The sequence below is a fragment of the Halomonas sp. CKK8 genome (genome assembly GCF_029625235.1).
Lineage (GTDB): Bacteria > Pseudomonadota > Gammaproteobacteria > Pseudomonadales > Halomonadaceae > Halomonas > Halomonas ventosae.
In genome coordinates this window covers 110,785-166,773 of the sequence record NZ_CP121193.1, presented here as the reverse complement: position 1 = coordinate 166,773, position 55,989 = coordinate 110,785, and the positions used below count along the sequence as shown (strand labels likewise).

Here is a 55,989-nt window from a genome sequence, read left to right as displayed (position 1 = left end):
GCGTGCCGCGCCCTTGATCTCGATGAGCTGCTCGGCGATCTCCGGCACCTCGATGCTGAACAGCTCGATGATCAGCTCCGGACAGGTACGCGACAGGATCAACTGGGCGCCGCGCGCCTCGGGGTCGACCTTGGTGAGCAGCGCGCGGACCCGCTCGTTCATGCGGTAGCGCTCGCCGGGGATCATCTCGCTGCGCGGCAGGAAGGCCTCGGCATTCTCGCCCAGGTCGATGATCAGGCCGTCGCGTGTCGTCTTCTTGACGATGCCGGCGACCAGCTCGCCCTCGCGCTCGGCATACTGGCGTACCACCTCGGCCCGCTCGGCCTCGCGCACCTTCTGCACGATGACCTGCTTGGCGGTCTGGGCGGCGATCCGGCCGAAGGAGGCGTTCTCGATGCGCTCCTCGACCACGTCGCCCAGCCCCAGGGGCGGGTCACGGCGCTCGGCGAAGGAGAGCTTGATCTGGGCATCGGGCCCGTCGAAGTCATCGTCCTCGACCACCTCCCAGCGACGGAACGTCTCGTAGTCGCCGGTCTCGCGGTCGATGTGCACGCGCACGCTGGCTTCCTCGTCCTCGAAGCGCTTGCGCGATGCACTGGCCAGGGCCGCCTCGACGGCCTCGAAGATCACCTCGCGGTTGACCCCCTTCTCGTTGGAGATCGCGTCGACGACCGCCAGAATTTCTTTACTCATGCCTTAGCCTCGCCAGTGAACCTGTCCTTATGCACCGAGCCCATCACGTGAACTGCGGGACGACCCGCGCCTGATCGATGCCCTCGATGGGAAAGCAATACTCCTCGCCGTCGATCTGCAGCAGTACCTCGTCGCTCTCGACCCCGGCCAGCAGCCCCTGGAACTTGCGCCGCCCGTCGAAGGGCAGGCGCAGCTTCACGGCCACCACATGACCGGCGTAGCGCTCGAACTGCTCGAGGGTGAACAGCGGCCGGTCCATGCCCGGCGAGGAGACTTCCAGCCGGTACTCGCCGGGCACCGGGTCCTCGACATCGAGCACCGCACTGACCTGGCGGCTGACGTCGGCGCAATCGTCCACGCTCACCCCGTCCTCATGATCGATATAGATCACCAGACGGGAATGTTTGCCCTGGGACAGATGATCGATGCCCCATAGCTCGAACCCCATGGCGGAGACCACCGGCTCGATCAGCGCATGCAGCGCAGCATCCTTGATTGCCACGGAAGAAAGCTCCTACAGCCGTTGCATCAGGCACCTGGCCGGGAGTGAAGAGAAGAGTCAGGTGGCTGATTGGCGTTGCCCGGAGCAGCGCCGCCGTCTCCGGCCGGCAAGCTGCTAACAAAAAGCCCCTTCACAGGAAGGGGCTTTCACAAGAAACCTGTATACCACTTCGGCTCTCTGGCATGCCCCTCTAACCTCTGCATGCCTGCCAGGAAGATGGTAGCGGGGACCGGATTTGAACCGATGACCTTCGGGTTATGAGCCCGACGAGCTACCAGACTGCTCCACCCCGCATCAATCTAGGCCGGTGATTGTAAGCCCGCATGACGACTTCGTCAAGCGGCAACACCGCATACTGCCAATCCTGCTTCGAAGCTCCGACGACTGCGTCGAGCGCTTCGCATATGGTGCCGAAGGCGGGACTTGAACCCGCACGACCGTAAGGTCACTACCCCCTCAAGATAGCGTGTCTACCAATTCCACCACTTCGGCATCGGGGAGGCTGGATGACGACGTCAGTCGCCGCTTTCCTCCAGCGCTGGCGCCGTATTATCCACATCCCCACCGGCATCGTCAAGGGTCGGGACGGCATTCTGCTGCTCGATCAGCTCGGCATCGGGAATGCCGGCCTCCGGCGCCTCGCCCGCCTGGGAGGCGAAGTAGGCCAGGGTCAGGGACGTGGCGAAGAAGGCCACGGCCAGCAGCCCGGTGAACTTCGCCAGGAAGCTGCCGCTGCCCCGCGAGCCGAACACGGTCTGGGAGGCACCGCCACCGAAGGCGGCACCGGCTTCGGCGCCCTTGCCCTGCTGCAGCAGGATCAGGACGACCAGGGCGATGGCGATCGCCACGTGGGTCATGAGAATGGCAACTTGCATGGATTCAACCTGCTGACTGACAAATGGCTAGGAAATCGTCGACCTTGAGCGAGGCACCGCCCACCAGGCCGCCGTCGATATCGGGCTGGGCGAGCAGCTCGGCGGCATTATCCGCCTTCATGCTGCCGCCGTACAGCAGACGCATGCCGCCGGCCAGGCCAGCGTCGTAGCGCGCCAGGCACCCACGGATGGCCGCATGCACCGCCTGGGCCTGCTCGGGGCTCGCCGTACGGCCGGTGCCGATGGCCCACACGGGCTCATAGGCGACCACCAGGCGGGCGCGCTCGGCCGCATCGAGGGCATTGAACACCGCCTCGACCTGGCCCAGCACCACCGCCTCGGTGCGCTCGGCCTCGCGCTCCTCGAGGGTCTCGCCGACGCACAGCACCGGCGTGAGCGACTCGGCGAGGGCCGCCTTGACCCGTGCCAGCACCGCGGCATCATCCTCGCCGAACAGGGTGCGCCGCTCGGAGTGGCCGACCAGCACCAGCCGGGCGCCGCACTCGCGAAGCATCGCCGCGCTGACCTCGCCGGTGAAGGCCCCCGAGGGATGGTCGCTGAGCGTCTGGGCGCCGACCGTCACGGACGTCTCGCCGAGCGCCCGGCCCGCCGCGTCCAGGAAGGGGAAGGGCACCATCAGCGCCACCTCGACGCTCACGGGCAGGGAGACATCGGCGAAGGCCCGGCCGAACTCCTCGACCAGGGCCAGGGAGCCGTTCATCTTCCAGTTACCGGCGATCAGCGGCATGCGCATGGGGGGGTCCTCTTTCAAGGTGGTGCGAAATGGTATAGGAGGGGCCCGGTCAAGACAACCGGCCCCGGGATACCCGCCTCCGATCAGCCGAGCAGCGACTCGACGTCGTCGGCCAGGCGACGCGCCAGGGCGTCGACGTCCAGGTGGGGACGCCCCTCGACCATCACGCGGATCAGCGGCTCGGTGCCCGAGGCCCGCAGCAGCACGCGCCCCTGGTCACCGAGTTCCGCCTCCAGGCTGCTCACCGCCTGCCTGAGGGAGGCCTGCTCGAGCAGCGCCTTGGCATCGCTGCCCGGCGTCAGGCGCACGTTGACCAGCGCCTGGGGAGCCTTCTGCAGGCCGGCCAGCAGGCGACCCAGCGACTGCTGCTCGCGGACCATGATCGCCAGTACCTGCAGCGCCGAGACGATGCCGTCGCCGGTGGTCTGCACGTGACCGCAGACGATATGGCCGGAGGACTCGCCACCCAGCTGCCAGCCGTGGGTCGACAGCCGCTCCATGACGTAGCGGTCGCCCACCTTGGCGCGCTCGAAGGGGATCTCGAGCTCTTCCATGGCGGCCGCCAGGCCGAAGTTGGACATCAGGGTCCCCACCACGCCACCGCCCAGCTCCCCCCGGGCATGGCGATCCCTGGCGATCAGGTAGAGGATGTCGTCGCCGTCGATCTCGCGGCCGTCGGCATCCACCAGCAGCACCCGGTCGCCGTCGCCGTCGAAGGCCACCCCGAGGTCGGCCCCCTGCTGGATCACCGCCGCCCGCAGCGCGGCGGGGTGAGTCGAGCCCACCTCCTGGTTGATGTTGAGGCCGTCCGGGGTGGCGCCGATCAGACTGACCTCGGCACCCATCTCGCGAAACACGCTGGGGGCGATGTGATAGGTGGCGCCGTGGGCGCAGTCGACCACCATCTTCAGGCCATGCAGGCTGAGCCGGTCGGGAATGGTGGACTTGCAGAACTCGATGTAGCGCCCGGGGGCGTCGTCGACCCGCATCGCCTTGCCCAGGCGATCCGGCGCCACGGTGGTCAGCGGCTCCTCGAGCATGGCCTCGATGCGTGTCTCGACCTCGTCAGCCAGCTTGGTACCGGCGGCGGAGAAGAACTTGATGCCATTATCCTGGAAGGGGTTGTGCGAGGCCGAGATGACGATCCCCGCGTCGGCGCGGAAGGTGCGCGTCAGGTAGGCGATGGCCGGCGTCGGCATCGGCCCCAGCAGCATCACATCGACGCCGGCGGCGGAGAGCCCGGACTCCAGGGCCGACTCGAACATGTAGCCAGAGATCCGCGTGTCCTTGCCGATCATCACCCGGGCACGCCCCTTGTCCCGGGTCAGCACCCGGCCGGTGGCCCAGCCCAGCTTGAGCATGAAGTCCGCGGTAATGGGAGACTCCCCCACGGTGCCGCGGATGCCATCGGTGCCGAAATAGCGTCTAGTCATGCGTCCTGCCTTCCTCGAGTACGGCCCAGGTCATGTTCACCGCGTCCACGTGGGGCCCCACGTCGTGGACGCGCAGGATGCGGGCGCCGCGCTCCACCGCCAGCGCGGAGAGCGCCAGGCCGCCAGAGAGGCGCTCCTCCACCGGCCGCCCCAGCACCTTGCCGATCATGCTCTTGCGCGACATGCCCACCAGCAGCGGCAGCCCGAGCGCCTCCAGGCGATCCATGTGCCTGAGCAGGCGCAGGTTGTGCTCCACCGACTTGGCGAAACCGAAGCCCGGGTCGAGCAGCATGCGCTCGCGTCGCAGGCCGGCCGCCTCGCAGGCCGCCACCCGTTCGCCCAGGAAGGCGGCCACGGCCTCCTCCACCGGCACGTCGTAGCGCGGGTCGTCCTGCATGTCGCCGGGCTCGCCGAGCATGTGCATCAGGCATACCGGCAGCCCGCTGGCAACTGCCGCCGAGAGCGCCCCCTCACGGCGCAGGTTGCGCACGTCGTTGAGCATGCCGGCGCCGGCCTGGGCCGTCGCCTGCATCACCTCGGGGGTACTGGTATCCACCGAGACCAAGGCATCGAACTCGCGCACCAGGGCCTCCACCACCGGCACCACCCGGTCCAGCTCCTGCTGGACCGAGACCGGCTCGGCACCGGGGCGCGTGGACTCGCCGCCCACGTCGATGATCGCGGCCCCCTCGGCCAGCATCCGTTCGGCATGACGCAAGGCGTCATCCGGCACCGCATGGCGGCCGCCGTCGGAGAAGGAGTCGGGGGTGACGTTGAGGATCCCCATGATGCGGGGAAAGGAGAGGTCGAGCCGGTGCCGGCCACACGGCAGATGCGTCGGTGTTCGGGTATCCATCGTCTTCCTGTCGGTCGAACGGCAAAGGCGCCCCGCAGGGCGCCTGTGGTTGCTTGGCGGACGGCCTCAGCTGCCGGCCGGGCCACCCAGCGGGTCGGAGGGCCGACGCCTGGGCGTCTCGTCGTCCTCGGCATCGTCGCTCGACTCCGGGGCGGGCTCGGGGCGCGGCTCGCCGCCCGAGGGCGCCCCGCTGCTCGGGTCATCCCAACCCTCGGGGGGCCGCGGATCCCGCCCGTCCATGATGTCCTTGAGCTGATGGGAGTCGATGGTCTCGTACTTCATCAGCGCCTCGGCCATGGCGTCGAGCTTGTCGCGATTCTCCTCGAGGATCTTCTTGGCCTGGTCGTAGCAGCCGTCGATGATCTTGCGCACCTCCTTGTCCAGCTTGGAGGTGGTCTCGCCGGACTTGAGCTTGCCGCCCTGGCCGGGCCCGCCGAGGAACTGGTGGGACTCGTCCTCGTCGTACATGATCGGTCCCATCTCCTCGGAGAGGCCCCACTTGGCGACCATGTTGTGCGCCAGCTCGGTGGCCCGCTTGATGTCGTTGGAGGCGCCGGTGGTGACACCGTTCGGCCCCAGCGTCATCTCCTCGGCGATGCGGCCGCCGAACAGCGAGCAGATCTGGCTGATGATCTGCTGGCGGGAGAGGCTGTAGCGATCCTCCTCCGGCAGGAACATGGTCACGCCCAGCGCCCGGCCGCGGGGGATGATGGTCACCTTGTAGACCGGGTCGTGCTCCGGCATCACCAGGCCGATGATGGCGTGGCCCGACTCGTGGTAGGCGGTGTTGAGCTTCTCCTTGTCGGTCATGACCATGGACTTGCGCTCGGCGCCCATCATGATCTTGTCCTTGGCCATGTCGAGCTCTTCCATGCTCACCAGGCGCTTGTTGCGCCGTGCGGCGAACAGTGCGGCCTCGTTGACCAGGTTGGCCAGGTCGGCACCGGAGAAGCCGGGCGTGCCGCGCGCGATCAGCGACGGCTTTACGTCGTCGGCCAGCGGCACCTTGCGCAGGTGCACGTTGAGGATGTGCTCGCGGCCGCGGATGTCCGGCAGCGGCACCACCACCTGGCGGTCGAAGCGGCCCGGGCGCAGCAGCGCCGGGTCGAGCACGTCGGGACGGTTGGTGGCGGCGATGACGATGATGCCCTCGTTGGCCTCGAAGCCGTCCATCTCGACCAGCAGTTGGTTGAGGGTCTGCTCGCGCTCGTCGTTGCCGCCGCCCATGCCGGCACCGCGCGAGCGGCCCACGGCGTCGATCTCGTCGATGAAGATGATGCAGGGCGCCTGCTTCTTGGCCTGCTCGAACATGTCACGCACGCGGGAGGCACCCACGCCGACGAACATCTCGACGAAGTCGGAGCCGGAGATCGAGAAGAACGGCACCTTGGCCTCGCCGGCGATGGACTTGGCGAGCAGGGTCTTGCCGGTGCCCGGCGGGCCCACCATCAGCACACCACGCGGAATGGTGCCGCCCAGGCGCTGGAACTTGGTCGGGTCACGCAGGAAGTCGACCAGCTCCTCGACCTCCTCCTTGGCCTCGTCACAGCCGGCGACATCGGAGAAGGTGGTCTTGATCTGGTCCTGGGAGAGCAGCTTGGCCTTGGACTTGCCGAAGCTCATCGGGCCGCCCTTGCCGGCCCCACCGCCCTGCATCTGGCGCATGAAGAACATGAAGATGGCCAGTATCAGCAGGATCGGGAAACTGGCGATCAGCAGGCGCATCCACAGGCTCTGCTGTTCGGGCTCCTTGCCCACCACGGTGACGTTATTGGCGAGCAGGTCATCCATCAGCTTGGGATCCTCCGCCGCCGGGCGGATGGTCCGGAACTGGGAGCCGTCCGCACGCTCACCGGTGACGGTGTAGCCATCGATGGTCACGCTGCGGATCTGCTCGTTCTGCACCTGCTGGACGAACTGGGAGTAGTTCATCGCCTGCGGTGAGCTGTCGACGCTGAAGTTGTTGAACACCGTCAGCAGCACTGCCGCGATGACCAACCACAGAATCAGGTTCTTCGCCATGTCGTTCAAGGGACTACCCTCATTCAAGAATCTGTCGGCCGAAAATGCCTGGTCCTTCGACACTACATGAGCGGCACATGTTCAGCCAGCCTACGGCCGGAGCGGGAAACTGCCGCCACTGTGACACAGTCGCGGCGTCCTGTCCGGCAATCGGCCCGTTAGGCGCGGCCTATCACAGCCGCGCCCCGTGTGCGGCCGAGGACGTGCCTCAGCCGCGAAACCCTTCCGCCAGCAGGTAGACCTCACGGGAGCGTGCCCGGGAGGCCTCCGGCTTGCGGGTCACCACCCGCGTGAAGCTGCCGCGCAGCTCCTTGAGAAAGGCATCGAACCCCTCACCCTGGAACACCTTGGCCAGGAAGGTGCCGCCGGGCGAGAGCGTCTGGCGCGCCAGGTCCAGCGCCAGCTCGACGAGGTACATCGCCTGGGGCTGGTCGATGGCCGCCATCCCGCTCATATTGGGGGCCATGTCGGACATCACAAGGTCTACCGGCCGGTCACCGAGGGCGGCGAGGATTTCCTCGAGCACGCGCTCCTCGGTGAAGTCGCCCTGGATGAAGTCGACATCCGCCAGGGCATCCATCTCGAGGATGTCGGAGGCGATCACCACCCCTTCGGAGCCGACCTTCTCGGCGGCCACCTGGCTCCAGCCGCCCGGGGCGGCGCCCAGGTCGATCACCGTCATTCCGCGACGCAGCAGGCGGTCCTTCTCGTCAAGCGCCAGCAGCTTGTAGCTGGCGCGGCTGCGATAGCCGTCCTGCCAGCTCTGCTGCACGAAGCGGTCGTCGAAGTGCTCCTTCAGCCAGCCCTTGCTGGTCTTGCTGGCCGGCGCCTTGCCGGCAGCGCCCTTGGAGCGGGAAGCGTTGGAACGTGCCACGGCATCACCTGTGAATGACCATGAATGACAGGCAGTCGAGCGGATTCCGGTAAGACCTGGTGGAGGTACGACGGGGTGCTGACCTGCGGGACCGGTCGAAGGAAACATGCGGAGACAGGGCGGCGAGCTTTCGCCACGCGGCGTTTCACCGTACCATGTGCGCTGCGCGCCAACCGGGAAGAAGCAAGATACCATGAGCTTGTCACAGGCACAAAAGAAAGCATTCCGCAGCATCGGCCACCACCTCGACCCCGTGGTCACCGTCTCCGAGAACGGGGCCTCCGAGGGCGTCCTGGCCGAACTCGACCGCGCCCTGGGCGACCATGAGCTGGTCAAGGTCAAGCTCGCCCTGCCCGACCGCGATGACCGCGCCGCCATGCTCGACGAGCTGGTCGCGGCGAGCGGCGCCGAGCTGGTACAGAAGATCGGCAAGATGGCCCTGCTCTACCGCCACAACCCCCGGGCCAACCCGAAGCTCTCCAACATCACGCGCTTCGAGAATCACCACGGGCGGCGCTGACGCGCTTCGCGCAAGGAACAAGGAGCAAGGAGCACCTTGCTCCTTGGCTCACAGAACGAAAGCCCCGCAGGCTCGCGCCTGCGGGGCTTTCTTGTTACTTGTCACTTTCGTCTTGTAGCTGCCCGAAGGGCTACAGGTGCTCGACGCTGGAGATCTCGTACTCGACCTCGCCGCCGGGGGTGCGCACCACCACCACGTCGCCCTCCTCCTTGCCGATCAGGGCACGGGCGATGGGCGAGGTCACCGAGATGCGACCGGCCTTGATGTCGGCCTCGTCCTCGCCGACGATCCGGTAGGTCACCTCGTCGTCGGTCTCCAGGTTGATCAGGCCCACGGTCACGCCGAAGATCACCTTGCCGGTCTGGGGCAGCTTGGTGACGTCGATCACCTGGGCGTTGGAGAGCTTGCCCTCGATCTCCTGGATGCGCCCCTCGATGAACCCCTGCTGCTCGCGGGCCGCATGGTACTCGGCGTTCTCCTTCAGGTCGCCGTGCTCGCGAGCCTCGGCGATGGCGGCAATCACCCTCGGCCGCGCCTCGCCCTTGAGCTCCTCGAGCTCCTTGCGAAGCCGCTTCTCACCGGCGACGGTCATCGGGACCTTGTTCATTGTGTAGCTCCTGCATGCAGTTCCTGTAGCCGCCGCACGGTAATGGCATTGCCGTACTCGAGCGCCATGCAAACGGCATTGGCCCCTGCCAGGGTGGTGGCATAGGGAACCTTGCGGGCGAGTGCGGTGCGGCGGATCACCGAGGAGTCATTGATGGCCTGGCGGCCCTCGGTGGTGTTGACGATATAGGCGACCTCGTCGTTCTTGAGCAGATCGACGATATGCGGACGGCCCTCATAGACCTTGTTGACGATCTCCACCGGCAGGTCGGCGGCCTCGAGGGCCTCCGCCGTGCCACGGGTCGCGCACAGAGTGAACCCCAAGGTTACCAGAGAACGGGCCACCTCGATAACTCCCGCCTTGTCCGGGTCACGCACCGAGAGGAACGCCTTGCGCTCGCCCTCGAGGGGCGGGATCGCCTCGCCGGCACCCAGCTGCGCCTTGTAGAAGGCCTCGGCGAAGGTGTCGCCACTGCCCATCACCTCGCCGGTGGACTTCATCTCCGGCGAGAGGATCGGGTCGACCCCCGGGAACTTGTTGAACGGGAAGACCGCCTCCTTGACGCTGAAGAAGTGCGGCACGATCTCGCGGGTGAAGCCCTGCTCGGCCAGGCTGGTGCCGGCCATGCAGCGCGCGGCGATCTGGGCCAGCGAGGTGCCGATGCACTTGGAGACGAAGGGCACGGTGCGCGAGGCGCGCGGGTTGACCTCGATGACGTAGATCTCGCCGTCCTGCCATGCCAGCTGCACGTTCATCAGGCCCTTGACGCCGAGCTCCACGGCCATCTGCCGGACCTGCTCGCGCATCGCGTCCTGCACCTCGGCGGGCAGCGAGTAGGGCGGCAGCGAACAGGCGGAATCGCCGGAGTGCACGCCGGCCTGCTCGATGTGCTGCATGATCCCGCCGATCACCACTTCCTTGCCGTCGCTCACAGCATCGATATCGATCTCGACGGCCGCATTGAGGAAGTGGTCGAGCAGCACCGGGGAGTCGTTGGAGACCTTGACCGCGTGGGTCATGTAGTTCTCGAGCTCCGAGGCGTCGTAGACGATCTCCATGGCGCGTCCGCCCAGCACGTAGCTGGGACGCACCACCAGCGGATAGCCGATCGCCTCGGCCTTGGCGAAGGCCTCCTCGAAGCTGCGCGCGGTGGCGTTGGGCGGCTGCTTGAGGCCCAGCTTGTCGATCATCTGCTGGAAGCGCTCGCGGTCCTCGGCGCGGTCGATGGCGTCTGGGGTGGTGCCGATGATCGGCACGCCGGCGGCCTCGAGCTCGCGGGCGAGCTTCAGCGGGGTCTGGCCACCGAACTGCACGATCACGCCGACCGGCTGCTCCTTGTCGGCGATCTCCAGCACGTCCTCCAGGGTCACCGGCTCGAAGTAGAGGCGGTCACTGGTGTCGTAGTCGGTGGAGACGGTCTCCGGGTTGCAGTTGACCATGATGGTCTCATAGCCGTCGTCGTGCATGGCGAAGGCAGCATGGACGCAGCAGTAGTCGAACTCGATGCCCTGGCCGATACGGTTGGGCCCGCCACCCAGCACCATGATCTTCTGGCGGTCGGAGACCTCCGCCTCGCACTCCTCCTCGTAGGTGGAGTACATGTAGGCGGTGTCCGAGGCGAACTCCGCGGCACAGGTGTCGACCCGCTTGTAGACCGGGCGAATACCGGCCTGCTGGCGGGTGCGGCGGAACTCCTTCTCGGCGACCCCCAGCAGGCTGGCCAGGCGGGCATCCGAGAAGCCCTTGCGCTTGAGGGCGAACAGCTCGCGGGGGGTGAACTCGGAGAGGGAACGCTTCGCCACTGCCTGTTCGGTCTTCACCAGGTCCTCGATCTGCACCAGGTACCAGCGGTCGATGTTGGTCAGCGCGAAGACCTCGTCGACGCTCATCCCGGCGCGCATGGCGTCGGCGACGAAGAAGATGCGCTCGGCGCCGGCGGCCTGCAGCTCGCCCTTGATATGCGCCATGGCCTCGTCGGAAAACTCCCCGGGCTTGAACTCGGGAAACTTGGGGTCGAGGCCGTCGTTGCCGGTCTCCAGGCCGCGCAGCGCCTTCTGCAGCGACTCCTGGAAGGTGCGGCCGATGGCCATCACCTCGCCCACCGACTTCATCTGGGTGGTCAGGCGGTCGTTGGCCTGGGGGAACTTCTCGAAGGTGAAGCGCGGGATCTTGGTGACGACATAGTCGATCGAGGGCTCGAAGGAGGCCGGGGTGCGCCCGCCGGTGATGTCGTTCTGCAGCTCGTCCAGGGTGTAGCCCACCGCCAGCTTGGCGGCGATCTTGGCGATCGGGAAGCCGGTGGCCTTGGAGGCCAGCGCCGAGGAGCGCGACACCCGCGGGTTCATCTCGATGACCACCACGCGCCCGGTGTCGGGGTCGACGCCGAACTGCACGTTGGAGCCGCCGGTCTCGACGCCGATCTCGCGCAGCACCGCCAGCGAGGCGTCGCGCATGATCTGGTATTCCTTGTCGGTCAGCGTCTGGGCCGGGGCCACGGTGATGGAGTCACCGGTGTGCACGCCCATGGGGTCGAAGTTCTCGATGGCGCAGACGATGATGCAGTTGTCGTTCCGATCACGGACGACCTCCATCTCGTACTCCTTCCAGCCCAGCAGCGACTCGTCGATCAAGAGCTCGTGGTTGTTGGAGAGCTCGAAGCCGCGGGTGCAGATCTCCTCGAACTCCTCCTTGTTGTAGGCCACGCCGCCGCCTGAGCCGCCCATGGTGTAGGAGGGGCGGATGATCACCGGGAAGCCCAGCGACGCCTGGATGCGCCAGGCCTCTTCCATGCTGTGCGCCACCTCGGCCTTGGGACACTCCAGGCCGATGCGCTTCATGGCCTGGTCGAAGAGGTCGCGGTCCTCGGCCTTGTTGATGGCATCGGCATTGGCGCCGATCATCTCCACGCTGTACTTCGTCAGCACGCCGTGCTTGTCCAGGTCCAGGGCGCAGTTGAGCGCGGTCTGGCCGCCCATGGTCGGCAGCACGGCATCCGGGCGCTCGGCCTCGATGATCTTCTCCACCGCCTGCCAGGTGATCGGCTCGATGTAGGTGGCGTCGGCCATCACCGGGTCGGTCATGATGGTGGCCGGGTTGGAGTTGACCAGGATGACCCGGTAACCCTCCTCGCGCAGCGCCTTGCAGGCCTGGGCGCCGGAGTAGTCGAATTCGCAGGCCTGGCCGATGACGATGGGGCCAGCACCAATGATCAGGATGCTCTGGATGTCGGTACGCTTGGGCATGACGGTTCCCGCGGCTAATCGATGAATGACGGTCTGATGGAGAGCGATTCGCGCCTAGCGGCGTTCCTTCATCATGGTGACGAAGCGGTCGAACAGCGGCGACACGTCGCGCGGCCCCGGGCTCGCCTCGGGGTGGCCCTGGAAGCTGAAGGCCGGGCGGTCGGTGCGCTCGACGCCCTGCAGGGTGCCGTCGAACAGCGAGCGGTGGGTGGCCCGCAGGTTGGCCGGCAGGCTCGCCTCGTCGGCGGCAAAGCCATGGTTCTGGCTGGTGATCATCACCTTGCCGGTATCGAGGTCCTGCACCGGGTGGTTGGCGCCGTGGTGGCCATGATTCATCTTCACCGTCTTCGCCCCGCTGGCCAGCGCCAGCAGCTGGTGGCCCAGGCAGATGCCGAACACCGGGATCTCGGTCTCGAGGAGCTCCTGGATCGCCTTGATGGCGTAGTCGCAGGGCTCGGGGTCGCCGGGCCCGTTGGCCAGGAAGACGCCGTCGGGGGCCATGGCCAGCACCTCGGCGGCCGGGGTCTGGGCCGGCACCACGGTGAGGCGGCAGCCGCGGGAGGCGAGCATGCGCAGGATGTTGCGCTTGACGCCGTAGTCATAGGCGACCACGTGGTAGGGGCGTTCACCCTGGGTGGTATCGGCGTACCCCTTGCCCAGGGCCCACTCGCCCTCGCTCCACTCGTAGGGGGTTTGGCAGGAGACCACCTTGGCCAGGTCCATGCCCTTGAGGCCCGGGAAGGCGCGGGCCGCGGCCAGGGCCCGCTCCACGGCATCGTCGCCCTCGGCCTCGCCACCCGCCAGGATCGCGCCGTTCTGGGCGCCCTTGTCGCGCAGGATGCGGGTCAGGCGGCGGGTATCGATATCGGCGATGCCCAGCACGTTCTGGCCCTTGAGGTAGTCGGAGAGCGTCTGTTCACTGCGGAAGCTGCTGGCCAGCAGGGGGAGGTCACGGATCACCAGGCCGGCGGCGGCGATGGCGCCGGACTCGACGTCCTCGGCATTGACGCCGGTATTGCCGATGTGCGGATAGGTGAGGGTGACGATCTGACGGGTGTAGGAGGGGTCGGTCAGGATTTCCTGGTAACCGGTCATGGCCGTATTGAACACCACCTCACCGCTGGTTTGTCCATCGGCACCGATGGCCGTGCCGTGGAATACACTGCCGTCTTCCAGGGCCAGTATCGCGGGTCTGTTCAATGCAACGTCCTCCCAGGTGTATAGAGAGCTATCGAGACAGCTCGTCAAGGAATACTGCGGGCCATGGCCGGGCCCCGGGTGGCCGGCCCGTAAAAAAGCGGGACGAAACCCGATGTAAGACCGGTTTCATCCCGCTTGTTGTCATTCGCTCGGAATGCCTGGGCCGAAGCAACAAGCGCTCGAGAGGGCTGTTTGCCCGCGCGCCCGGCCAAAATTTTGGGGATATTACAGGAAATGGTGTCCGGCGGCTACCCCCGACCGGGCCATCGATACTGGGCTGCCAAGGGGCCATGTCACTCCATAGCCTGCGGTGGGCTTTGTGGGAGTCGTCGGTTCGACGCTTCGATTTGCACGACGAAAGGCGGAGGCCATCAATTTGTGGGAGTGCTGCTTGCAGCGCGATAGGCGGAGGGCACCCCATCGCCGTGCAAGCACGGCTCCCACAAGTTCTCTCACTCCAACCCAAGCACATCCTGCATCGAATAGCGGCCGTTGGCCTGCCCGGTCACCCAGCGCGCGGCACGCACCGCGCCCTTGGCGAAGGTCATGCGGCTCGAGGCCTTGTGGGTGATCTCGATGCGCTCGCCCTCGGTGGCGAACATCACGGTGTGCTCGCCGACGATGTCGCCGGCACGCACGGTGGCGAAGCCGATCTCCTTGTCACTGCGCGGCCCGCACTGGCCCTCCCGGGCGAAAACGCCATGCTCCTTGAGGGTGCGCCCCAGGCTCTCGGCCACCACCTCGCCCATCTTCAGCGCTGTGCCGGAGGGGGCATCCACCTTGTGGCGGTGGTGGGCCTCGATCACCTCGATGTCGTAGCCCTCGTCGCCCAGTGCCTTTGCCGCCGTCTCGAGCAGCTTCAGCGTCAGGTTCACTCCCACGCTCATGTTCGGCGCGAAGACCATCGGCACCCGGTCGCGGAAGGCGTCCAGTTCGGCGAGCTCCTCGTCGTTCAGGCCGGTGGTACCGATGACGATACGCTTGCCGTGCTCGGCGCAGAAGGCCAGGTTGGCCAGCGTCACCTGCGGCGCGGTGAAGTCGATCAGCACATCGATGTCGTCGACGATGGTCTCGAGGGTGTCCACGGCGGCCACGTCCAGCTTGCCGACCCCCGCCAGCTCGCCGATATCGGCGCCCACCAGGGAGCTTCCGGGCTCGACGATGCCGCCGGCCAGGGTAGCCCCGGCATCCTGCTGCACGGCGTTGACCAGGGTGCGGCCCATGCGGCCGGCGACGCCGACGATGGCGATACGGGTCATGCGGACTCCTGCGAATTCGATGGCTGCGGAATGGGCGCCAGTATACCAGAGGCCACCCGACCGGGGTGGCCGCCCCTCGGCAATCCCCCCACACTGGGCATATCGATGCCGAGGGCCATCGCCATGCCTGCACCGACCGAGCACCTACCCGCGAACCACCCCCTGCTGGCCCTGCTGCAGCGCCATGAGCGCGTGCTGGTGGCCGGCGCGCCCGGCAGCGGCAAGAGCACCCTGGTGCGCGCCGCCGCGGCGACCCTGGCCGCCCGGGGCCAGGCATGCCACTGCCTGAGCGCCGACCCGGGACTGCCCGGCATCGGGCCACCCGGTGCGGCCTGCCTGGGCCGCTGGGAAGCCGGGGAGTGGCGGCTGGAAGCGATCGCCGCGCTGGCCACCCTGGATGCCGCCCGTTTCCGGTTGCCGCTGGTGCAGGCGGTGCGACGGCTGGCCGAGCAGGCCCCCGCCGGCACCCTGCTGCTGGACGCCCCGGGGGTGGTACGCGGCGCTGCCGGGGCCGAGCTGCTGTCGGCGCTGGCACAGGCCGCAGGCGTCGGTGCCCTGCTGGTGCTGGCGGCAGAAACGGCGCCCTTCCCGCTGCACGAGGAGTGTCGCGCCCTGGGGTTGGAGGTCGTCACCCTGGCGCCGGCCCCGCACGCCCGCCATCCCGGAAAACGCTGGCGCCGCGCGCGGCGCAGCGACGACTGGGACGCCTGGCTGGCGCAGGCCCACGAGGAGGCCGTGCTCGAGCTGCCCTCGCTTTCCCTGACCGGTACCACCCCGCCGCGCAGCGCCCCCGAGGCCTGGGCAGGGCGCCAGGTGGGGCTGCTCGACGCGCGGGGGGACACCCTGGGGCTCGGCGAGATCCTGGCGCTGGAGGGTGAGCGGCTGCGGATTCGCACGCCGCCGCTTGCCGGCACGCCCCATTCCCTGGTGGTGCGCGATGCTCGCCGCGGCCGCGACGGCCAGCTGGGCACCGCCCTGCCCCACGCAACCGCCCCGGAGACGCCCGGGCCGGACGACACCCCCGCGCCCCTGGAGAGCCGCGACGGCCCGCGCCCCCGGGCCGATCTCGGCAGTTTCACCGCGACCCTGGTCAACGGCGTCTTCGGCGACCCGCTGCTGCACCTGCGGCTGCGCCACCAGTCGCGCAGCCTGCTGTTCGACCTGGGCGACCCCGGCCGCCTGCCGGCGCGACTCGCCCACCAGGTCAGCGACGTCTTCATCAGCCACGCCCACTTCGACCACATCGGCGGCTTCCTGTGGCTGCTGCGCTCGCGCATCGGCGAGTACCCACCCTGCCGGCTCTACGGCCCGCCGGGGCTGGCGGAGCACCTGCAGGGGCTGGTGAGCGGCATCCTCTGGGACCGGGTCGCCGAGAAGGCGCCCCGCTTCGAGGTCGGCGAGCTGCATGGTGAGCGCCTCGTGCGCTGGCGGATCGTCGCCGGCGAGACGCGCCCCACCCCCCTGCCCGCGCGCCCGGCCCCCGGTGGCCTGCTGCACGAGGAGCTCGGCTTTCGCGTGCGGGCCACCACCCTCGACCATGGCACCCCGGTACTGGCCTTTGCCCTGGAGCCCGAACGGCAGGTCGCAGTGCGCAAGGAGCGGCTGGAGGCCCATGGCTGGCCGCCGGGCCCGTGGCTCGGCACGCTCAAGCATCATGTCCTGGCGGGCGAGGGAGAGGCCCGGATCCGGCTGCCGGACGGCACCACCCGGAGCGCGGCCAGCCTGGCACAGGCCCTGCTGCTGACCCGGCCGGGGGAACGGCTGGTCTATGCCACCGACCTCGGCGACACCGCGGAGAACCGCCGGCGCCTGGTCGCCCTGGCCCGGGGGGCCCGGGTGCTCTTCTGCGAGGCCCCCTTCCTGGCGGCCGAGGCGGAGCAGGCCCGGCGTACCGGCCACCTGACCGCCCGGGCCTGTGGCGAGATCGCCGCGGCGGCCGGGGTGGCACGCCTGGTGCCCTTCCACTTCTCGCGCCGCCACATCACCGATACCCGCCGCCTTCACGACGAGATTCGCCTGGCCTTTCCCGGCGAGGCGGCCGGCGAGCCCGCGGGGAAGGAGGAGACCGGCTAGCCGGCCGCCCGGCCGTTACGCAGCAGCAGCACGATCGCCACGATCACCAGCAGGCTGCCCGGCAGCCAGACCCAGCCGACCCGCTCGGGCTCGCGGACGAAGAGCAGCAGCATGGAGACGAAGGGCACCAGGTAGCTGTAGGCGGTGACCGCCCCCGGGGTGAGCGCCGAGGTGGCGCGCTGCAGGAGCCAGAAGGTCAGGGCCGTGGAGAAGAGTCCCAGGAAGAGCAGCAGCAGCAGGTCCCGCCCGCTCATGGTGGCCAGGCGCGCCACCGGCTCGACGGCCAGCCCCAGCAGCCCGATCAGCACCGCGCCCAGGCCCAGGCTCCAGAAGGTGCGCACCGCCGCCGATGCCGGCAGGCGCCCGGTCGACAGCCCCCACTTGCTGAGCACCGGATAGAGCGCCGTGGAGAGACAGCCCAGGAAGAACACCGCCTCGCCGATGCCGAACTGCAGGCGACCGCCCTTGGCCAGGGACTCGGCGAAGGCCAGGCCCAGCGCCCCCGCCGCCCCCAGCGCCAGGATCGCCGGCAGGCGCCAGGCCAGCCGTTCCACGCCGAAGCCCAGCCCGAGCAGGAAGGCCAGCAGCGGTACCGTGACGAAGAGGGTGGCCATGGAGAGGGCCGTGGCATGGTGCGCCGCCCAGAACATGGCGCCAAAGAAGCCGGCCAGGCAGAGCCCCATCAGCGCATAGAGCGGGAGCCGCCGCCAGGCGGGGAGGAAGTCCGGCGAGCGCCGGGCCAGCCACCACAGGCCGCTGCAGGCGATGACGAAGCGCAGCGAGGTGAGCGAGAACGGCGGCAGCTCGCTCATCGCGCCCACCGCGGGAAACGACAGCCCCACCAGCGCCGCCCACAGCAGCATGCCGAGATGGGCGGCGCGGGGCGAGACGCCGTCGCTCAATTTTCCCAGACGATCTCCAGGCTCACGCCCGTCAGCCCCTCGAGCGCGGCGTTCACCTTGCCCTCGAGCCGGTCAAGGGTCTCGTCATCCAGCGTCTCGACGGCCACGATCAACCGATCCGGCTCGGCCTGGAGCAGGCAGCTGCCCTCGTCGAAGGTGACCCGCGCCTGGGTCTCCTCGCGGTCGATCGGCTGGGCATCGGCCCAGTCCCGGCAGAGGCGCTCGACCAGCCCCTTGGCATCCTCGGCGGGAATCTCGGCTCGTGAAATCGGCATGGCGGTCTCCGCGTCTCGTTGGGTGAAATCCCAGCCTATGACGGTGCCCCGATGAACGCCACCCCCTTTCCCGAGGCGCCTTTTCACGGCATCCCACGTGCGCTGGCTGGGGCAAGACAGGTGCCCGCCCCCAGGCACTATGCTGTGGCACAGGACACCACCACCGATCGGGAGAACTCGGCAATGATCATCAACTGCGTGGCCTACGAGAAGGGACATCGCCTGCAAGACATAAAGCCCGACGAGATCGACGGCTACCTGGGCCAGCCCGACCGTTTCGTGTGGGTGGCACTGCACGAGCCCGATGCGCAGGAGATGGCCCGCTTCCAGGCGGTGTTCGGCCTGCACGAGCTGGCCGTGGAGGACGCCCTGAACGGGCACCAGCGTCCCAAACTCGAGGAGTATGGCGAGGCGCTGTTCGTGATCATGCACATGGTCACGATGCGTGACGACCAGCTGGAGACCGGCCAGGTGGCGGTGTTCGCCGGCCCGGGGTACGTGCTCTCGGTGCGCCTGCACCCGGGCCGGGGCTTCACCGAGGTCCGCCAGCGCTGCGAGCACGAGCCGAAGCTGCTCAAACATGGCCCCGCCTTCGTGATCTATGCCCTGATGGACACCATCGTCGACCGCTACTTCCCGGTGGTCGAGGCCCTGCAGGCCGAGCTCGAGAGCATCGAGGACCAGATCTTCATCCGCGGGTCGGCCCGCCAGAGCCTGGAACGCCTCTACCAGCTCAAGCGCCAGACCATGCGGCTCAAGCATGCCACCATGCCCCTGGGCGAGGCGGCGAGCCAACTGTTCGGCGGCCGGGTGCCGGCGCTGTGCCGCAAGACCCGGGAATACTTCCGCGACGTGTACGACCACCTCAATCGCATCGAGTCGGCGGTGGATACCATCCGCGAGATGACCATCACCGCGATCCAGGTGAACCTCTCGATGGTGGCGATCGACGAGGGCGAGGTGCACAAGCGGCTGGCGGCCTGGGCCGCCATCTTCGCGGTGGCCACCATCCTCGCCGGTGTCTGGGGCATGAACTTCACCCACATGCCCGAGCTCGACTGGCGCCTGGGCTACCCCCTGGCACTGCTGATGATGGGCAGTGCCTGCGGGTGGCTCTACTGGCGCTTCCGGCGCGCCGGCTGGCTCTAGGGTGGGCCGTCGGAGTGCACACCAGTACATGAGTGATATAGGGTAACCGCATGCCTGAGGAGCAAGGCATGGCAGAGTGGATCGAGCCGCGTGGCAGCGGGCACAGGAATCGCAAGAGGGAGTGCAATGGATACGCGGCTGGAGTACCTGACACGGCTCAGAGTGGGGCAGAGCAAGGCCGGTCCGGCGCCCAACAAGCCGTGCCTGCTGCTGGCCATCATCTGCGAGATCCAGTCGGGGCATGTCGGCTCACCCGAGGTGGTCATCGATAAGCGACTGCTTGCCCGCTATCACGACCTCTATGAGGCCGCCACGGGGAACAGGCACGCCGCCAATCCTCAGCTTCCCCTCTGGCACCTGCGCAATGACCAGGGTCCCAACGGGCCACTCTGGTCACCGGATTACGTGCCAGAGATGGCCTCACTCTCTGACCAGCTTGGCCAGCCGAAGTCCCTGGATAACCTGCTAGCGCGCTTTGCCTCGGCCCACCTCGATGCAGAGCTGTTCGCCTCCCTTCAGGATGCCCACATTGCTCGCCAGGCCTGTGCGCTGCTGACCCAGCGCTACCTTTCCGACGACCCTCAGGCCTTCAGACGCCTGGCGGACTATCTCGAGTGTGCGCTGGCCAGCAGCGAATACGAGAAGGCGCCCGAAAACTTGGCCGGAGTCCTCCAGGAAAGCAGCCAGCAGTACGCCCGCTCCGCGGCCTTTCGGACCCTGGTGCTGGATGCCTACGACTACCGCTGTGCGGCCAGCCGGCTGCGCTATATCACCCCGGACTACCGCTACCTGGTGGAGGCGGCCCACCTGATCCCCTTCAGCGTAAGCCAGGATGATCGACCGACAAACGGCCTGGCGCTTACGCCCAACCTGCATTGGGCGATGGACAATCACCTGATTGCCCCGGGCCCCGATCGTCGTTGGCATGTCAGCCCGGCGGTAGACGCCCTGGTGCCCGACAACGACTGGCTCTGCCGCCTCGATGGCAAGCCACTGGTGCTACCCAGAAACCCGCGATGGCAACCGACGTCCGAGGCGCTGGCATGGCGGATGGACCACCTGCAGCACTGACCGGCATGGACCAGACGCGACAAGGCCCCGGCATCATGCGATACCGAGGCCCTGTCAGTCTCCGCAGGACTGCCCTTACGGCTTCATGTCCTCGAAGAACTTCTTCACCCCGTCGAAGAAGCTCGACTTCTTCGGCGAGTGGTGATGGCCGTTGCTGCCGCCCAGGCTGTCCTGGAAGGTGCGCAACAGGTCCTTCTGCTCCTCGTTGAGCTTGACCGGGGTCTCGACCACGACCTTGCACAGCAGGTCGCCCGGCGGGCCGCCACGCACCGGCTTGACGCCCTTGCCGCGCAGGCGGAACAGCTTGCCGGTCTGGGTCTCGGGCGGGATCTTGAGCTTGACCCGGCCGTCCAGGGTCGGCACCTCCAGCTCGCCGCCGAGCGCGGCGTCGACGAAGTTGATCGGCACCTCGCACTGCAGGTGGCGGCCGTCGCGCTCGAAGATATGGTGCGGCTTGATCGCCACCTGGACGTAGAGGTCCCCGGGCGGGCCCCCGTTGATGCCGGCCTCGCCCTCGCCGTTGAGGCGGATGCGATCACCGGTATCCACGCCGGCCGGGATCTTCACCGAGAGGGTGCGGGTCTCGCGCACCCGGCCCTCGCCGTGGCACTTGTGGCACGGCACCTTGATGTGCTGGCCGCTGCCGTGGCAGGTCGGGCAGGTCTGCTGCACGGCGAAGAAGCCCTGCTGCATGCGTACCTGGCCCATGCCGTTACAGGTCGGGCAGGTCTCCTTGCTGGAACCCGGCTCGGCACCGCCGCCGTCACAGCGCTCGCACTCGATGTGGCGCGGCACGCGGATGTCCACGCTGGTGCCGGCCACGGCGTCCTCGAGGTCGAGCTCGAGGTTGTAGCGAAGATCGCTGCCGCGCTGCGGCGCGTTGGGGTGGCGGCGCCCGCCGCCCCCGCCGAAGATGTCGCCGAACACGTCGCCGAAGATGTCGCTGAAGCCGCCGGCCCCGGCACCGCCGAAGCCGCCTCCGCCGAAGCCACCGGCCTGCTCGTCGACGCCGGCATGGCCGAACTGGTCATAGGCGGCGCGCTTCTCGCTGTCGCTCAGGACCTCGTAGGCCTCCGAGACCTCGCGGAACTTCTCCGCCGCAGTGTCATCCTCCGGATTGCGGTCCGGGTGGAATTTCTGGGCGAGGCGTCGGTAGGCCTTCTTGATGTCCTTCTGGTCGGCACCGCGCTCGACGCCCAGTACTTCGTAGTAGTCACGCTTGGACATGAGTCTGTCCGCCTCCGTAGGGACTCTGCGGAAACACCAACGCGGGAGTCAGGCCCCCGCGCTGGCGTCATCCGTGGTTCAGATGTCGTGGTTTACTGCTTTTTCTGGTCGTCGTTGACTTCTTCGTACTCGGCGTCGACCACGTCATCTTCCTGCTTGGCGCCAGCCTCGCTGCCGGCCTCGGCGCCCTGGGCAGCCTCGCCCTGCTCGGCGTACATCTTCTGCGCCAGGTTGCCGGAGGCCTCGGTCAGCTTGTCCAGCTTGGCCTGGATGTCGTCCTTGTCGTCGCCCTTGATCGCCTCCTCGAGCTCGCTCGCGGCGCTCTCGATGGCCTGCTTCTCCTCGTCGCTGGCCTTGTCGCCGGCCTCCTCGAGGGTCTTGCGGGCGGCGTGGACCATGCCGTCGGCCTGGTTGCGCAGCTGGACGAGCTCCTCGAACTTCTTGTCCTCGTCGGCGTGGGCCTCGGCGTCCTGGACCATCTGCTCGATCTCGTCCTCGGAGAGGCCGCTGGAGGCCTTGATGACGATCGACTGCTCCTTGCCGGTGGCCTTGTCCTTGGCGGACACGTGCAGGATGCCGTTGGCGTCCAGGTCGAAGGCGACCTCGATCTGCGGCACGCCGCGCGGCGCCGGCGGGATGTCGGCCAGGTCGAAGCGGCCCAGCGACTTGTTGCCGCCCGCCTGCTTGCGCTCGCCCTGCAGCACGTGGATGGTCACGGCGGTCTGGTTATCATCCGCGGTCGAGAAGGTCTGGGTCTTCTTGGTCGGGATGGTGGTGTTCTTCTCGATCAGCGGGGTCATCACGCCGCCCAGGGTCTCGATGCCCAGGGTCAGCGGGGTGACGTCGAGCAGCAGCACGTCCTTGACGTCGCCGCCCAGCACACCGCCCTGGATCGCCGCACCCACGGCCACGGCCTCGTCCGGGTTGACGTCCTTGCGGGCGTCCTTGCCGAAGAAGTCGGCCACGGACTTCTGCACCATGGGCATGCGGGTCTGGCCGCCGACCAGGATGACGTCGTCGATCTCAGAGGCGGACAGGCCGGCATCCTTGAGCGCGGTCTTGCACGGCTCCATGGAGCGCTTGATCAGGTCCTCGACCAGCGACTCCAGCTTGGCGCGGGTCACCTTGACGTTGAGGTGCTTGGGACCGGTGTTGTCGGCCGTGATGTACGGCAGGTTGACGTCGGTCTGCTGGGCGCTGGAGAGCTCGATCTTGGCCTTCTCGGCGGCTTCCTTGAGGCGCTGCATGGCCAGGTTGTCGCCGGAGAGGTCGATGCCGCTGTCGGCCTTGAACTGGTCGACCAGGTAGTTGATCAGCTTGAGGTCGAAGTCCTCGCCGCCCAGGAAGGTGTCGCCGTTGGTGGCCAGCACCTCGAACTGGGTCTCGCCGTCGACGTCCGCCACCTCGATGATGGAGATATCGAAGGTACCGCCGCCGAGGTCGTAGACCGCGATGGTCTTGTCGCCGCGCGCCTTGTCCATGCCGTAGGCCAGGGCGGCCGCGGTCGGCTCGTTGATGATGCGCTTGACCTCGAGGCCGGCGATGCGGCCGGCATCCTTGGTGGCCTGACGCTGGCTGTCATTGAAGTAGGCCGGCACGGTGATGACCGCCTCGGTGACTTCCTCACCCAGGTAGTCTTCCGCGGTCTTCTTCATCTTCTTCAGCACTTCGGCGCTGACCTGCGGCGGGGCGAGCTTCTTGCCCTTCACTTCCACCCAGGCGTCACCGTTGTCGGCCTCGGAGATGGCGTAGGGCACCATCTTGATGTCCTTCTGGACGACGTCGTCCTTGAAGCGACGGCCGATCAGGCGCTTGATGGCGTACAGGGTGTTCTCGGGGTTGGTCACCGCCTGGCGCTTGGCCGCCTGGCCCACCAGGATCTCGCCGTCCTCGGTGTAGGCGATGATGGAGGGCGTGGTGCGCGCGCCTTCGGCGTTCTCGATCACCTTGGCCTGGTCACCGTCGAGCACGGCGACACAGGAGTTGGTGGTCCCCAGGTCAATACCGATGATGCGTCCCATAGGAAATCCTCGAAATTAGTGCAGTTGAATTCGTCGTCTGCGGCTTTCACCGCGGGGTTGCCGTCTATCTGGGGGCCCTCGAGACCTTTTCAAGACCCGAGGGCCGCTTTTGTATGGCCCGGCCTCAGCCGGCGGCCTGGCTGACCACCACCATGGCCGGGCGCACCAGGCGCCCGTTGAGCAGGTAGCCCTTCTGCATCACTTCCATGACGGTGTTGGGCTCCATCTCGGGGTTGGGCACCATGGCCATGGCCTCGTGGTACTGCGGGTCGAAGGGCTCGCCGTGGGGCTCCACCACCTCGACACCGAACTTGGCCAGCACGTCGTGCTGCATCTTGAGGGTCATGGAGACGCCCTCGCGGTGCGCCTCGCTGGCGCCGTCCTGCATGGCATCCAGCGCCTTCTCCAGGCTGTCGACCACCGGCAGCAGCTCCTTGACGAACTTCTCCAGGGCGAACTTGCGCGACTTCTCGGCCTCCTGCTCCGCCCGGCGGCGCACGTTCTGCGCCTCGGCGGCGGCGCGCATGGCCTGGTCCTTGGCCTCGGCGACGCTCTGCTCGAGCTCCTCGACCCGGGCGGCCAGCACCTCGGCCTCGGGATTGTCCGCGGCCTGGGCCTCGGTGGCAGCCTGCTCGGCGCCCTCGATGGCGTCCTCCAGTTCACCCTCCACGGTCTCGGGCTCGGCCTGCGGCTCGGCTTCCTGCTCCTCGCGAGCGAGTTCGTCGTCCAGCGGGGTCTGGGGGTCTTTGGCCATGTGGGTCTCCTGAATGGCAATCAGCGGCCAGGGGCCGCTGGCAAGGCATGAATGATGGCTTGAGCGCGTGTCTGCGAGGTATATGGGGCTGGTCGTGGCGAACTCAAGGCGTCATCGGGCGACGACGCCGGACGTGCATTGTGGGCGAACCTTGACTACTGTATAAACGCACAATATGTGTATGGATACCCAGTAGTCACAGACCGAGTATTCCCAGACAGGCCCCGGGAGGCACCATGCTGACAGAGCTTGCCATTCGCGACTTCGCCATCGTCGACCACCTCGAGCTGGAGCTTTCCGGCGGCATGACCGCCATCACCGGCGAGACCGGGGCCGGCAAGTCTATCCTGCTGGGTGCCCTGGGGCTCTGCCTGGGCGAGCGCGCCGACAGCGCCAGCGTGCGCCATGGCCGCGAGCGGGCGGACCTCAGCGCCCGCTTCGACCTCCAGGCGCTGCCCGCCGCCCGTGCCTGGCTCGAGGCCCGCGAGCTGCCCACGGACGACTGCCTGCTGCGCCGGGTGGTCACCCGGGCCGGGCGCTCCAAGGCCTGGATCAACGGCCAGCCCGCCACCGTGGCCGACCTGCGCGCCCTGGGCGAGCACCTCATCGAGATCCACGGCCAGCACGCCCACCAGGCGCTGCTGCACGAGGAGACCCACCTGCGCCTGCTCGACGACTTCGCCGGCCACCGCGAGCAGGTGGCCGAGATGCGCCAGGCCTTCCGCGACTGGCAGGCGACCCGCCGCCGCCTGGAGCGCCTGGCCGAGGATGGCGATGAGATTCGCGCCCGCCGCCAGCTGCTGCGCTACCAGGTCGAGGAGCTCGACCAGCTGGCCCTGGCCGAGGACGAGCTGAAGGGGCTCGAGGAGGAGCAGGAGGAGCTGGCCCACGCCGAGGAGCGGCTGCGCGAAGCCCAGTTCGCCGCCGAATGCTGCGATGGTGACGAGGGCGGCGCCCTGTCGCTGCTCAACCAGGCGATCCAGCACCTCTCGGCGCTGCCGGGCAGCGAGCGCGGCAGCCTGGCCGACACCCTTTCCATGCTCGGCGATGCGCGCATCCAGGTCGAGGAGGCCAGCCGCGAGCTGGGCCACTTCGCCGGCAGCGTCGAGCTGGACCCGGAGCGGCTGGCCTGGGTCGAGACGCGCCTGGGCGAGGTGCATCGCATCGCCCGCAAGCATCATGTGCTGCCCGAGGAGCTCCTCGCCCTGCACCGGCGGCTGACCGAGGAGCTCGAGGGCCTGGAGGGCGGCGACGGCGACCTGGAGGCGCTGGCCGCCGAGGCCGAGGCCCTGAAGGACCGCTGGCAGGAGCAGGCTACCGTGATCTCCCGGGCCCGCCGCCAGGCCGCCCGCCGCTTCGGCGAGGCCGTGCAGGAGCAGCTGGCCTTCCTGGCCATGGACAAGGCGACCTTCGAGGTCGAGCTGGAGCCCCGCGAGGCCCCGGCCGCCGAAGGGCTCGAAATCGCCCGCATGCTGATCAGCGCCAATCCCGGCCAGCCGGCCCGGCCGCTGGCCAAGGTCGCTTCCGGCGGCGAGCTCTCGCGCATCAGCCTGGCGATCCAGGTGGTGGCGGCCCAGCACTCGACCATCGCCAGCCTGGTGTTCGACGAGGTGGACGTGGGCGTCTCCGGCGCCACCGCCGAGATCGTCGGCCAGCTGCTGCGCCGGCTGGGGAAGAACGGCCAGGTGATGACCGTGACCCACCTGCCCCAGGTGGCCGCCCAGGCGCACCATCACCTGCATATCGAGAAGCAGGCCGACGAGGCCTCCACCCTGACCCGCATGGCGCTGCTCGACGAGGCCGGCCGGGTCGGAGAGCTGGCCCGCATGCTGGGCGGGGTGAACCTCTCCGACCGCACCCTGGCCCATGCCCGGGAGATGCTCGACGCCAGCCAGCGCGCCCACCACTGAGCACCCCCTTGCCGCTCGCCCGGCCGTGACGCCAAGCCTATACACTAGCGCTAACGCACTGCGGCCCCGATCCGGAGATCGGGGCCGCAGTCGTCTGCCTGCCGGGTTCAGCGAGGCGAGGTCACTTCTTCTGGATGCCTTCCTGGCGGGTCGCCCGTGAGCCACGCGGCCTGACGTAGAGCACCAGGGCGTGGTCCACCAGCTCGAAGCCGTGTTCCTCGGCGATCTCCTGCTGGCGACGCTCGATGGTCTCGTCGAAGAATTCGATGATCTCGCCGCTCTCCAGGCACACCATATGATCGTGGTGCTCCTCCTGGGAGAGCTCGAAGACCGCATGCCCGCCATCGAAGTTGTGACGGATCACCAGGCCGGCGGACTCGAACTGGGTCAGCACGCGATAGACGGTGGCCAGGCCCACGTCCTCGCCCGCATCCAGCAGGGTCTTGTAGACATCCTCGGCACTCAGGTGGTGCTGCTCGGAGGCATTCTCGAGGATCTGCAGGATCTTGACGCGCGGCAGGGTCACCTTGAGACCGGCCTTGCGCAATTCATGGTTCTGGTCGGCCATGGTCGCTCTTCGCAGTATCGGGTAGGGTCGGTTATGATCGACCGAATCCACGATAGTGAAGAACAGGCGCAAATGCAAAAGCTGACCAGAATCGTCACCCTTTCCGTCGCCCTGCTGATGATCAGCGGTTGCAGCTATTTCGGCGTGTACAAGCGCGACCTGCCCCAGGGCAACCTGGTGACCGAGGCCATGGTCGAGCAGCTGCGGCCGGGCATGAGCCGACAGCAGGTGGTCGACCTGATGGGCAGCCCGCTGCTCGAGGCCCCCTTCGATGCCAGCCAATGGGACTATGTCTATCGCCTCGACGAGGCCTATGGCGACGTGGAGCAGCGCCGGGTCACCCTCACCTTCCAGGGCGAGCGCCTGGCCGGCATCGAGAGCGAGGGCAATATCGCCGGTGACATCCAGCTGCCCGATGACCAGGGGACCGGCCCCCGCGTCGAGGGCACCTCGGACACCCAGGAAGCTCCCATCGACAACGTCACCCCGGACCGCCCCTGATCGCGCCGAGCGGTATCCCTTGCTGACGCCCCGTGCCGGCCCTCGCCGGGCGGGGCGTCAGCGTTTCTCGCGGGCGGCCCGTGCGCTGCGCGCCGCCTTGGGGTCGAGCTGCAGCGGGCGATAGACCTCGACGCGGTCCCCGGCGCGCAGCCGCACCGCGTCCGGGTCGCGCAGCCGCTTGCCGAAGATGCCCAGGTCGGCCTCGCGGAAGGTGGCCTGGGGCAGTTCCGGAAACGCCGCTTCCAGCCCCGCCATCGCCACCGCCTGGCGCGGCGTGGTGCCCTCGGGCACCGCGAGCGGGATGAGGCGCTGCCGTTCGGGCAGCGCGAAGGCCACCTCGACCTCGAGCATGGCGGGTTCGCTAGCGGCCATAGAGGTTGTCCGCCCGGCGGGTGAAGGAGTCCACCAGCTGGCCGGCCACCTGCTGGAAGAGCTTGCCAAAGGCCATGCCCAGCAGGCGGTTGGCGAACTCGAACTCCAGTTCGAGGCTCACCTTGCAGGCCCGCTCGCCCATGGGCAGGAACAGCCAGCGGCCCCTCAGGCGCTTGAAGGGGCCGCTGACCAGCGACATCTCGATGCGCTCGGGCTCGATCAGGTCGTTGCGGGTGGTGAAGCTCTGCTCGATCCCGGCCCGCCCCAGGGTCATCTCGCCGATCAGGTGCGAGTCGTCGCGCTCGAGCAGGCGCGCGCGCCGGCAGCCGGGCAGGAATTCCGGATAACGCTCGAAGTCGTTGACCAGGTCGAACATGTCCTTGGGGGTGTGCCGCACCATGGCGGACCGATTGACCGTTGGCATTGAGCTCTCCGCTGACTTCACAGTGCCCAGGGCGTATCATGAGCGGTTATTTCAGGCCTTGAATGGTACCACGCTTCCCCCCACATCGAAGGGGCAGCGCCACCGGCAGATACAGGACACGAGGTTTCATGGCCAACAAGAAAGGCAAGAGCAAGGGGCCCGGCAACAACGTCATCGCCCAGAACAAGAAGGCTCGCTTCGAGTACCACATCGACGAGACCTTCGAGGCCGGCCTGGTGCTGGCCGGCTGGGAAGTGAAGAGCCTGCGGGCCGGCAAGGCACAGCTCACCGACACCTACATCCTGGTCAAGAACGGCGAGGCCTGGCTGCTGGGCAGCCACATCATGCCGCTCAACACCGCCAGCACTCACGAGGTAGCGGACCCGACGCGCACCCGCAAGCTGCTGCTGCATCGCAAGGAGATCGCCAAGATCTTCTCGCGCAGCCAGGAGAAGGGCCACACCTGCGTGCCGCTCAAGCTCTACTGGAAGAACAACCGGGTGAAGTGCGAACTGGCCCTGGTGACCGGCAAGAAGCTGCACGACAAGCGGGCCACCGAGAAGGACCGCGACTGGCAACGGCAGAAGGGCCGCATCATGCGGGAACAAACCAAGGCCTGAGGTGTCACAGAACCGCACATCCTGTTAGGATGCGCGTTACGGGGGCGACACGGTTTCGACGCCGGTGACAATCCCTGAGGTGCATGCCGAGAGCGTGATGTATCTCGTAAATACAACATCACGATTAAATAGTCGCAAACGACGACAACTACGCTCAGGGCGCGCTGGCAGCTTAAACGCCGCTAGCTTCTAGCCCGGCCCCGAAGTGATGTGCCCATTCATCACGGAGGGGATACGAGCGACGACTGATGGGATCGCGATCGGTGGTGTCCTCTCGCCGGTCGTTAAAACTCAGAGGAATCGCGTGGCTGGATCCTGCTCGTCGGAGCCAGTCGCGTTAAAACAAAAGACGAAACTAAGCATGTAGAGCCAATGGGTGAGTGCCGGCGGACGCGGGTTCAATTCCCGCCGCCTCCACCAAACAGTCGACGAATCAAGCGCCTACGGGCGCTTTTTTCGTTTCCGGCCTGCCGAACCAGCCTCCCACGCGCGTCGACCTGCAGAGGGCTCGAGAAACGGGTTGAGCCCACCCCCGACTTTCGTATTAGCCTTGACGCGAAAACCTCTTGCGACCAGCCTCAGGGGGAGCCATTATCAGCGCCCACTCGCCGGCCCATGCGACCGGCCAGGCGAGAGTGAGACCGGGGTGGCATCGGGTCCGGACGCGCCAAGGCGCTCCAATTACCGATAAGACCCTACCATTGTTGATATTTTCCCGATCTGGATTCGAACCCCCATGAGCAAAGTCCTGATTATCGGCGCCGGCGGCGTCGGCGGTGTCGTCACCCACAAGTGTGCCCAGCATCCCGAGGTGTTCAGCGAGATCTGCCTGGCCAGCCGCAACCAGGCGAAGTGCCGCGCCATCGCGGCCCAGCTGGAGCGCCCCATCCAGACCGCCGAGGTGGATGCCGATGACGTCGAGGCGCTGGTCGCGCTGATCGAGTCCTTCCAGCCCGACGTGCTGATCCACGTCGCCCTGCCCTATCAGGACCTGACCATCATGGAGGCCTGCCTGCGCACCGGCGTGCCCTACCTGGATACCGCCAACTACGAGCACCCGGACGAGGCCAAGTTCGAGTACAAGGAGCAGTGGGCCTTCCAGGAGCGCTACGCCAAGGCCGGCAACATGGCCACCCTGGGTTGCGGCTTCGACCCGGGCATGACCAACATCTACTGCGCCTGGGGCCAGAAGAACCTGTTCGACGAGATCCACCGCATCGACATCCTGGATGCCAACGGCGGCGACCACGGCTACCCGTTCGCCACCAACTTCAATCCCGAGATCAACATCCGCGAGATCACCGCCAACGGCCGCTACTGGGAAGAGGGCGAGTGGAAGGAGACCGCGCCGCTGGCCGAGAAGCGCACCTTCGACTTCGACGGCATCGGCGAGAAGGACCTCTACCTGCTCTATCACGAGGAGCTCGAGTCCCTCAGCCAGAACATCAAGGGGCTGAAGCGCATCCGCTTCTGGATGACCTTCTCCGAGAAGTACATCACCCACCTCAAGGTGCTCGAGAACGTCGGCATGACCCGCATCGAGCCGATCGAGTTCGAGGGCCGCGAGATCGCTCCGCTGCAGTTCCTCAAGGCGGTGCTGCCGGATCCCGCCTCGCTCGGCCCGCGCACCAAGGGCAAGACCAACATTGGCGTGATCCTCGACGGCATCAAGGACGGCAAGCGTCGCAAGGTGCACATCTACAACATCTGCGACCACCAGCAGTGCTACGCCGAGGTGCAGTCCCAGGCGATCTCCTACACCACCGGCGTGCCGGCGGTGACCGGCGCCATGCTGATGCTCGAGGGCCTGTGGAAGGGCGACGGCGTGTTCAACGTCGAGCAGCTCGACCCGGACCCCTTCATGGAGCGCATCGGCGACATGGGCCTGCCGTGGCAGATGGTCGAGCTCGACCCCGACGCCGACCCGCTGGCCTGATCCACGATGTCCGAGACGGCTTACCCCTTCGACATCGAGGCCTGCCCGTCGCCCGCCTACGTGGTGGACGATGCCCTGCTGCGCCGTAACCTGGAGCTGCTGCAGCGGGTCCAGGAAGAGAGCGGCGCGCGTATCCTGCTGGCGCTGAAGGGCTTCGCCATGTGGGACACCTTTCCGCTGGTCAGCCAGTACCTGGTGGGCACCACGGCGAGCGGCCAGGACGAAGCGCGGCTGGGGGCCGAGACCTTCGGCGGCGAGGTACACTGCTACTCGCCGGCCTTCAGCGAGGCGGAGATGGCGGTGGTGCTGCAGTACGCGGACCACCTCAGCTTCAACTCCCCGGCCCAGTGGCAGCGCTTCCGCGAGCGGGTGGCCCAGGCGCCGCGGCGGGTCTCCTGCGGCCTGCGGGTCAACCCCGAGTACTCCGAGGGCAAGGTGGCGCTCTACGACCCCTGCGCCCCGGGCTCACGGCTCGGTACCCGGGCCGTGGACCTGGAGGGCGTGGACCTCGCTGGACTCGAGGGCCTGCATTTCCACACCCTGTGCGAGCAGAACAGCGACGCCCTGGAGCACACCCTGGCCGCCTTCGAGGAGCGCTTCGGCCGCCACCTCGCCGGTCGCAAGTGGGTGAACTTCGGCGGCGGCCACCACATCACCCGCGAGGACTATGACGTGGAGCGGCTGGTGCGGGTGATCCGCGACTTCAAGGCGCGCCATCCGCATCTCGAGGTCTACCTGGAGCCCGGCGAGGCGATCGCGCTCAACACCGGCTACCTGGTATGCAGCGTGCTGGACATCGTCGAGAACGACGGCCCCATCGCCATCCTCGACACCTCCGCAACAGCGCACATGCCCGACGTGCTGGAGATGCCCTACCGGCCCGAGATCATCGGCGCCGGCGAGCCCGGCGAGAAGGCCCATACCTACCGGCTGGGCGGGCTGACCTGCCTGGCCGGCGACGTGGTGGGCGAATACAGCTTCGACGCTCCGCTTGCGATCGGCGACCGGCTGGTGTTTACCGACATGGCCCACTACACCATGGTGAAGACCACCACCTTCAACGGCATGCGCCTGCCGTCGATCTGCCGGATCGACGAGGCCAGCCGCGAGGTGCGCACGGTGAAGCACTTCGGCTACGAGGACTACCGGCAGCGGCTGAGCTGACGCCCACGCAGGGCCCGGCAGGAAAGCCATGACAGGCAGTACGCGACAGGCACCCTCGGGTGCCTGTCGCCTTTCTGGTCCGCCGTGGGTCACGCCTTGGAGGCGACAATGACCACGGCCACCAACACCCCGCCCGCCAGCGCCACCAGGCTGTACTTGCTGTGCTCCTGCTCCGCCCGGGGCAGCAGGTGGGTGGCCCCCACATAGACCAGGGCCCCCGCCGAGAGCCCCAGCAACGCCCCCAGGGTCGAGGCGTCGATCCGACTGACCAGCGGATAGGAGACCAGCATCCCCAGCGGCGTGGTCGCTGCCGCGGCCAGGAAGGCCAGCCACATCGCCCGCCGCTCCTTGATCCCGCCGCGCACCAGCAGCAGGTAGGTGATGATCCCCTCGGGAAACTCATGCAGCACCATCCCGACGGTCGCCAGGTAGCCTGTCAGCAGGCTGACCGTGAAGGCGATGGAGTAGATGAAGCCGTCGATGAAGGAGTGGAAGCCGATGCCGAGCATCGGTACCACGCCGATGGCGACATCCCGCCCGTCGGGCCGCCGCTCGCAGACGAAGGCGGTGACAAAGCGGTTGAACAGGTGCAACCCGAGGAACCCGACCAGCAGCCACGCCGAGGCGTCGGGATTCATCGACAGCGCACGGGGAATGATGTGCAGGAAGGAGGCGGCGACCAGCACCCCCGCGGCGAAGCACATGAAGTAGGTGGTGTTGCGCTGTCCCCAGTCGGCGAAGCGGCGGATGGTATAGATGCCCAGCGAGGTCACCAGCGCCGCCAGCAGGCTGGTGACCAGGGCCGTCCAGAAGGTGTTCTCCATGGCGCCTTCCCTGCGAAACGCCCCGCGAGCAACCGGGCCGACAGCCCTCAGGGTAGCAGCGGCGTGATGCCCTTTCCCCGAGCGGCGATTTCACGCAAGGTAGCACCCGTGACCACAGCGAACGGCGGGAGGATTCGGATGACCCAGGTCTTCAAGTTCGGCGGTGCCTCGATCCAGGACGCCGCGGCCATCCGCCGACTGGGCGAGCTGCTGGCCCGCTTCCGGGCGCGCCCCCTGGTGGTGGTGGTCTCGGCCATGGGCAAGACCACCAATGCCCTGGAGGCGCTGCTGGAAGCGGCACGGGAGGGCGAGGACGACGACTATCGCGACCGCCTCGAGACCCTGCGCCGGGAGCACCTGGCCGCAGTGGAGAGCCTGTTCGGTAGCAGGACTGGCCCCGTGGCGGAGCGGGTCGAGGCACTGATCACCGAGCTCGACCGCCGCCATCGCCGCCATGCGGGCCGTGAGCGCCCCTTCCACTACGACCAGACCGTCTGCTTCGGCGAGCTGCTCTCCACCACCATCGTCAGTGCCTGGCTCGAGGAAGCCGGCATGGCCACCCAGTGGCTCGATGCCCGGGAGCTGGTGGTCACCGACGACTGCCACCAGGCGGCCAACGTCGACTGGCAGGCCACCGCCGAGCGGGTGCGCGGCCTGGATAGCGACGACAGCAGGATCCGCGTCACCCAAGGGTTCATCGGCGGCACCGCCGAGGGCGCCTCGACCACCCTGGGCCGCGAGGGCTCCGACTTCAGTGCGGCGATCCTCGCCCACTGCCTGGACGCGGAGGAGGTCACCATCTGGAAGGACGTGCCCGGGCTCTTCAATGCCGACCCGCGGCGCTTCGACAATGCGGAACAGCTCGAGCAGATCTCCTACGGCGAGGCCATCGAGCTGGCCTGGCACGGCGCCAAGGTGATCCACCCCAAGACCCTGGGGCCGCTGCAGCAGAAGGCGATCCCGCTGACGGTGCGCTCCTTCGAGGACCTGGAGGCGCCGCCAAGCACCATCGGCCGCGACACCCGGTTCGACACTCAGACGCCCTCCCTTATCCTGCGCGAGGCGCAGACGCTGCTGGAGATCCGCCCCCGGGACTTCGCCTTCATGGATGAGGCCCGCCAGCACGACATCCTCGGCCGTCTGGTGGAGGCCGGGCTGCATGCCGGCCTGATCGACAGCGGCGCCATGCGTCTCTCTTTGTGCCTGGACGGCCACCCCGAGCGCCTGGAGCCGCTGGTCGCGTCGCTGTGCGCCGACTACGCGGTGGCGCGTCGCGACGACCTGACCCTGCTCACCGTGCGCCATGCCGACGACGCCCTGCTGTCGGCCCTGGGCGCCGGACGCGACAGCCTCGCCGAACGGCGCAACGCCGATACCGCCCAGCGCGTCTTCCCCGGCAGCCAGTGCCGGGGGACCTGGCACATCCCGGCCTGAGGCTCAGCCCAGCGCCCGGAGCAGCAGCTGCACACCGACGATGGCCATGGCCAGGATCACCAGGCGGTAGAAGAGCCGCTCGCTGACCCGGTGCTGCAGCCACAGGCCGCTGCGCACCCCGGCCCAGGCCACCGGTACCAGCAGCAGCGAGGCCCCGGCACTCGTCAGGTTGATCTCGCCGAGCCACAGGTAGGGCGGCAGCTTCATCAGGTTGACCGCGGCGAAGAGGATCGCGCTGGTGGCGATGAAGGCCTGCTTGCTCAGCCGCCGGGGAACCAGGTAGAGGTTGAGCGGCGGCGCCCCGGCATGGGCCAGGAAGCTGGTGAAGCCGCAGCCAACACCGGCCGGCAGTGCCCAGCGGGTCGAGAGGGGACGCCCCGCCCCCGGCTTGAGCAGCATGTAGGCAGCGAACAGCAGGGAGATCACGCCCAGCAGCAGGCGCACGCCATCCTCGTCCAGGCGACCGATCAGCAGGGTGCCGATGACCACCCCGATGGCCAGCCCCGGAAGCACACGACGCACCTCGGTAGGGTCGTGATACCCCCACCAGGCCTTCACCGTGAAGGCATCCATCACCAGCAGCAGCGGCAGCAGCAGGCCGGCCGCCTCGACGGGGCCGATGGCGAGCGCCATCAGCGGCACCGAGAGGGTGCCGAAGCCGCCGGCAAACCCGCCCTTGGAGACACCGGTGAGGTAGGTGGACACCACGATGAGGGTCCAGGCCAGCCAGGAGTAGTCGGGAAGCGACATGGGCCTTCCTTGGGTTTCATCCATCCTCGTCACGAGACGACGCCGGGCCACGGTGGTGGCCCGGCGTCATCATACCGCACGCTGCAAGGGTGACCGTCAGGGACGGCCAGCAATCAGGCGGCGTCGCGCTTGTGCCCTGCGGCGGCGTGCATGGCCAGGGCGGTATCCAGCATGCGGTTGGAGAAGCCCCACTCGTTGTCGTACCAGGCCATCACCTTGACCAGGCGGCCGTTCACCCGGGTGTGGTTGGCATCGAAGGTCGAGGAGTGAGCATCGTGGTTGAAGTCGATGGAGACCAGCGGCTGGGCGTTGACCGCCAGCACCGGGGAGGCCTCGGCGGCGTTGGCCACGATCTCGTTGATCTCTTCCTTGGTGGTGTCACGACCGGCGGTGAACACCAGGTCGACCAGCGAGACGTTGATCACCGGCACGCGCACGGCCAGGCCATCGAACTTGCCCGACAGTTCCGGCAGCACCAGGCCCACCGCGGCGGCGGCGCCGGTCTTGGTGGGGATCATCGAGTGCGTGGCGCTGCGTGCCCGATAGGGGTCCTTGTGGTAGACGTCGGAGAGGTTCTGGTCGTTGGTGTAGGCGTGCACCGTGGTCATCAGGCCGTTCTCGATGCCCACCGCCTGGTGCAGCGCCTGGGCCACCGGGGCCAGGCAGTTGGTGGTGCAGGAGGCGTTGGAGACCACCTTGTGTTCGGGCGTGAGCACGTCCTCATTGACGCCGTACACCACGGTGGCGTCGGCATCGGGGCTTGGCGCCGAGATCAGCACCCGCTCGGCGCCGGCCGCGAGGTGCTTGGCGGCGGCCTCGCGCTTGGTGAAGAGGCCGGTGCACTCCATCACCAGGTCCACGCCCAGGGCCTTCCACGGCAGTGCCGCGGGGTCCCGCTCGGAGAGGATGGCGATGCGCTCGCCATCCACGGTCATGCTCTCTTCGTCGTGCTCGACGGCGAAGGGGAAGTGACCGTGCACGGTGTCATGGCGCAGCAGGTGCGCATTGAGCGCCGGGTCGCCGAGATCGTTGATGGCGACCACCTGCACGCGATTGCGGTAGCCGTTCTCGAAAAGCGCACGCAGCACGTTGCGGCCGATGCGGCCGAAACCGTTGATGGCGATCTTGAGCGTCATGGCGTTGTTCTCCTCGGTCCAGTAGCGTTCTATGGGTCGTGGCGGAGCCGATGGGCCAGCGGGTCCTGGCGAGCGCCCGGCTCGAATCGTGCCTGCGCGATCGTTCATCCCTGCGCGGTGGCCACGTGTCATCTGCCCCATAATGTGGACCAGTCCTGTCCAAGGCTCAAGCACTTTTTAGTAACTTTACAACATATCGCTCTTAACCCCGACATCGGATGCCACTGCCCGCAAACCCACACACCTGATAGCTTCCGCCATAAGAAAGAGGCTGTCGCCGAGCCGCAAGGGAAGACCGGCATCGGCCTCAATGTAGTAAACTTACCTTGAAAGCGTTATCGTGACCGGATAACAACTCGCGTCCACCGGAGGAGCACGACATGTCGACCACCCCACTGCACACCCCCATCCGTCGCACCAAGATCGTCGCCACCCTGGGCCCGGCCAGCGACCGGGAGGGGGTCCTCGAGGCGATGCTCGAGGCCGGCGTCGACGTGGTGCGCCTCAACTTCTCCCACGGCAGCCCCGATGACCACCGCCGCCGCCTCGAGCGGGTCCGCGCCATCGCCGAGCGCCTGGGTCGCAGCGTCGCCGCCCTGGGTGACCTGCAGGGCCCCAAGATCCGCATCGCCCGCTTCAAGGCGGGCAGCGTGGAGCTCGAGGAGGGGCAGTCCTTCATCCTCGACATGGGCCTGGGCAGCGACCAGGGCGACGAGACCCGCGTCGGCTGCGACTACAAGACCCTGGCCGATGACGTCGGCCCCGGCGACCGCCTGCTGCTCGACGACGGCCGGGTGGTGCTCGACGTCAACCGGGTCGCCGACCACCTGATCCACACCAGCGTGGTGGTGGGCGGTACGCTCTCCAACAACAAGGGCATCAACAAGCAGGGCGGCGGCCTCTCGGCCCCGGCCCTCACCGACAAGGACAAGGCCGACCTGGAGACCGCCGTGGCGATCGGCGTCGACTACCTGGCGATCTCCTTCCCGCGCAGCGCCGCCGACATGGCCGAGGCCCGCGAGCGGCTCGGCGAGGCGGGCCGCGAGATCGGCCTGGTGGCCAAGCTGGAGCGCGCCGAGGCGGTGGCCGACGACGAGACGCTGGATGCCATCATTCGCGCCAGCGAGGCAGTGATGGTGGCGCGCGGCGACCTGGGCGTGGAGATCGGCGACGCCGCGCTGATCGGCACCCAGAAGCGCATCATCAAGCACGCCCGCACGCTGAACCGCGCCGTGATCACCGCCACCCAGATGATGGAGTCGATGATCGAGGCCCCGCTGCCCACCCGCGCCGAGGTGTTCGACGTCGCCAACGCGGTGCTCGACGGCACCGATGCGGTGATGCTCTCCGCCGAGACCGCCGCCGGCGACTTCCCGGTGGAGACCGTCGAGGCCATGGACCGGGTCTGCCTGGGCGCCGAGCGCGAGCGGCGCATCCAGGAGTCGGGCCACCGCATCCACGAGGGCTTCTCGCAGATCGACGAGACCATCGCGCTCTCCGCCATGTACGCCGCCAACCACCTCGCCGGGGTGGCCGCCATCGCCTGCATGACCGCCTCCGGCTACACGCCGCTGATCGCCTCGCGGATCAGCTCGGGGCTGCCCATCGTCGGCCTGGCCCACAACCCGGTGGCCCAGCGGCGCATGGCGCTCTATCGCGGGGTGGTCTCGCTGCCCTTCGACACCAGCGAGATGTCGGCTGCCGAGCTCAACGACCGGGCGCTTGAGCGGCTGGTGGAGCAGGGCATCGCCGAGCCCGGCGACCACGTGATCCTCACCCGGGGCGACCACATGAACGCCCATGGCGGCACCAACACCCTGAAGATCCTCGCCGTGGAGGCCAGCCATGAGTGACATCCGCCCGCCGCGCAACGTGACGCGCACCCTGCCGGCCCGCAAGCGGATCGCCCTGGTCGCCCACGACGGCAAGAAGGAGGAGCTGCTGGAGTGGGCAGCGCGCTGGCGGGAGACCCTGGCCGAGCACAGCCTGATCGGCAGCGGCACCACGGCGGGGCGCGTCTCGCACGCGCTCGGGCTCGAGGTGGAGGGCCTGATGAGCGGCCCGCTGGGCGGCGACCAGCAGATCGGTGCACGCATCGCCGAGCAGCGACTCGACCTGCTGATCTTCTTCTGGGACCCCTTCGCGCCGCAGCCCCACGACCCCGACGTCAAGGCCCTGCTGCGTCTGGCCGCGCTGTGGAACATCCCGGTGGCCTGCAACCCCGCCAGTGCCGACTTCCTGATCAGCTCCCCCTGGCTCGGCCAGGCGTACGAGATGACCATCCCCGATGCCGGCGCCTGGGTCTCCTCCCGTACCGGCTGATCGCGACCCTGCCCTGCCGAAACGTCGACAACCATACCAACCCACAAGAGGTCGACCATGTTCCAGCTCACCCGCAGCGTCACCTGGCAGGCCCTCAAGGGCCTGCAGCAGCAGACCGCCAACGACCGCATCCGCGACTACTTTGCCGCCGACCCGATGCGCTTCGAGAAGATGAGCCTGCGCGTCGGCGGGCTCTTCCTCGACTACTCCAAGCAGCCGGTCTCCGATGAGGTACTGGCCAAGCTGATCGAGCTCGCCGAGCACTCGGCGCTGGTCCAGCGCCGCGCCCAGATGTTCTCCGGCGACATCATCAACGTCACCGAGGACCGGCCCGTCCTCCATACCGCCCTGCGCAATCTCGGCGAGGGGCCGCTCAAGGTCGACGGCCAGGACGTGATGCCGGAGATCCAGCGCACCCGCGAGCAGATCCGCGCCTTCTCCGAGGCGGTGCGCAGCGGCGAGTGGACGGGCTTCGATGGCCAGCGCATCACCGACGTGGTCAACATCGGCATCGGCGGCTCGGACCTCGGCCCCAACATGGCCTGCCGGGCGCTGCTCAAGCACCGCCATCCGGGGCTCGGCTTCCACTTCGTCTCCAACGTCGACGGCGCCCATATCCAGAAGGTGCTCAGCCGCCTCGACCCGGCCACCACCCTGTTCATCGTCTCCACCAAGACCTTCTCCACTCAGGAGACCCTGCTCAACGCCCATACCGCGCGCCGCTGGTTCCTGGACAACGCCGGCCCGGAGGCCGACGTGGGGGCGCACTTCATCGCCGCCTCCACCAACAAGGCGGCGGCCATGGCCTTCGGCATCCGCGAGGAGAACGTCTTCGAGTTCTGGGCCTGGGTCGGCGGGCGCTACTCGATGTGGTCCTCCATCGGCCTGCCCATCGCGCTCTCCATCGGCTTCGAGGGCTTCATGGAGCTGCTCGAGGGCGCCTACGAGATGGACCGGCACTTCCTCGCCGCGCCCTTCGCCGAGAACATGCCGGTGCTGATGGCGCTGATCGGCATCTGGCACATCAACTTCCAGGGCGCCGAGACCCAGGCCATCGTGCCCTACGACCAGGCGCTGCATCAGCTGCCGGCCTTCCTGCAGCAGCTCGACATGGAGTCCAACGGCAAGTCGGTGGACATCTTCGGCCACCCGGTGGACTACAAGACCGGGCCGATCGTCTGGGGCCAGACCGGCTCCAACGGCCAGCACGCCTTCTTCCAGCTGCTGCACCAGGGCACCCGCTACGTGCCCATCGACTTCATCGCCTCGCTCAAGCCCGAGCCGGGCATGGAGGAGCACCACTTCGCGCTGCTCACCAACATGCTGGCCCAGGCCAACGCCTTCATGGAGGGTAGTCAGACCGGCAGCCGACTCGACCCCTACAGCTGCCCGGGCAACCGCCCCTCCAGCGTGCTGCTGCTCGACGAGTTGACGCCGAAAAACCTCGGCGCGCTGATCGCGCTCTACGAGCACAAGGTGTTCGTCCAGGGGGTGATCTGGAACATCAACTCCTTCGACCAGTGGGGGGTACAGCTGGGCAAGCGCATCGCCGGCGAGATCAGCGAGCGCATCGACGCCCATAGCCAGGACTTCGATGCCTCCACCCAGGGCCTGCTGGCGCTGGTGCGCGGGCACTTCCCGCGCGGCGGCGGCGAACCGGCGCCCAAGGGCGGCAGGAAGGGCAAGGCAAGGGGCTGAGGGGCCTCACTCCCGGGCGAGCGCCAGCCGCTGCCCGGTGCGGTGCCCCGCCCAGGCGGCGCCCAGCCATACCACGAGGCTGACCGCCACATAGCTCAGGGCCGCCACCTGGCGGCCCTGATGCATCAGATGCAGGGTCTCCAGGCCAAATAGCGAGAAGGTGGTGAAGCCACCGCAGAAGCCGCCCACCAGGAAGGGCTGCCAGCGCGCGACCCGGCCGCGGGTGCGGCGGGCGGCATAGGCGGCGAAGCCGACGATCAGCCAGGAACCGAGGCCGTTCACCGCCAGGGTGGCCCAGGGAAAGGCCGGTCCCGCCAGCACCGACGAGACGAGATAGCGCAACGTGGACCCCAGGGCACTGCCCAGCCCCACCGCCCCATAGGCACGCCAGGCGATCATGACAGGCCTCCCGCCAGCCAGGCCCCGGCCGGCAGCGCGGCGACCCCCGCCCCCAGGGTCAAGGCGACATAGCCCAGGGCCGCGGCCTTGCGCCGCTGCTGCCAGAGCGTCAGGGTCTGCAGGCTGAAGGAGGAGACAGTGGTGTAGCCCCCCAGCAGGCCGATGGCCAGCAGCGGCCAGGCCAGACCCGCCTCGGGGCCGGACAGGCCCAGCCCCCCGGTCGCGAGGCCCATCAGCAGGGCGCCACTCAGGTTGACCGCCAGGGTCCCCCAGGGAAGACCGGCCCCGAGATAACGGGCCATGAGATTGCCCACCGCCAGGCGTGCCATGCCGCCCAGCCCCCCGCCACCGGCCACGGCCAGCAGCACCAGCGGGTCGATGCTCATCCACTCTCCAGGCGTTGCGAGAAAGGTCCCGGGAGGGTGGCGACAAGCGCCAAAAAAAGGCCACCCGGTAAGAGTGGCCAAGAGTATCGCATGCTTGCCTTGCAGGGGGCAGTGACCCTCGGGTCGCTGCTGGGAACAATCTTGGCACAAGTTTGCCGTGATGTACAATTCATGTACATGAAAATGTGATGACAGCGTCCGGGTCGTGACCCCGAGACAAAGTCCGTATCATGCTGATAAATGATCGCAACCCTGACACCACACATCGCCAACACGCCACGAGACGGAGGTCACAGCGTGAACCCAATGCGAGCCCTTCCTGCCATCCTCGGCTGGCTGCTGATTGCCCTGGTGGCCTTCGCCGCCCCGGCCCAGGCCCAGCAGGCCGAAGCCGGCAGCGAGCCGCCGGCCTACTCCACCCTGGCCGACCTGCTCGAGAACGAGCAGTCGCGCCAACAGCTGATCGACCAGCTGCGCGGCATGGCAGGGGACGTCGCCGCCTCCGAGACCGCCGCCGAGGAGAGCGCCGCTGGCGCCGAGCCCTCGCTGCCCAGGCAGCTGGCCGAGGCCACCAGCCGCATCGTCGGTGAGGTCGGTAGCCAGTTCACCAGCCTGGTGGAGGTGCTCGGCGGGCTGTTCACCGGCAGTGCCGACGCGACCAGCAGCTTCGACACGGCCGCCTTCACCAGCGCCGCCATCAACCTGGGCCTGGTGATACTGGCAACCTTCTTGCTGTTCGTGGTCATCCGCCGGCTGGCGCGGCCGCTGTTCACGCGCATCAGCCAGTGGTCGCTCAACGGCCAGGGGCTGACCCCGGTGCTGCGCCTGGTCCTCTGCGTGGCCCTGGCGGCGGTGATCGACGTGGCGGTGGTGGCCCTGGCCTACGTGGGGGGCAACCTGGTCGCCACCTTCGCGGTAGGCGAGACCGGCGAACTCTCCACCCGAGCCTCGCTGTTCCTCAACGCCTTCCTGGTGATCGAGCTGCTCAAGGCGGCCGTGCGCATGCTCTTCTCGTCGCGCTACGAGGGGCTGCGACTGCTGCCGGTGGGGGCCGAGGACGCCTCCTACTGGAATGGCTGGATCGCCCGCCTGATCGGGCTGGTGGGCTATGGCCTGATGGTGGTGGTGCCGCTGGTCAACGTCTACCTGTCGCCGACCCTGGGCCAGAGCATCGGCACCCTGATCATGATCGGCGCCTTCGTCTATGCGGTCGCCGTGGTGCTGCGCAACCGGGTTCGCCTGCGCGACGCCCTCAACCACAAGGCCGACAACGCCACCATGGCGGCCAGCCGAGTGTCGCTGCAGCTGTTCGCCCGCACCTGGCACCTGTTCGCCCTGGCCTACTTCGTGATGGTGCTGGTGCTGGTACTGACCCGGCCGGCGGACGCCCTGCCCTTCGTGCTCTTCGCCACCCTCAAGACCATCGCTGCGGTGGTGGTGGGCCTGCTGGTCTCGAGCCTGCTGACCCAGACCATCGGCCGGCGCATCAGCTTGAGCGACGACCTGCGCCGCAAGCTGCCGCTGCTCGAGCCGCGGCTCAACAGCTACGTGCCCAATGCCCTGCGAGTGATCCGCACACTGATCCTGATCACGGTGGTCCTGGTGGTGCTGAACGCCTGGGGCGCCTTCGACCTGGCGGCCTGGTACGCCTCCGAGGCCGGCCGCGGCCTGGTCGGCAAGGTGGTCAGCGTATCGGTGATCCTGGTGATCGCCGTGGCCGTCTGGCTGGGGCTGGCCAGCCTGATCGAGCACAAGCTCAACCCGGAGACCGGCGGCGGCGTGCCTTCGGCCCGGGCCCAGACCCTGCTGGCCCTGTTCCGCAACGCCCTGGCCATCGCCCTGATCACCATGACCGCGATGATCGTGCTGGCCGAGATCGGCATCAACATCGGCCCGCTGATCGCCGGTGCCGGTGTGCTGGGCCTGGCCATCGGCTTCGGCGCCCAGAAGCTGGTGCAGGACATCATTACCGGCATCTTCATCCAGGTGGAGAACGCCATGAACACCGGCGACGTGGTCACGGTGGGCGGCATCACCGGTACCGCCGAGAAGCTCAGCATCCGCTCGGTGGGCATCCGTGACCTCTCCGGCACCTACCACATCGTGCCCTTCTCCAGCGTGGACACCGTCTCCAACTACATGCGCGAGTTCGGCAACCATGTCGGCGAGTACGGCATCGCCTACCGCGAGAGCATCGATGAGGCCATCGAGCAGCTCAAGCTGGCCTTCGAGGACCTCCAGGCCAGCGAGGAGCACGGCCACAAGCTGCTCGAGCCGCTCACCGTGGCCGGCGTCGTGGCCCTGGCCGACAGCTCGGTGAACATCCGGGTGGTCATCAAGACCACGCCCGGCGACCAGTGGGCCGTGGGCCGCGCCTACAACCGCCTGGTCAAGCTGCGCTTCGACGAGGCCGGCATCGAGATCCCCTTCCCGCACACCACGCTCTACTTCGGCGAGGACAAGGAGGGACGCTCCCCGGCCGCCAACGTGCGGGTGCTGGAATCCACGGCACGCCGGCGCAGCGGGGCCGCGCCGTACCACGAGGATACCGAGCGGGGCATCCAGGAGATCGCCGACCCTGACCACCGCAACCCCTCGGAGGACGACGTCGAGGAGCCCTGAGCGCCTGACACTTCCCTGCCCGAACGCCAGCGGGGCTGCCTTCCGGCAGCCCCGCTGGCGTTTCGGGGAACAGTGACGATGCCTTCAGTGGGTGGTCACCAGCATCAGCACGCTGAGCGCCGCCGAGACCCACATGGCCGGGCGGATCGCCTCCACGCGCCCGGTGAAGAGCTTGATCAGCACGAAGGAGAGGAAGCCGAAGGCGATCCCCAGGGTGATCGAGTAGGTCAGCGGCATCAGGATGATCGCCAGGAAGGCCGGGAAGGCCTCCTCGGCACGCGCCCAGTCGATCTTCGCCACCGGCGCCAGCATGAACAGCCCCACCAGTACCAGCGCCGGGGCCGTGGCGATGCCCGGCACCAGCGAGAGCAGCGGCGAGAGGAACAGGAAGGGCAGGAAGAGCAGCGCGATGGTCACCGCCACCAGGCCGGTACGCCCGCCCTGGGCGACCCCGGCGCCGGACTCGATGAAGGTCTGGGCCGCGCTGGTGCCGAGCGGCGCGGCGATCATCGAGGCGAAGGCGTCCACGGTCATGGAGCGCTTGAGGTTGCGCGGGTTGCCGTCCTTGTCCTTGAGGTCCGCCGACTCGGAGAGCGCCATGAAGCAGGAGAGGGCGTCGAAGAAGTTGGTGAACAGCATCACGAAGATGAACGGCAGGTAGGCCACCTTCAGCGCCCCCCAGATATCCACCTGCATCACCGCGCTGAAGTCGGGCCAGGCAGCCAGGCCGCTCCACTCCACCATGACCTCCTCGCCCCACAGGCGGCCCATGGGGGCGGACAGCAGGGTGGTCAGGGCGATGCCGAGGATCAGCGCGCCGTTGAAGCGCAGCACCACCATGATGGCGGTGGCCATCAGCCCGATGAAGAAGGTCACCAGGCTCGCGTCGAAGTTGCCCAGGGTCACCAGGGTGGCCTCGCTGCCGACGATGAAGCCGGCGTTCTTCAGGCCGATGAAGGTGATGAAGAGCCCGATGCCGCAGGTGATGGCGTAGCGCAGCGAGGCCGGGATCGCCTCGATGATCGCCTGGCGCACGTTGAACATCGCCAGCACCGCAAACAGCACGCCGGACCAGAAGACGCAGCCCAGGGCCACCTCCCAGGAGAGGCCGGCACCCAGCACCAGGGTGTAGGTGAAGAGCGCATTCATGCCCATGCCGGGGGCCACCAGGATGGGGTTGCGCGCATAGAGCCCCATGGCCAGGCTGCTCATGAAGCTGATCAGCACGGTGGCGGAGAGGGCCGCCGAGAAGGGGATGCCGGCATCCGAGAGGATCGCCGGATTGACGACGATGATGTACATCGAGGCCAGGAAGGTGGCGATCCCCGCGAGCACCTCGGTGCGCAGCGAGGAGCCACGGTCGCGTACACGAAAGTAGCGCTCGATCCAGTGCCCTTCCGGGGCGGCGGCGGGCGAGGCGGCGGTCGAAGTCTGTTCCATGGCGGGGTCCCGTTGTTGTTGTGGGTCGTGGTGGAAGGTCTGTCGTCGACTAGGGTAGGCAATTCCTGACCGATTGGACAACACCCGGGGCGCCATCAGGGTATACAAAAAGGTCTAATACCTGGATACCGGATGGCCAGGCAGCAGAAGGGGCGCCCGAAGGCGCCCCCTGGAGAGTGGATCACTGGCCGGCCCGGCGGCGGACCGTTCAGGCGGTCTTGCTCTTCTCCTTGTGCGGCTCCTCGCTCGGCTGGGGCAGGGAGGGCAGCGACTTGTCGAGCAGTTCGACGCTCTGCCGGTAGAAGAGCTGGCTCTTCTGGTGCTCGCCCAGGTTGGCATAGAGCCGCGCCAGCTCGGCACAGGCCACCCCGCTGGGCCGCTGGCGCTGGCTCGCCTCGAAGTACTCCTGGGCCTTGCCCCAGTAGGCATTGCGCAGCGACAGGCGCCCCAGGGTCAGCAGCAGGTCCGGGTCGTTGGGCCGCTCCTGCAGCCACTTCTCGGCCACCACCAGCTGCCGGGGAGCATCCACGTCGAGCAGGCCATAGCGCAGCACCAGGCGGCTGTCCCAGTGCTCCTTGAGCGAGTGGCGCAGCAGCCGTTCGGCGATACCCTCCTCCTTGCCCCGCACCAGCGCCTCGGCATAGAGCACGATCAGGTCGGTGTTGGTGCGCAGGTGGTCGGGCATGTCGGCCCAGAGGTTGCGCACCCGCTCGATGTCGCCGGGATTGCGCGCCTCCTGGCCGATCAGCTCGCGATAGGCGCGCAGCTCGAGCTGCTCTCGCTCCTCGCGGGAGATCAGCTGCTGGGCCCCCAGCCGGGGCATCAGGCGGCGCAGGCCATCCCAGTCGCTGACGCTGAGGTAGGCCTGCTTGAGCTGCTTGAGCACCTGGGGGTGGTTGGGCAGGTGGCGGTCCAGGCGGGTGAGGATCGCCAGCGCCTCCTCGTACTGCTGGCGGTCCAGCATCAGCTGGGCCTGCATCATGCCCACCGCGGTGTCGGCCCCTTCGGTGCTCAGGTGGGCCCGCTTGAGCAGGGTATCGGCCTGCTCGTAGCGCCCCTGGTAATGGGCCGCCAGCGCCGCCGAGAGGTAGTTGACCAGCGGCGTGCTGGAGTCGTCGGCCGCCTTGACCAGCGACTTCTCGGCCCGCTTCCAGCGGCCTTCGGCCAGCGCCACCAGGCCGCGTACGGTGCGCTTCATGGCGGTGCGGTTGCGGGCCCGGCTGTTCCACACCTTGAAGCGGCTCACCGGCCGCGTCAGGCGCAACAGCAGCCGCAGGGCGAAGTGCAGCACGATGAAGGCGGCCAGCAGCAGGACCAGGCCGAACCAGAAGGAGGTCTGGACGGAGGTGTCTCCCACCCGCACCAGCCAGTAGCCCGGCACCGACATCATCAGCTGGCCGAACAGCGCCCCGAGCGCCAGGCCCAGGACCACGATCAGGATCAGCTTTCTCATGCGTCATCTCCCTGGCCGTCGTCACGACCCTCGAAGCGCCGCTCGATGAAGGTCGCCAGCGCCTGCTGGGAGCCGCTGATATCGGGAAGCTCCGGGCGGATGCTGCGCTGCTTGAGCTCCTCGAGACGCTCGATCACCGACTGCACGCCGCTGGCCTGGGTATCGTAGTAGCCGCGGATCAGGGTCAGGGCCTTGTCGAGGCTGGCCTCATAGAGCGCCTGCTCCTCCTTGAGCAGCGCCAGCTGGGACTGCTCGAGCACCAGGCGCACGCTCTGGCGCAGGTAGGACTCCTGCTCCGGCGAGATCAGCGCCTCCAGGGCCTGGTCGTGCTGGCGCACGGTGACCAGCTCCTTGAGCTCGCCCCCGAAGCGCGCCAGCTGCTCCTGCCAGCCCCCCGTGGGGGCCTCCTCGAGGGCGGCGGCGTCGGCGGTGATCTCCTCGATCTCCTGGGCCAGCGGCTGGCCGGCGAGCTGCTCCTGCTGGGCGTTGAGCGCCAGGTAGAGCCCGGTGCGGTCGACCCGCGGCACCGAGTCCAGTGCAGCCAGTTCGGAGGCGATCTCGCGGCGCACCGGTACCAGGGCCGGATTGTCGGCCTCGCGCAGCCGCTCGTCGGCGGTGCGCAGCAGGGCAGCGGCGCCCTCGACATCGCGCTCCAGCTGCAGGCGCTGGTTGGCCAGGCGCAGCAGGTAGGCGGCCTCGGCGTGCAGCCAGTCGCGCTCGTCGGTGTCCTGCTCGCGGGAGAGCTCGTCGAGCACCTTGTCCAGGGTCTCGTCGACGCTGCTGCGATAGTCGGCGAACTCGCCGCGCAGCTCAGACAGGGCCGAGTCGAGGGCCGCGTCACGCTCGCTCTCCGCGCTCTCCAGCTGCCCCTGGAGGTCGCCAAGGTCCGACTGGCTGGCCACGTCGCCGGGCAGCGCGGCCAGGCGCTGCTGCTGGGCATCGAGCTTCTGCCAGGCCTGCCAGCCGAACAGCACCACGCCGACGGCGAGCAGGATCACCAGCACCAGGGCGAGGATCCCGGCCTTGCCGCCGCCCTTGCCGCCATCACCACCGGAGCGCCCGGGCGTGGCAGCGGACGCACCGCCCCCCGCCGGGGCGGCCGTACCGCCGCTACCGGCGGCCTTGCCTGACTTGGCCGACTTATCGGCACTGGCCGGCTTATCGGCACTGGCCGACTTATCAGCACTGGCCGACTTATCAGCACTGGCCGACTTATCGGCATTGGCCGGCTTGGCGGGCTTGTCGGCACCGCCGCTGGGGCCAGCGGGCTTGGCACTGGCCGCCTGCGCCTGGCTCGCGGCTGGCTTGTCTGCCGCCGGTTTTTCCGCGGTGCTCTTGTCACCGCCGCTTGCCGGCTTCTCGCCCTGCTCCGGACGGCTGGCGGAGGCGTCGGAAGACGCCTTACCGGCGCCGGCCTCACCGCCGCCTGCAGGCGCCTGCGCGGTATCCGACTTGCCCTGCGCCGCGCCGGCGGCCTGCTTGCCACCGGCCTTGTCGTAGCGACGCGACCGACGCCTGCCGGAAGCGGCCGACTTGCCGGCCTCGCCCCCCGAGCTCGCCGATTCCGCGCCGGAGGGCGCCTGCTGTTCGTCCTGATCGTGTGGTTGCTTGCTCATCTGTCGCTAGCCCTTTTCGAGATCATCATGATCGACATCGGCCTCCTCCGGGGCGCTGCTCCTGGCGACCGCGACCGCCAGGGCGGCAGGCGTGGCACCCGACGCCACGACGGGGAAACGAAACCCCAGCCTGCCGGCCAGTGTAGCCAACCGGGCACTGGAAACGATTAGCGGTTGGTTCAAGGCGGCGTCTGTGCACCATCTTGCCAGATGTTCGAGGATTTCTCCGCTGCTGACCACCAGCGCACGGTAATCGCCGGCGGCGAGCCGCGCCTGCATGGCGGGGTCGGGGTCGAGGAGGCGACGGCGATAGACCGCCAGGCGGGTCACCCGGGCGCCGCGTGCCGCCAGGGTATCGGCGATCAGCCGACGCCCCCCCTCGCCGGCCACCAGCAGCACGCGCCGCTCTTCCAGGGACTGCAGCGAGGCGAGCCGCAGCAGCGCCTCGCTGGTGTCCTCGCCGGCCGAGGGCGAGGGCACGTGGACCCGCACCCCCAGGCGCCGGTGCAGCAGGGCAGCGGTGGAGGCCCCCACGGCATAGTAGTCGATGCCCACCGGCAGCTGCGGCCAGTAGCGCTCCAGCGCCTCGACCAGGCACTCGGCCGCGAAGGGACTCACCACCACCACCTTGTGGAAATGGTCGATGTCCAGCCAGGCGGTCCGCGTCGCCGGGGCCTCCGGCAGCGCCTCGAGGTGCATGACGTCCAGGCGCGAGACGGTAAGACCCCGGGCCTCGATGGCCGCGGCCAGCGGACCGGCCCGCTCGCCCGGCCGGGAGATCAGTACCGGCAGGTCCGCCATCAGCCGGCGCCGTAGACCTCGGCGAGGATCTCGCCGGCGCCCTGGTCGAGCAGCTCCTCGGCGACGCGAATCCCCAGGGCCTCCGGCTCATGCATGGAGCCGCGCCCCTCGGCACGCAGCACCCGGGTCCCTTCCGGGTTGCCCACCAGGGCACGTAGCCACAGGGTCTGGCCATCATCCTCGAACACCGCATGGCCGCCGATGGGCACCTGGCAGCCTCCCTCCAGGCGGGTGTTCATGGCACGCTCGGCGCGCACCCGGGTCGCGGTGCCCGCATCGTCCAGGGGTGTGAGCAGTGACAGCAGCTCGGGGTCATGCAGGCGACACTCGATGCCCAGCGCGCCCTGGCCACAGGCCGGCAGGCAGACCTCGGGGGGCAGCTCCATGGTGATGCGGTCGTCGAGTCCCAGCCGCCGGAGGCCGGAGGTGGCCAGCAGGATGGCGTCGAACTCGCCGGCGTCCAGCTTGCCCAGGCGGGTCTGGACGTTGCCGCGCAGGCTCAGCACCTCGAGGTCGGGGCGTGCCTCGCGCATCTGCAGGCCGCGGCGCAGGCTCGAGGTGCCGATGCGCGCGCCCTCGGGCAGCTCGTCCAGGGAAGCGTAGTGGTTGGAGATGAAGGCATCGGTGGGCTCGGCACCCTCGAGGATCACCGAGAGCCCCAGGCTCTCGGGAAAGTGCATGGGGACGTCCTTCATGGAGTGCACGGCGATGTCGGCGCGGCCGTCGAGCATCGCCTCCTCCAGCTCCTTGACGAAGAGCCCCTTGCCGCCGACCTTGGCCAGCGGCGTGTCGAGGATCTTGTCGCCGCGGGTGGACATGGCCACCAGTTCCACCTTCAGGCCGGGATGGGCGGCCATCAGTCGGTCGCGGACATGCTCGGCCTGCCACATGGCCAGTTGACTCTTGCGGGTGGCGATACGCAGGGTATTGATGGCTTGCACGTGGTTCTCCCGTACCGGGTTGCCTGCCGTTGGCGCGCGTCGTGCCGGCGCCCGGTGATGACATGGATATCCCTCATCATAAAGCACCGCGCGGGGCAGGAAAAATCGCGTCGCCCCGCGGCACCCTTCCGCTGCTGCCCCTCGCCAGCTGCACGGACTCTGGTACACTTTCCGCCATGTCAAGACAGCACCGCCCCGGCGGCGCTGCGGCCGGCCCACCGGCCGTCACCCACCGCAATCGTCTAGCAGGATGTCCAGCCCGATGAGCCCTAGTTCACCGAACCCCGGCACCAACCAGTCCTGGGGCGGCCGCTTCAGCGAGCCCACCGACGCCTTCGTCGAACGCTTCACCGCCTCGGTCGACTTCGACCAGCGCCTCGCCCTCCACGACATCCAGGGTTCCGTCGCCCATGCCACCATGCTGGCCCGGGTCGGGGTGCTGACCGACGAGGAGCGCGACGCCATCATCGAGGGCCTCGGCGAGATCCGCGGCGAGATCGAGTCTGGCACCTTCGAGTGGTCCGTGGCCCTCGAGGACGTGCATATGAACATCGAGGCGCGGCTCACCGACAAGATCGGCATCACCGGCAAGAAGCTGCACACCGGCCGCTCGCGCAACGACCAGGTCGCCACCGACATCCGCCTCTTCCTGCGCGACGAGATCGACGTGGTCGGTGCCGAGCTGGCCCGCCTGCGCGACGGGCTGATCACGCTGGCCGACCGCGAGGCCGACACCATCATGCCCGGCTTCACCCACCTGCAGACCGCCCAACCGGTCACCTTCGGCCACCACCTGCTGGCCTGGCAGGAGATGCTCGCCCGCGACCACGAGCGCCTGCTCGACTGCCGCCGGCGGGTCAACGTGATGCCGCTGGGGGCGGCGGCACTGGCCGGCACCACCTACCCCATCGACCGTCACGTCACCGCCGAGCTGCTGGGCTTCGAGCGCCCCGCCGAGAACAGCCTCGATGCGGTCAGCGATCGCGACTTCGCCATCGAGTTCACGGCCTTCGCCAGCATCCTGCTGATGCACCTGTCGCGCATGAGCGAGGAACTGGTGCTGTGGACCAGTGCCCAGTTCGACTTCATCGACCTGCCCGACCGCTTCTGCACCGGCTCCTCGATCATGCCGCAGAAGAAGAACCCGGACGTGCCGGAACTGGTGCGCGGCAAGACGGGCCGGGTGTATGGCCACCTGGTGGGCCTGCTGACCCTGATGAAGTCCCAGCCGCTGGCCTACAACAAGGACAACCAGGAGGACAAGGAGCCGCTGTTCGACAGCCTGGATACCGTCAAGGGCTGCCTGCGCGCCTTCGCCGACATGGTACCGGCCATCGAGCCGAAGAAGGCCAGCATGGCCGAGGCCGCCCGCCGCGGCTTCTCCACCGCCACCGACCTCGCCGACTACCTGGTGCGCAAGGGCGTGGCCTTCCGCGACGCCCACGAGATCGTCGGCCAGTCCGTGGCCTTCGGGCTGGCCGAGGGCAAGGACCTCTCCGAGATGTCCCTCGAGGAGCTCAAGCAGTTCTCCGACACCATCGAGGCGGATGTCTTCGAGGTGCTGACCCTGGAGGGCTCGGTGGCCGCCCGCAACCATATCGGCGGCACCGCCCCGGACCAGGTACGCGCCGCGGCCCAGCGGGCCCGAGACGCCCTGGCGGCGCTGACGGGCCAGGCATGATGCATCGCCTCGCCCCCCTGATCCTGACCCTGGGCGTGGCCGTGGGCCTGGCCGGTTGCGGCCAGAAGGGGCCGCTCTACCTGCCCGGCGACGAGGCGGCCGCCGAGCGCTATGACCCCGCCGGCCAGCAGGAGGCGTCGGACGAGGACGCGGCCCGGCAGGACGACGACACCGATTCCCAAGAGAAGCGCTGATTTATGTCGCGAGCGAAAGATAGGCTGATCGCCGCCGGAGCACAGCAACCGGAGTTGACTGGCTGCTCAATGAGGATTGCGACGGCCCGACGCCTCGGCACCGCCGGCGGCCAGGATATCGAGCGCAGCAATAAATCAACGTTTCTCCGAGGCGAGAGCTAGCATGGATCACTTCGAATACCGCGACGGCGTCCTCTACGGCGAGGACGTGCCGCTCACCCGCATCGCCGACGAGGTCGGCACGCCCTGCTACGTCTACTCCCGGGCGACCCTGGCGCGCCACTTCCGCGCCTACACCGAGGCGCTGGGCGGCCACCCGCACCTGATCTGCTATGCGGTGAAGGCCAACTCCAACCTGGCGGTGCTGGGGCTGCTGGCCCGCCTCGGCGCCGGCTTCGACATCGTCTCCGTGGGCGAGCTGGAACGGGTGCTGGCCGCCGGCGGCGACCCGGCCCGGGTCGTCTTCTCCGGCGTGGCCAAGCAGGAGGCCGAGATGGCCCGGGCGCTGGAGGTGGGCATCAAGTGCTTCAACGTCGAGTCGCGCCCGGAGCTCGAGCGCCTCGACGCCGTGGCCGGGCGGCTCGGCAAGGTGGCCCCGGTGTCGCTGCGGGTCAACCCGGACGTCGACGCCGGCACCCACCCCTACATCTCCACCGGGCTCAAGGACAACAAGTTCGGCATCCCGGTGGACGAGGCGCTGGCCGTCTACGAGCTGGCCGCCACGCTGCCCAACGTTCGCGTCACTGGCCTGGACTGCCATATCGGCTCCCAGCTCACCGAGCTCTCGCCCTTCCTCGACGCCCTGGACCGGCTGCTGCTGCTGCTCGAGCGTCTGCGCGAGCGCGGCATCGAGGTGGAACATCTCGACCTGGGCGGCGGCCTCGGCGTGCCCTACCGGGATGAGCACCCGCCGGCGCCCTTCGACTACGCCACTGCCCTGCTCGAGCGGCTGTCGAAATGGCCGGGCAGCGAGCGCCTGACCCTGCTCTTCGAACCGGGTCGCTCCATCGCCGCCAATGCCGGGGTGCTGCTGACCCGGGTGGAGTTCCTCAAGCCCGGCGAGACCAAGAACTTCGCCATCGTCGACGCGGCCATGAATGACCTCATCCGCCCCGCCCTCTACCAGGCCTGGCAGGCGATCATTCCCGTCGACACCCGCCACCCGCGGGAGAGCGCCGTCTATGACGTGGTCGGCCCGGTCTGCGAGACCGGCGACTTCCTGGGCAAGGATCGCGCCCTCGCCATCGCCGCCGGCGACCTGCTGGCGGTACGCTCCGCCGGTGCCTACGGCTTCGCGATGGCCTCCAACTACAACAGCCGCCCGCGCCCCCCCGAGGTGATGGTCGACGGCGAGACCGCCCACCTGGTGCGCCGCCGCGAACGCCTGGAAGACCTCTGGGCAGGCGAGTCGCTGCTGCCCGATGATGCGGGGGAGGCGCGCTGATGCTGCTGCACTTCACCAAGATGCAGGGGCTGGGCAACGACTTCATGGTGGTCGACCTGGTCACCCAGCGGGCACGCCTGGCCGACGACCAGATCCGCCAGCTGGCCGACCGCCGCTTCGGCATCGGCTTCGACCAGCTGCTGGTCGTGGAGCCGCCGCGGGACCCGGAGATGGACTTCCGCTACCGGATCTACAACGCCGACGGCAGCGAGGTGGAGAACTGCGGCAACGGTGCCCGCTGCTTCGCCCGCTTTGTGCGCGACCAGCGCCTGACCCACAAGCGCGAGATCCATGTCGAGACCGCCGGCGGCCCGCTGACCCTGCTGGTCGAGGACGACGGTCGGGTCCGCGTCGACATGGGCGCGCCACGCTTCGCCCCCGGGGCGCTGCCCTTCGACGCCGCCGAGGACCGCCCGCTGCATCCACTGGAGGTGGACGGCGAGCACCTCGAGGTCGGCGTGGTCTCGATGGGCAATCCCCATGCGGTGCTGCGCGTCGACGACGTCGACACGGCCCCCGTCGAGCGCCTGGGACCGGCCCTCGAGGCCCATCCGCGCTTCCCGCGGCGGGTCAACGTGGGCTTCATGCAGGTCATCTCCGCCCATGAGATACGCTTGAGGGTATACGAACGCGGCAGCGGCGAGACCCTGGCCTGCGGCACCGGCGCCTGCGCCGCGGTGGCCAGCGGTATCCGCCAGGGGCTGCTGGAGAGCCCGGTCACCGTGCACCTGCGCGGCGGCGACCTGGACATCGAGTGGGCCGGCGGCGACGCCTCCCTGATCATGACCGGTCCCGCCGAGCGCGCCTTCGACGGCCGCGTCGTCCTGAACTGAGCCGCCCCGCCACCAGAGGAGAAGCTGCATGACCCGAGCCGCCCCCGACCCGCGCAAGACCCTCGACCCCGACCGGGTGGCCCAGTGGCTGGCCTGTCACCCGGACTTCTTCGTCGGTCGCGAGGGCCTGCTGCAGCAGCTCAAGGTGCCGCACCCCGAGGCCCGCGGCGCCACCTCGCTGCTCGAGCGGCTGGTCCACGACCTGCGCTCACGCGCCGAGCAGGCCGAATGGCGCCTGGAGCAGCTGCTGGAGTCGGCTCGCCATAACGAGGGCCAGTATCGCCGCACCCGCGAGCTGGTGCTGGCACTGCTCGAGGCCGAGGACAACGACGCCCTGGGCCAGGCGCTGGCCACCCAGCTCGCCGAGCGCTTCCATACCCCGGCGGTGGCGCTGTGGTGCCCGGCCAGCCTCACCGATGCCGAGCCCCGGCCGCCCCAGGCCCCACGCCAGGTCCTCGACGACCATGCCGGCCAGCGCCTGGCCGCCCTGCTCGACGGCCGCACCAGCCGCTGCACGCGCCTGACGCCGACCGACTGGAAGCGCCTGCTGCCCCATGTGCCGGCACCCGACAAGGCCGGCTCCTGCGCCCTGTCACGGCTGACCCTGGGCGAGCCGCTGGGCTACCTGGTGCTGGCGAGCCCCGACCCGGACCACTTCCGCGCCAGCATGGATACCCTGTTCACCGAATACGTGGGCGAGGTGGTGGCACGACTGCTGGTGCGCCTGGCCCCGGCCTCGCCGTGACCGACCGACTGCTGGACCACGAGGTCGACACCTTCCTGGCCGGGCTGGCTCGCACCGCCAGCCCGGCCACCGTCAGTGCCTACCGACGTGACCTGGCAGCCCTGGTGACCTTCCTCGAGGCCGAGGCCATCGCCGACTGGTCAGCGCTGGATGCCGCCCTGCTGCGCCGCTTCCTGGGCAGCGAGCGCATGCGGGGCCAGGCCCCTCGCAGCCTGGCCCGGCGACGCGCGGCCATCTCGGGCTTCGCCCGGCACCTGGTGCAGGCCGGCCGGCTGCGCCACAACCCGGTCCCCCTGGTGCGCACGCCGCGCCAGCCCCGGCACCTGCCGCACCCCCTGGACGTGGACCAGCTGGCCCGCTTTCTCGACACGCCCCACGACGACTCGCCCCTGGCCCGGCGCGACCAGGCGATGCTGGAGCTCTTCTACTCGAGCGGCCTGCGCCTGGCCGAGCTGGCGGCGCTGGACCTCGGCGACCTCCAGCCGCAGCGGGTGCGGGTGCTGGGCAAGGGCGGCAAGCCCCGCCAGGTACCGGTGGGTCGGCGGGCGCGCCAGGCCCTGGACGCCTGGCAGGCGGTGCGCGGCCAGCTGGCCGACCGCGACACGCCGGCGCTGTTCGTCGGTGTCCGCGGGGCCCGGCTGGGCCATCGCGCCATCCAGAAGCGGCTGGCCGAGCTGGCCAGGGCCAGGGGGCTGGCCGAGCACCTCCATCCGCACCGGCTGCGCCACTCCTTCGCCAGCCACCTGCTGGAGTCGAGTCAGGACCTGCGGGCCGTGCAGGAGCTGCTGGGGCATGCGGACCTCGCCACCACCCAGGTCTATACCCGGCTCGACTGGCAGCACCTGGCGGCGAGCTACGACGCGGCCCACCCCCGGGCACGCCGCCACCCCGACGATGGCGGGGAGCCGTCATGACCCTGCAGGCGATCACCTTTGACCTCGACGACACCCTGTGGGACAACCGCGGCGTGATGGCGCGCACCGAGACCGGCCACTACGCCTGGCTCGACGAGCGCCTGGCCGCCTGGCTGGCCCACCGCGGCGAGACGCATCTCGGCCGCTTCGCCGAGCGTTTCCCCCTGGAAGCCTACCAGGCCGGTCGCCGCGAGCTCGCCGAGCGATACCCGCTGCGTCGCGGCGACTTCAGCTGGCTGCGCGAGCGCGCCCTCGTCGCGCTGCTGGAGGAATTCGGGCTGCCGCGCAGCGCCGCCTGGCTGTGGGCCGCCGCGACCATGGCGCGCTTCCATGAACTGCGCCTCGCGGTCTCGCCCCACCCCGAGGTGGAGCCGCTGCTCACCGAGCTCGGTGGCCGCTACCGGCTGGGGGCCATCACCAACGGCAACCTGGCGGTGCACCGCCTGGCGCTGCACCGCCACTTCGGGGTGGCCATCGCCGCCGGCGAGATCCAGGCGCCCAAGCCGGACGCCCGCCCCTTCCTCGCCGCCCTGGCACGGCTCGCCACGTCAC

51 protein-coding genes, 2 tRNA genes and 1 other RNA gene (2 of these 54 cut by a window edge) are annotated in these 55,989 nt (G+C 68.5%); 22 read left to right on the top strand and 32 right to left on the bottom strand.

Annotated features, from left to right (window positions below):
* The 10 genes from nusA to rlmE form a co-directional block, all read right to left on the bottom strand.
* On the bottom strand, nt 1-693 hold the beginning of the coding sequence (gene nusA / locus P8934_RS00820) for a transcription termination factor NusA (RefSeq protein ID WP_133637657.1). The gene continues 801 nt to the left of window position 1, outside the view; the window shows 693 of its 1,494 coding nt (coding positions 1-693); it begins with the start codon at nt 691-693; its stop codon lies beyond the left edge, outside the window.
* A 43-nt stretch (nt 694-736) separates the two neighbouring features.
* Nucleotides 737-1,195, bottom strand: a complete 459-nt coding sequence (gene rimP, locus P8934_RS00815) for a ribosome maturation factor RimP (RefSeq protein ID WP_106232276.1) — start codon at nt 1,193-1,195, stop codon at nt 737-739.
* Nucleotides 1,196-1,412: 217 nt separating this feature from the next.
* Nucleotides 1,413-1,489, bottom strand: a tRNA-Met gene (locus P8934_RS00810).
* Nucleotides 1,490-1,600: 111 nt separating this feature from the next.
* Nucleotides 1,601-1,687, bottom strand: a tRNA-Leu gene (locus tag P8934_RS00805).
* Nucleotides 1,688-1,710: 23 nt separating this feature from the next.
* The gene (secG, locus tag P8934_RS00800; protein ID WP_106232277.1) at nt 1,711-2,070 is read right to left on the bottom strand and encodes a preprotein translocase subunit SecG; all 360 of its coding nucleotides are present in this window, start codon (nt 2,068-2,070) and stop codon (nt 1,711-1,713) included.
* Nucleotides 2,071-2,074: 4 nt separating this feature from the next.
* Entirely contained in the window at nt 2,075-2,824 is a 750-nt protein-coding gene (gene tpiA, locus P8934_RS00795) for a triose-phosphate isomerase (RefSeq protein WP_278032480.1), read from the bottom strand.
* Nucleotides 2,825-2,907: 83 nt separating this feature from the next.
* Entirely contained in the window at nt 2,908-4,257 is a 1,350-nt protein-coding gene (gene glmM, locus P8934_RS00790) for a phosphoglucosamine mutase (RefSeq protein ID WP_278032479.1), read from the bottom strand.
* On the bottom strand, nt 4,250-5,044 hold the full coding sequence (gene folP, locus P8934_RS00785; RefSeq protein WP_278033978.1) for a dihydropteroate synthase: 795 nt from the start codon (nt 5,042-5,044) through the stop codon (nt 4,250-4,252). The genes glmM and folP overlap by 8 nt, the downstream gene beginning before the upstream one ends.
* A 135-nt stretch (nt 5,045-5,179) precedes the next feature.
* Nucleotides 5,180-7,144, bottom strand: coding sequence for an ATP-dependent zinc metalloprotease FtsH (gene ftsH / locus P8934_RS00780; RefSeq protein ID WP_278032478.1), 1,965 nt, complete (start codon nt 7,142-7,144; stop codon nt 5,180-5,182).
* Between the two features lie 199 nt (nt 7,145-7,343).
* Nucleotides 7,344-8,009, bottom strand: coding sequence for a 23S rRNA (uridine(2552)-2'-O)-methyltransferase RlmE (rlmE, locus tag P8934_RS00775; RefSeq protein WP_133637652.1), 666 nt, complete (start codon nt 8,007-8,009; stop codon nt 7,344-7,346).
* A gap of 193 nt (nt 8,010-8,202) precedes the next feature.
* On the opposite strand from rlmE, the gene P8934_RS00770 reads away from it, so the two are divergent.
* On the top strand, nt 8,203-8,529 hold the full coding sequence (locus P8934_RS00770; RefSeq protein WP_278032477.1) for a YhbY family RNA-binding protein: 327 nt from the start codon (nt 8,203-8,205) through the stop codon (nt 8,527-8,529).
* Nucleotides 8,530-8,659: 130 nt separating this feature from the next.
* Here the strand turns inward: P8934_RS00770 and greA are convergent, their stop codons facing one another.
* From greA to dapB, 4 genes are all read right to left on the bottom strand, one after another.
* A complete protein-coding gene (gene greA, locus P8934_RS00765; protein WP_133637650.1) occupies nt 8,660-9,136 on the bottom strand; it encodes a transcription elongation factor GreA in 477 nt (158 codons plus the stop codon).
* On the bottom strand, nt 9,133-12,378 hold the full coding sequence (carB, locus tag P8934_RS00760; RefSeq protein WP_278032476.1) for a carbamoyl-phosphate synthase large subunit: 3,246 nt from the start codon (nt 12,376-12,378) through the stop codon (nt 9,133-9,135). Before carB ends, greA begins: the two co-directional genes overlap by 4 nt.
* A gap of 54 nt (nt 12,379-12,432) precedes the next feature.
* A complete protein-coding gene (gene carA / locus P8934_RS00755) occupies nt 12,433-13,578 on the bottom strand; it encodes a glutamine-hydrolyzing carbamoyl-phosphate synthase small subunit (protein WP_278032475.1) in 1,146 nt (381 codons plus the stop codon).
* Nucleotides 13,579-14,030: 452 nt separating this feature from the next.
* The gene (gene dapB / locus P8934_RS00750) at nt 14,031-14,837 is read right to left on the bottom strand and encodes a 4-hydroxy-tetrahydrodipicolinate reductase (RefSeq protein ID WP_278032474.1); all 807 of its coding nucleotides are present in this window, start codon (nt 14,835-14,837) and stop codon (nt 14,031-14,033) included.
* 123 nt (nt 14,838-14,960) lie between these two features.
* On the opposite strand from dapB, the gene P8934_RS00745 reads away from it, so the two are divergent.
* Nucleotides 14,961-16,910 (top strand): MBL fold metallo-hydrolase, encoded by a 1,950-nt coding sequence (locus P8934_RS00745; protein ID WP_278032473.1) that lies wholly within the window; start codon nt 14,961-14,963, stop codon nt 16,908-16,910.
* Here P8934_RS00745 and P8934_RS00740 read toward each other — a convergent pair.
* Entirely contained in the window at nt 16,907-17,812 is a 906-nt protein-coding gene (locus tag P8934_RS00740) for a DMT family transporter (protein ID WP_278032472.1), read from the bottom strand. The two genes, P8934_RS00745 and P8934_RS00740, sit on opposite strands and share 4 nt — an antisense overlap.
* Nucleotides 17,809-18,087 carry a DUF2218 domain-containing protein gene (locus tag P8934_RS00735; protein ID WP_133637645.1) on the bottom strand — a complete coding sequence of 93 codons (279 nt, stop codon included), beginning with the start codon at nt 18,085-18,087 and terminating at the stop codon, nt 17,809-17,811. The genes P8934_RS00740 and P8934_RS00735 overlap by 4 nt, the downstream gene beginning before the upstream one ends.
* Before the next feature lie 183 nt (nt 18,088-18,270).
* Between P8934_RS00735 and corA the strand changes: the two genes are divergently transcribed.
* Together corA and P8934_RS00725 are read left to right on the top strand one after the other, a co-directional pair.
* Nucleotides 18,271-19,236, top strand: a complete 966-nt coding sequence (gene corA, locus P8934_RS00730) for a magnesium/cobalt transporter CorA (RefSeq protein ID WP_278032471.1) — start codon at nt 18,271-18,273, stop codon at nt 19,234-19,236.
* 126 nt (nt 19,237-19,362) lie between these two features.
* Nucleotides 19,363-20,307 (top strand): HNH endonuclease, encoded by a 945-nt coding sequence (locus tag P8934_RS00725; RefSeq protein ID WP_278032470.1) that lies wholly within the window; start codon nt 19,363-19,365, stop codon nt 20,305-20,307.
* Between the two features lie 75 nt (nt 20,308-20,382).
* Here the strand turns inward: P8934_RS00725 and dnaJ are convergent, their stop codons facing one another.
* The 3 genes from dnaJ to grpE all read right to left on the bottom strand — a co-directional run bounded on the left by dnaJ (nt 20,383) and on the right by grpE (nt 24,309).
* On the bottom strand, nt 20,383-21,534 hold the full coding sequence (gene dnaJ / locus P8934_RS00720) for a molecular chaperone DnaJ (protein WP_278032469.1): 1,152 nt from the start codon (nt 21,532-21,534) through the stop codon (nt 20,383-20,385).
* Nucleotides 21,535-21,626: 92 nt separating this feature from the next.
* Nucleotides 21,627-23,555, bottom strand: coding sequence for a molecular chaperone DnaK (gene dnaK, locus P8934_RS00715; protein WP_278032468.1), 1,929 nt, complete (start codon nt 23,553-23,555; stop codon nt 21,627-21,629).
* A 124-nt stretch (nt 23,556-23,679) separates the two neighbouring features.
* Entirely contained in the window at nt 23,680-24,309 is a 630-nt protein-coding gene (gene grpE / locus P8934_RS00710; protein ID WP_106232293.1) for a nucleotide exchange factor GrpE, read from the bottom strand.
* A 236-nt stretch (nt 24,310-24,545) separates the two neighbouring features.
* On the opposite strand from grpE, the gene recN reads away from it, so the two are divergent.
* On the top strand, nt 24,546-26,219 hold the full coding sequence (gene recN / locus P8934_RS00705) for a DNA repair protein RecN (RefSeq protein ID WP_278032467.1): 1,674 nt from the start codon (nt 24,546-24,548) through the stop codon (nt 26,217-26,219).
* Nucleotides 26,220-26,340: 121 nt separating this feature from the next.
* Here recN and fur read toward each other — a convergent pair whose 3' ends face one another.
* Nucleotides 26,341-26,787: a ferric iron uptake transcriptional regulator gene (gene fur / locus P8934_RS00700; RefSeq protein ID WP_106232295.1), complete on the bottom strand. Its 447-nt coding sequence runs from the start codon at nt 26,785-26,787 to the stop codon at nt 26,341-26,343.
* A gap of 72 nt (nt 26,788-26,859) precedes the next feature.
* Here fur and P8934_RS00695 point away from each other — a divergent pair, with 72 nt between their 5' ends.
* Nucleotides 26,860-27,288, top strand: coding sequence for an outer membrane protein assembly factor BamE (locus P8934_RS00695; RefSeq protein WP_278032466.1), 429 nt, complete (start codon nt 26,860-26,862; stop codon nt 27,286-27,288).
* Nucleotides 27,289-27,345: 57 nt separating this feature from the next.
* Here P8934_RS00695 and P8934_RS00690 read toward each other — a convergent pair whose 3' ends face one another.
* Nucleotides 27,346-27,660 (bottom strand): RnfH family protein, encoded by a 315-nt coding sequence (locus tag P8934_RS00690; protein WP_278032465.1) that lies wholly within the window; start codon nt 27,658-27,660, stop codon nt 27,346-27,348.
* Nucleotides 27,650-28,084, bottom strand: a complete 435-nt coding sequence (locus P8934_RS00685) for a type II toxin-antitoxin system RatA family toxin (RefSeq protein WP_106232298.1) — start codon at nt 28,082-28,084, stop codon at nt 27,650-27,652. Before P8934_RS00685 ends, P8934_RS00690 begins: the two co-directional genes overlap by 11 nt.
* Nucleotides 28,085-28,212: 128 nt before the next feature.
* Here P8934_RS00685 and smpB point away from each other — a divergent pair, with 128 nt between their 5' ends.
* From smpB to nspC, 4 genes are all read left to right on the top strand, one after another.
* Nucleotides 28,213-28,704 carry an SsrA-binding protein SmpB gene (smpB, locus tag P8934_RS00680; protein WP_278032464.1) on the top strand — a complete coding sequence of 164 codons (492 nt, stop codon included), beginning with the start codon at nt 28,213-28,215 and terminating at the stop codon, nt 28,702-28,704.
* Nucleotides 28,705-28,744: 40 nt separating this feature from the next.
* Nucleotides 28,745-29,124: a transfer-messenger RNA gene (gene ssrA, locus P8934_RS00675) on the top strand.
* Between the two features lie 316 nt (nt 29,125-29,440).
* Nucleotides 29,441-30,640, top strand: coding sequence for a saccharopine dehydrogenase family protein (locus tag P8934_RS00670; protein WP_133637636.1), 1,200 nt, complete (start codon nt 29,441-29,443; stop codon nt 30,638-30,640).
* A gap of 6 nt (nt 30,641-30,646) precedes the next feature.
* Nucleotides 30,647-31,804 (top strand): carboxynorspermidine decarboxylase, encoded by a 1,158-nt coding sequence (nspC, locus tag P8934_RS00665; RefSeq protein WP_278032463.1) that lies wholly within the window; start codon nt 30,647-30,649, stop codon nt 31,802-31,804.
* Nucleotides 31,805-31,893: 89 nt separating this feature from the next.
* On the opposite strand, the gene P8934_RS00660 is transcribed toward nspC, so the two are convergent.
* The gene (locus P8934_RS00660; RefSeq protein ID WP_278032462.1) at nt 31,894-32,628 is read right to left on the bottom strand and encodes a ZIP family metal transporter; all 735 of its coding nucleotides are present in this window, start codon (nt 32,626-32,628) and stop codon (nt 31,894-31,896) included.
* A 138-nt stretch (nt 32,629-32,766) separates the two neighbouring features.
* Here P8934_RS00660 and P8934_RS00655 point away from each other — a divergent pair, with 138 nt between their 5' ends.
* Entirely contained in the window at nt 32,767-34,062 is a 1,296-nt protein-coding gene (locus tag P8934_RS00655) for an aspartate kinase (protein ID WP_278032461.1), read from the top strand.
* A 3-nt stretch (nt 34,063-34,065) separates the two neighbouring features.
* Here P8934_RS00655 and P8934_RS00650 read toward each other — a convergent pair whose 3' ends face one another.
* Both P8934_RS00650 and gap read right to left on the bottom strand, forming a co-directional pair.
* Nucleotides 34,066-34,812, bottom strand: a complete 747-nt coding sequence (locus P8934_RS00650) for a sulfite exporter TauE/SafE family protein (protein WP_133637633.1) — start codon at nt 34,810-34,812, stop codon at nt 34,066-34,068.
* Between the two features lie 113 nt (nt 34,813-34,925).
* Nucleotides 34,926-35,948: a type I glyceraldehyde-3-phosphate dehydrogenase gene (gap, locus tag P8934_RS00645; protein WP_278032460.1), complete on the bottom strand. Its 1,023-nt coding sequence runs from the start codon at nt 35,946-35,948 to the stop codon at nt 34,926-34,928.
* 380 nt (nt 35,949-36,328) lie between these two features.
* Here gap and pyk point away from each other — a divergent pair, with 380 nt between their 5' ends.
* From pyk to pgi, 3 genes are read left to right on the top strand one after another with little or no spacing between them, the layout of a single operon-like run.
* Entirely contained in the window at nt 36,329-37,801 is a 1,473-nt protein-coding gene (gene pyk, locus P8934_RS00640; protein WP_278032459.1) for a pyruvate kinase, read from the top strand.
* Complete coding sequence (locus P8934_RS00635; RefSeq protein ID WP_133637929.1) at nt 37,794-38,270, top strand: methylglyoxal synthase; 477 nt, start codon at nt 37,794-37,796, stop codon at nt 38,268-38,270. The genes pyk and P8934_RS00635 overlap by 8 nt, the downstream gene beginning before the upstream one ends.
* A gap of 57 nt (nt 38,271-38,327) precedes the next feature.
* Nucleotides 38,328-39,968, top strand: a complete 1,641-nt coding sequence (gene pgi, locus P8934_RS00630) for a glucose-6-phosphate isomerase (RefSeq protein ID WP_278032458.1) — start codon at nt 38,328-38,330, stop codon at nt 39,966-39,968.
* 6 nt (nt 39,969-39,974) lie between these two features.
* Here the strand turns inward: pgi and P8934_RS00625 are convergent, their stop codons facing one another.
* The gene (locus P8934_RS00625) at nt 39,975-40,367 is read right to left on the bottom strand and encodes a CrcB family protein (RefSeq protein ID WP_278032457.1); all 393 of its coding nucleotides are present in this window, start codon (nt 40,365-40,367) and stop codon (nt 39,975-39,977) included.
* Nucleotides 40,364-40,753: a CrcB family protein gene (locus P8934_RS00620; RefSeq protein WP_278032456.1), complete on the bottom strand. Its 390-nt coding sequence runs from the start codon at nt 40,751-40,753 to the stop codon at nt 40,364-40,366. The genes P8934_RS00625 and P8934_RS00620 overlap by 4 nt, the downstream gene beginning before the upstream one ends.
* A gap of 297 nt (nt 40,754-41,050) precedes the next feature.
* On the opposite strand from P8934_RS00620, the gene ybiO reads away from it, so the two are divergent.
* Entirely contained in the window at nt 41,051-43,375 is a 2,325-nt protein-coding gene (gene ybiO, locus P8934_RS00615; protein ID WP_278032455.1) for a mechanosensitive channel protein, read from the top strand.
* 84 nt (nt 43,376-43,459) lie between these two features.
* Here the strand turns inward: ybiO and P8934_RS00610 are convergent, their stop codons facing one another.
* From P8934_RS00610 to hemC, 5 genes are all read right to left on the bottom strand, one after another.
* Nucleotides 43,460-44,815, bottom strand: coding sequence for an NCS2 family permease (locus P8934_RS00610; RefSeq protein WP_278032454.1), 1,356 nt, complete (start codon nt 44,813-44,815; stop codon nt 43,460-43,462).
* Nucleotides 44,816-45,023: 208 nt separating this feature from the next.
* Nucleotides 45,024-46,268 carry a heme biosynthesis HemY N-terminal domain-containing protein gene (locus P8934_RS00605; RefSeq protein WP_278032453.1) on the bottom strand — a complete coding sequence of 415 codons (1,245 nt, stop codon included), beginning with the start codon at nt 46,266-46,268 and terminating at the stop codon, nt 45,024-45,026.
* Nucleotides 46,265-47,884, bottom strand: a complete 1,620-nt coding sequence (locus P8934_RS00600; RefSeq protein ID WP_278032452.1) for a uroporphyrinogen-III C-methyltransferase — start codon at nt 47,882-47,884, stop codon at nt 46,265-46,267. The genes P8934_RS00605 and P8934_RS00600 overlap by 4 nt, the downstream gene beginning before the upstream one ends.
* 6 nt (nt 47,885-47,890) lie before the next feature.
* The gene (locus P8934_RS00595; RefSeq protein ID WP_278032451.1) at nt 47,891-48,685 is read right to left on the bottom strand and encodes a uroporphyrinogen-III synthase; all 795 of its coding nucleotides are present in this window, start codon (nt 48,683-48,685) and stop codon (nt 47,891-47,893) included.
* Complete coding sequence (gene hemC / locus P8934_RS00590; protein WP_278032450.1) at nt 48,685-49,626, bottom strand: hydroxymethylbilane synthase; 942 nt, start codon at nt 49,624-49,626, stop codon at nt 48,685-48,687. The genes P8934_RS00595 and hemC overlap by 1 nt, the downstream gene beginning before the upstream one ends.
* 262 nt (nt 49,627-49,888) lie before the next feature.
* Between hemC and argH the strand changes: the two genes are divergently transcribed.
* The 7 genes from argH to P8934_RS00555 form a co-directional block, all read left to right on the top strand.
* Complete coding sequence (argH, locus tag P8934_RS00585) at nt 49,889-51,307, top strand: argininosuccinate lyase (protein WP_278032449.1); 1,419 nt, start codon at nt 49,889-49,891, stop codon at nt 51,305-51,307.
* Entirely contained in the window at nt 51,304-51,501 is a 198-nt protein-coding gene (locus tag P8934_RS00580) for a lipoprotein (RefSeq protein WP_278032448.1), read from the top strand. The genes argH and P8934_RS00580 overlap by 4 nt, the downstream gene beginning before the upstream one ends.
* 163 nt (nt 51,502-51,664) lie before the next feature.
* Nucleotides 51,665-52,945 (top strand): diaminopimelate decarboxylase, encoded by a 1,281-nt coding sequence (gene lysA, locus P8934_RS00575; protein WP_278032447.1) that lies wholly within the window; start codon nt 51,665-51,667, stop codon nt 52,943-52,945.
* The gene (gene dapF, locus P8934_RS00570; RefSeq protein WP_278032446.1) at nt 52,945-53,778 is read left to right on the top strand and encodes a diaminopimelate epimerase; all 834 of its coding nucleotides are present in this window, start codon (nt 52,945-52,947) and stop codon (nt 53,776-53,778) included. Before lysA ends, dapF begins: the two co-directional genes overlap by 1 nt.
* Nucleotides 53,779-53,806: 28 nt before the next feature.
* Nucleotides 53,807-54,523 carry a DUF484 family protein gene (locus P8934_RS00565; RefSeq protein ID WP_133636788.1) on the top strand — a complete coding sequence of 239 codons (717 nt, stop codon included), beginning with the start codon at nt 53,807-53,809 and terminating at the stop codon, nt 54,521-54,523.
* An 11-nt stretch (nt 54,524-54,534) separates the two neighbouring features.
* Complete coding sequence (locus tag P8934_RS00560; protein WP_278033977.1) at nt 54,535-55,437, top strand: tyrosine recombinase XerC; 903 nt, start codon at nt 54,535-54,537, stop codon at nt 55,435-55,437.
* Nucleotides 55,434-55,989, top strand: partial view of an HAD family hydrolase gene (locus P8934_RS00555; protein WP_278032445.1) — the 5' portion only. The gene runs 188 nt beyond the window's last position; only the first 556 of its 744 coding nucleotides appear in the window; the start codon lies at nt 55,434-55,436; its stop codon lies beyond the right edge, outside the window. The genes P8934_RS00560 and P8934_RS00555 overlap by 4 nt, the downstream gene beginning before the upstream one ends.

What these genes read in the sequence shown, in the direction of transcription:
- P8934_RS00620 (WP_278032456.1), bottom strand. Translation starts at nt 40,753, where the DNA reads ATGAGCATCGACCCGCTGGTGCTGCTGGCCGTGGCCGGTGGCGGGGGG.
- smpB (WP_278032464.1), top strand. Translation starts at nt 28,213, where the DNA reads ATGGCCAACAAGAAAGGCAAGAGCAAGGGGCCCGGCAACAACGTCATC.
- P8934_RS00565 (WP_133636788.1), top strand. Translation starts at nt 53,807, where the DNA reads ATGACCCGAGCCGCCCCCGACCCGCGCAAGACCCTCGACCCCGACCGG.
- folP (WP_278033978.1), bottom strand. Translation starts at nt 5,044, where the DNA reads ATGGGGATCCTCAACGTCACCCCCGACTCCTTCTCCGACGGCGGCCGC.
- dapB (WP_278032474.1), bottom strand. Translation starts at nt 14,837, where the DNA reads ATGACCCGTATCGCCATCGTCGGCGTCGCCGGCCGCATGGGCCGCACC.
- glmM (WP_278032479.1), bottom strand. Translation starts at nt 4,257, where the DNA reads ATGACTAGACGCTATTTCGGCACCGATGGCATCCGCGGCACCGTGGGG.
- recN (WP_278032467.1), top strand. Translation starts at nt 24,546, where the DNA reads ATGCTGACAGAGCTTGCCATTCGCGACTTCGCCATCGTCGACCACCTC.
- tpiA (WP_278032480.1), bottom strand. Translation starts at nt 2,824, where the DNA reads ATGCGCATGCCGCTGATCGCCGGTAACTGGAAGATGAACGGCTCCCTG.
- P8934_RS00660 (WP_278032462.1), bottom strand. Translation starts at nt 32,628, where the DNA reads ATGGAGAACACCTTCTGGACGGCCCTGGTCACCAGCCTGCTGGCGGCG.
- gap (WP_278032460.1), bottom strand. Translation starts at nt 35,948, where the DNA reads ATGACGCTCAAGATCGCCATCAACGGTTTCGGCCGCATCGGCCGCAAC.
- carB (WP_278032476.1), bottom strand. Translation starts at nt 12,378, where the DNA reads ATGCCCAAGCGTACCGACATCCAGAGCATCCTGATCATTGGTGCTGGC.
- P8934_RS00610 (WP_278032454.1), bottom strand. Translation starts at nt 44,815, where the DNA reads ATGGAACAGACTTCGACCGCCGCCTCGCCCGCCGCCGCCCCGGAAGGG.
- P8934_RS00670 (WP_133637636.1), top strand. Translation starts at nt 29,441, where the DNA reads ATGAGCAAAGTCCTGATTATCGGCGCCGGCGGCGTCGGCGGTGTCGTC.
- P8934_RS00600 (WP_278032452.1), bottom strand. Translation starts at nt 47,884, where the DNA reads ATGAGCAAGCAACCACACGATCAGGACGAACAGCAGGCGCCCTCCGGC.
- dnaK (WP_278032468.1), bottom strand. Translation starts at nt 23,555, where the DNA reads ATGGGACGCATCATCGGTATTGACCTGGGGACCACCAACTCCTGTGTC.
- dnaJ (WP_278032469.1), bottom strand. Translation starts at nt 21,534, where the DNA reads ATGTCCAAGCGTGACTACTACGAAGTACTGGGCGTCGAGCGCGGTGCC.
- grpE (WP_106232293.1), bottom strand. Translation starts at nt 24,309, where the DNA reads ATGGCCAAAGACCCCCAGACCCCGCTGGACGACGAACTCGCTCGCGAG.
- P8934_RS00650 (WP_133637633.1), bottom strand. Translation starts at nt 34,812, where the DNA reads ATGTCGCTTCCCGACTACTCCTGGCTGGCCTGGACCCTCATCGTGGTG.
- P8934_RS00735 (WP_133637645.1), bottom strand. Translation starts at nt 18,087, where the DNA reads ATGCCGATTTCACGAGCCGAGATTCCCGCCGAGGATGCCAAGGGGCTG.
- dapF (WP_278032446.1), top strand. Translation starts at nt 52,945, where the DNA reads ATGCTGCTGCACTTCACCAAGATGCAGGGGCTGGGCAACGACTTCATG.
- greA (WP_133637650.1), bottom strand. Translation starts at nt 9,136, where the DNA reads ATGAACAAGGTCCCGATGACCGTCGCCGGTGAGAAGCGGCTTCGCAAG.
- lysA (WP_278032447.1), top strand. Translation starts at nt 51,665, where the DNA reads ATGGATCACTTCGAATACCGCGACGGCGTCCTCTACGGCGAGGACGTG.
- secG (WP_106232277.1), bottom strand. Translation starts at nt 2,070, where the DNA reads ATGCAAGTTGCCATTCTCATGACCCACGTGGCGATCGCCATCGCCCTG.
- nspC (WP_278032463.1), top strand. Translation starts at nt 30,647, where the DNA reads ATGTCCGAGACGGCTTACCCCTTCGACATCGAGGCCTGCCCGTCGCCC.
- argH (WP_278032449.1), top strand. Translation starts at nt 49,889, where the DNA reads ATGAGCCCTAGTTCACCGAACCCCGGCACCAACCAGTCCTGGGGCGGC.
- P8934_RS00655 (WP_278032461.1), top strand. Translation starts at nt 32,767, where the DNA reads ATGACCCAGGTCTTCAAGTTCGGCGGTGCCTCGATCCAGGACGCCGCG.
- P8934_RS00685 (WP_106232298.1), bottom strand. Translation starts at nt 28,084, where the DNA reads ATGCCAACGGTCAATCGGTCCGCCATGGTGCGGCACACCCCCAAGGAC.
- pgi (WP_278032458.1), top strand. Translation starts at nt 38,328, where the DNA reads ATGTTCCAGCTCACCCGCAGCGTCACCTGGCAGGCCCTCAAGGGCCTG.
- P8934_RS00770 (WP_278032477.1), top strand. Translation starts at nt 8,203, where the DNA reads ATGAGCTTGTCACAGGCACAAAAGAAAGCATTCCGCAGCATCGGCCAC.
- P8934_RS00635 (WP_133637929.1), top strand. Translation starts at nt 37,794, where the DNA reads ATGAGTGACATCCGCCCGCCGCGCAACGTGACGCGCACCCTGCCGGCC.
- P8934_RS00725 (WP_278032470.1), top strand. Translation starts at nt 19,363, where the DNA reads ATGGATACGCGGCTGGAGTACCTGACACGGCTCAGAGTGGGGCAGAGC.
- pyk (WP_278032459.1), top strand. Translation starts at nt 36,329, where the DNA reads ATGTCGACCACCCCACTGCACACCCCCATCCGTCGCACCAAGATCGTC.
- fur (WP_106232295.1), bottom strand. Translation starts at nt 26,787, where the DNA reads ATGGCCGACCAGAACCATGAATTGCGCAAGGCCGGTCTCAAGGTGACC.
- P8934_RS00695 (WP_278032466.1), top strand. Translation starts at nt 26,860, where the DNA reads ATGCAAAAGCTGACCAGAATCGTCACCCTTTCCGTCGCCCTGCTGATG.
- P8934_RS00580 (WP_278032448.1), top strand. Translation starts at nt 51,304, where the DNA reads ATGATGCATCGCCTCGCCCCCCTGATCCTGACCCTGGGCGTGGCCGTG.
- corA (WP_278032471.1), top strand. Translation starts at nt 18,271, where the DNA reads ATGATCATCAACTGCGTGGCCTACGAGAAGGGACATCGCCTGCAAGAC.
- P8934_RS00595 (WP_278032451.1), bottom strand. Translation starts at nt 48,685, where the DNA reads ATGGCGGACCTGCCGGTACTGATCTCCCGGCCGGGCGAGCGGGCCGGT.
- P8934_RS00605 (WP_278032453.1), bottom strand. Translation starts at nt 46,268, where the DNA reads ATGAGAAAGCTGATCCTGATCGTGGTCCTGGGCCTGGCGCTCGGGGCG.
- P8934_RS00625 (WP_278032457.1), bottom strand. Translation starts at nt 40,367, where the DNA reads ATGATCGCCTGGCGTGCCTATGGGGCGGTGGGGCTGGGCAGTGCCCTG.
- P8934_RS00690 (WP_278032465.1), bottom strand. Translation starts at nt 27,660, where the DNA reads ATGGCCGCTAGCGAACCCGCCATGCTCGAGGTCGAGGTGGCCTTCGCG.
- P8934_RS00745 (WP_278032473.1), top strand. Translation starts at nt 14,961, where the DNA reads ATGCCTGCACCGACCGAGCACCTACCCGCGAACCACCCCCTGCTGGCC.